Origin of the sequence: Candidatus Electronema sp. JM (assembly GCF_048287415.1) — a bacterium.
In the GTDB taxonomy this organism is placed as follows: domain Bacteria; phylum Desulfobacterota; class Desulfobulbia; order Desulfobulbales; family Desulfobulbaceae; genus Electronema.
Genome location: NZ_JBLWEN010000014.1, coordinates 1 through 54,085 on the forward strand (window position 1 = coordinate 1; position 54,085 = coordinate 54,085).

Consider the following 54,085-nt stretch of genomic DNA (forward strand, 5'->3'; position numbering starts at 1 on the left):
GGAGGCTGAAGGGATTCCGCCGTATTATCACCCGGTTTGATAAACTGGATGTCATGTTCATCGGGTTTGTCGTTTTCGCCCTGATCGTGATTGCAATCAAATAGTGTTAACAGGCCCTAGCATGAACACGTACCCTCTACTCATTTCAAAAAGTGCTGAATAGTAAGATGGTTCAGGTAATGTTGAGAAATGCTTCGATTATACTGACTATTATTTTCGACATCGTTTCCTCCGTAATTTTTTGATTCAGTTATGGTCGGCGGATTGGGTTATCTACTTACCAGTAGAATAAACCCGATGTATTTTTTTTGGTAGTCCTCAAGGCGTAGTGGCTAAATTTGGAGCTATATTTTCATTGTAATGATGAATAAAATTTCAAAACACCCAATATGATTCTTCATATTTTTAGAAAATGAAAGCGTTTTTCTTCCAAGACGTGAAACTCGCTGCCGCAAAGTAAGATTGAACCGTTCGATATGACTTGTCTTTCCGCTGGAAAGATTTCTTTATATGCTTCCGAAAGTGAATTTCAAAGGTCGAGTGCACCTTCCTTGTCCCTGCTTCCTGCATATTGCTCCGGCAATTTTTCTCGAATATCTGTCAGTCGTAAGCCATATCCAGACTTTTCTCTTTTTTTATCCGACAAAAGACCATATTTCATCACATTGCAGAATCAGACCGCTTTTTTAAAATAGCTTCTGTCCTCTTCGGAACATGTTCATATTTTTTGTTTATATAGTTCTGGATACAGACTTCAGATATCCCTGCGACTCTCAAAATTCCTGCTGATGAATTTTTTTTAAGAAGCAGTTTGTCAACGACAATTCCATGTCTCCTGTGGAATTCAACAAACTGACGGCGACAGTCCTTGCAGGAACATTTCGGTTTTCCATGCTCTTCTCAGAGCAGCAGCTATGGATGGATGGCATTTTTGCTCTCCTTGGTAACAGGTTATTTTTACAGAATTATAACAAATTCCGGCGGAAATTTCCAGCTTAGAAGCCAAGGTTGTCACTACGCCTTAAGGACTACCCTTTTTTATGGGTGATGGTGAATATTGTGAAAATAATATAATATCTGAAAGGCTCAGTCTTGCTTTGATGTCCGTCGCCAGTTTTCCGCAAGGAGCGGATGCGGACTGAAATCATTTTTATATTTTTTTAAATTATGGAGAAGAAAGCTGTTCAAGGCCAAGAATGCGGCTCTTTGAATATTGTAAAAAACGGTTCCATAACAAATGGAAAGAAGAAAAATTTTCATGCAAGGACCACTCGCGTCAATTTGTTAAAAATCCAGAAAGAAGAAAACAGAAATTGCAAGAGCAGTCTCAATCTCAAAAAGATGGCTCCAGGACTATGTTAAAAAAACGCGATGAAGTCGAAAGCAGGCTTTCCAGATGTCAGGAGAAGGGAAAATATTCATAGAGGCTGACGAAATGGGAACGTTTGCGGAAGCAAAGCAAGAAGAACAGGTCTTATAAACGGATGTCATGTCGGAAAACAAGTCATGCCGAAAGGCTCAATTTAACATTCAAGCAAAGATTGTCGACATCAGCCAGGAAGACATTGTCGTTCTCGATAAGCATAGATAACTTAACTGCATCTGTCTGGATATTTATTCATAATTATAATGAGCGTATTTTATTTCATTGATCATTCACGGATCACTATTACCTTTTTATGGGGGCAGTTAAATGCTTGGAACATAGACAAAAGTCATGCGTTTACCCTAGGTAACCAAAAGTTTTACACACCAACCCGCTGGTGCTTTGCAACATAAATCATAACAAATAAATATAAAGTATAGTTTGCAGCAAAAGAATAACTCATACCTACTATTCCGTATTGACTCACAAATAGAATTGACAAAGTTAAAAAACTTAGTTATAACAAAAACTTTGGTCATAGCTTTAGCAACAAGCATTAGATAAAATCTTTTAACATGAAAATTGTGATGGACATCGCTATGGCAATAGCGCATAATTATTTTATAACCTTGCCATCTGCTTTATCTGTAATTTCGATAAATAATAAATACTAAGTGTGTCGTTACTACGGTTAAATACATGGTTGATATATAACAAATCGCTTGCTAGTATCCAGCATCTTCCCAGCTTAGTGTCTCACCAATGTAATTACGAATTATCAAATGTGATACTGGTACAACAACTACACTAGTAAGTGCCATAGCAGCAAAGCCAGCCAGCTTTTTTGCTTCTGATTGATCGAATGTATGTTTAAAATTTTTGCACTTGATAACTGGATGATGTCTCAACATCCACAGCACAATGAAAAAATAACAGATTAATTTGTTAATAGAGCAATAAGTACGCCATCTAATCCTAAAGATAACCAGCAAAGTGGTAAAAACCAGACTATATACACTTTGGATGATATTAATCATTACCTAAATTTTTATTTCTTTTAGTCCATTGAGTATTGAAAGTAATAAATTATTGAAAACGAAGAATATAATTGTAAATCCAAAAAATACAAAATAACTGTAATCTTCTGATTTTAAAAAAATTTACTGATGCATAATTAGATAACAGAATAATTCCCAAGCCGACCACAACTGAGGAAAACAAACTAATCTTAGCCGCAGTGCTAAATAGAATCGGAATACGTTCGATGTCTTTGCCGTATTTTGCTACATATTTAGTTACTTCACTATTGATTGCGCCTTTCGCCATAGTCATGACAAGTTGATTAAAATTTTGAGACTTCCCTATTAAAGCTAAACCAGTAGTACCAATATATACCGCGACCGCTTTATTGATTACGAATGCCGTTAGCATCTTTATAGCTGTGGCAATAAAAATGAGAATAGAAATTTTGACTATCGTCATTTGAAGCTATTTACTGCGTCAAGTACAATTTGGACTTGTTCATCACTCATTACTGGACTCATAGGCAAACTACGTACTTATTCATGAACGGTTTCGGTAATCGGATAACTTTGGGTTGACCAACCTCGATAGGCTGGTTACTTATGTGGTGGAATAGGATAATGAATAAGTGTTTTAATACCTTGTTGAGCTAACAAAGCTTGTAATGCTTCACGTTTTTGACTACGAATAACAAACAGATGCCAAACACTCACTCTGAACAGGCAAAATAACTGCTCCACCACCGATCGAAGCTCCTTTTTTGATAGTTGTAACCAAGAAGGCATCTGGATATTTCTTCGAGCATGGAAATTTATCATTTGCAAAAGTAACATTTGGTCGGATGAACACATTATCTTCAATCCGCAATCCATCCCATAATTGAACGCTGTTTTTTATGGTTACATAATCACCGATTAAAACATTGAGCGCAAATATTACATTTTTTTCAAAAAAAGCATTAGGCAAGACTGCTGTAAATTGCTAAATCTTAGTTCCGCTTCCAATGTTGATAGATTGAAATCTGTAAAATGATGTATCATTGTTTCTTTTGGTATCCAGAAAAATCATACAACTTTATAGTAAAACTAACATGCTACCATTTCATGGTGGATTGGCCAAAACACCCTTGCATAAACCCCTTTTGCCCGTTACCCTGCCATATCCCTTCCTGAAAATTCCCCTTTGAGTTTCAAACGAACGACATGGTATAATACTTCAACCTTTAACGCAAGAGGAAAAATGAACGGCAGAGAAAAAACAGCGGCCAAGGCCGCCGACCTGTTCCAAGAAGGCTTCCATTGCAGCCAAGCGGTGTTATGCGCCTGCGCGGGCTTGTTTCGCGAGGAGCCGCCGCCACAGGAGCTGACAGCGGCGATGGCCCCTTTCGCCTCCGGGATGCTCGGCAGCGGGCAGGCTTGCGGTGCGCTCACCGGGGCACTGGCGGCGGTCGGCTTTGCCTTGGGCAAGACCTCGCCGAATGGTGAGAATCATCAGGCAATGGGGCGGATCGGCAAGGAGCTGATCAAGGAATTCGGCAAGATAACCAGCGAATACGGCGGGATGAGCTGCTCGGACATCGCCCGGCTGGACTGGCAGGATGCCGAGGCGGTGAAACGCTTCCGCACCGACCCGGACAGCCGCCGCAAGCACTGCGTGCAGGTCGTGAAGGAAACCTGCGCCTGTTTGCATGACTTGACCAAGAAGCATCTTATGTAAAAAGCACCACAAGCCGCCGGAACGTTCCGGCGCGACCGGCTGCCCGCGCAAGGCGGCGCAGCGGCTGTTCAACAACTAAAACACGGAGGAAAAGAGGATGAAGATGTTCAACTGCGCAGGAAAGCGGCATGTGTTTGGACTGGCAGCGTCCGCCTTGGTCTTGCTGGCCTTGAGCGGCTGCGGAAAAATTGACTGCGGCGGGGCTGACGGCTGCTTTGGCTCAACAACCCCGGATACCCAGGAACCCTGCACCCCGGTCTATACCTTCTCCCCTCCAGGAACGTATGACGGAGATGAGTGCATCAGAACATGCTACCGGGTGCGGAGCAAATGCGTTGAAGATCAGAAGCTGAAGCAGGAAACCTGCGAGCATTACAACCGGATGGCCCGGCTGGAATTTGGCCGCTGCGTCGCATCAGGCGCGACCAACTGCTACAACAGCGTGCAGAACAATGAGTGCAGCTCGCCGGACGTGGAGCAATGCGAAAACGAGTTCCGTTATTGCTATAAAGGCTGCGGCGGCTACATCACCAACTCCTGCGAGGAGCAGAATACCGCCCAGTGAGCCAACCTGCGCTTTTGCGTTGTTTCTTTTTCTGGTTTCAGGTATAACGCAAACGAACAAAAGAAGGCCTCCGGCAACGGGGGCCTTGCTGTTTTTCCCCTGCCCTGCTCAGGTATTTTTTCCTTTTTTGCCAGAATGCCGCCATCCTCTCCATTCACTCTGCTGCACCAGTCTTCCCAATGCCCGGCCCGCTGCGGCCACCTCGCAACCCTGCATGGAACCTTCGAGACCCCGGTCTTCATGCCGGTAGGCACGCTGGCTTCGGTCAAATCCGTCACCCCGGAAAATTTGAAGGAGCTGGGGGCGCAGATCATTCTTGGCAACACCTATCACCTCTTCATTCGGCCCGGCCATGAGCTGATCCGCAACGTTTTCGGCGGACTGCACAAATTCATGCACTGGGACAGGCCTATTCTTACCGATTCCGGCGGCTTTCAGATTTTCAGCCTGAAAGAGCTGGCCAAGATCACCGAAGCGGGCGCGGAGTTCCGCTCGCATGTGGACGGCAGCAAGCTCTTTCTCAGCCCGGAAAAGGCCGTGGAGGTGCAGGAAGCTCTCGGCTCGGACATCATGATGGTTTTAGACACCTGCATTCCCTATCCGGCGACTTTTGACGAAGCGGCCAAGGCCACCGCCCTCACCTCGCGCTGGGCCAAACGCTGCCGCACCGCGCAGTCCGCCACTGGCCAGCTGCTTTTCGGCATCGTGCAAGGCGGCATGTATTCTGAGCTGCGGCGGCAGTCGGCGGAAGAGCTGATCGAGATCGGCTTCGATGGCTACGCCCTTGGCGGGCTGTCGGTTGGCGAACCCAAGGAGCAGATGCACGCGATGCTGGACGCTACCGTCCACCTCCTGCTGCACAGTCATCCCAAGTACCTGATGGGCGTGGGCACGCCGGAGGATTTAGTCGAGGGCGTGTTCCGGGGCGTGGACATGTTCGACTGCGTGATGCCGACCCGCAACGCCCGCAATGGAATGCTCTTTACTTCAAGCGGCAGAGTTGTTATAAAAAACAGTTGCTATCGGGAGGATCAGGGGCCGGTGGACGAGCGGTGCGGCTGCTACACCTGCCGCAACTACTCCCGCGCCTATCTGCGCCACCTATTCCAGTGCCGCGAGATTTTGGCGTATCAGCTCAACAGCATTCACAATCTGCATTATTACTGCTCGCTGATGGCGGAAATGCGCCAAGCAATTGCGGAAGATCGGTTTGTGGAGTGGCGGAAAGAGTTTTATGCGCAGCGCATGTCCTGCGAGGAATAACAAATGGCAACGCTTCATATTGAAGGAATTGACGCTCTGTTTTATGAGCAAATTCAGAGAGCAGCGGAATCCGAGAGCCGTTCAGTCAGCCAGCAGATTGTGCATGTTCTCAAAGAATATTTTGCAAAAGAGAAGCAGCTTAAGAAGGCTTCCTCGCCTGCGGAAGTCTTGCTGGAGCTGGCTGGTTCTTGGCAGGATGAAAGAGATGCTGATGAAATCATCAATGAAATTAAGAGCAGCAGGCGGAATTCGCAAAGATGTTCTGAAGGATTCTGATGTACCTGCTTGATACAAATATCATCATCTACAGTCTCAAGGGGAATCATGTTGTTCAGTAAAATCTTCAGATACGCCGCAATGACAGTCTTTGCATCAGCGTTATTTCCTTGATGGAACTGTATTACGGCGCGTACAAGTCGCAACGAGTTGAGAGCAACTTGGCCAAAGTGAAGACGATTGAGAAAACCTTGAAGGTGATTCAGGCTGGCGAGTAAATTGTTGAATCCTTTGGAATGCTGAAAGCGCAGTTGGAGGCAACAGGGCAGCCCGTTGATGATTTTGATCTCGTGATTGCATCTACAGCTTTGGCACACAATTTGATTTTGGTTACAAACAACATCCGGCATTTTCAGAAAATTGAAGGTTTGAAGCTCGAAAACTGGAGCCAACTATGCTAGTTTGCGACATCGGCGGAACAAACAGCAGGTTTGCCTGTTTTCAGCAGAAAGGCAACAATCTTCTCCTTGAAAGCGCAGCGGCCGTCAGAACAAATTATTTCTTCCCCTTCGAGGAACTACTGAACGCGCTGAAAGAACAAGGCAGCCACTTTGACGTGCATCAGCACAGCAAATTTGTTCTCGCCATTCCCGGCCCGGTGACTCCAGCAGATGTGCTCTCTTTCCCAAATATAAAATGGACAATCAGCAAATCCAGTCTGAAGAATCTCTATCCTGACACAGAAATTTCCTTCATCAACGATTTCACTGCGCAAGCTTATGGCTGCCTGACAGAAGCAACAGCAAACGCCTTGCCGACAATCAGCGCAGATCAGGCGCAGGATGATATTGCGATTGTTGGCGCAGGAACAGGACTTGGCCACGGCACATTGAAAAAAATCAGCGAATCTGCTTATGCGCATATTCCTTCTGAATCCGGGCAGATTCCATTTCCTTTCACTGCCGATGAATTCGAGCAGCAATACCGCGCTTTCATCGTTCAGAAAACCGGCATAGCGCAGCCAGTCGGCGATGATGTTGTCTCCGGCAGAGGACTTGCCATGCTGCATCAATTTCTCACTGGAAAAAAACTGGAACCCAGCGAGGTCGCCGCCGAAATCAACGCGGCTTCAGAAACAACCCTTTGGTTTGCCAAGTTCTACGCCAGAGATTGCAGAAATTATGTTCTCACCACATTAGCCGCTGGCGGAAAATTGTTTATCTCCGGTGGTGTCGCCATGAAGAATCCGTTCTTGGTTGATAACAATTCATTCAGAAGCGAATTTCTGCAAGGTTCTGAGACAGCAAAGAACGTGCTGGCGCATATTTCGGTTTCTTTAATCCAGGATGAACGCATCGGCCTGTTTGGTGCCGCCTATTACGCAGCGCATATTGCAGCTGCCGACTGAGTTGCATCATTTTCACCTTTTTCTTTTCGGAGAATTTCATGTTTGGAGTCGCTTTTGCCCAAGGAGGCGCAGCCGCAGCACCGGCAGCAGGAGGTTTCGCGTCCTTTGGTCAGTTCATCCCGCTCATCCTTATTTTTGTTGTCTTCTATTTTCTGCTCATCCGTCCGCAGCAAAAAAAAGCGCAGGAACAGCAGGATTTTCTCAGCAATCTGCAAAAGGGCGACAAGGTGATGACGGGCGGCGGGGTGCATGGCACCATCACCGGCCTGACTGATACCGCTGTCACCTTGGAAATTGCCGACAATGTGCGGATCAAAGTGCAGCGCGGCTACATCCTGCCCATGCCTCCGGCGGAAGAAAAGCAGGCGGCTCCGGCCAAGAAGGGCTGAATGTAGGGGCGAAAAATTTTTCGCCCCTACATCATGTTGCATGGAGGAGACATTATTTTCATAAGGGCAACCTCGCACTGGCTGCCCCAAAATACAGTTTTTGGCATCCTCATGAACTTGCACACTCTCACCCTGCGGCAGGCGCAGCAGAAGCTGGCGGCGCGGGAAATCACCGCTGCGGCCCTCACGGAATCGGTGCTGGCCCGGATTGACCAAGTGGAAGGCACGGTCAGGGCATATCTGAGCCTGCATAAAGATCAGGCTATCGCGGCGGCGGAAGCGGCGGACAAGAAGCTGGCGCAGGGCCAAGGCGGGATGCTTTGCGGCCTGCCGCTGTCCATCAAGGATGTGCTCTGCACCGCGACCATGCCCACCACCTGCGGCTCGAAAATGCTGGAGGGCTTCATCCCGCCCTACAACGCCACCGTGGTGGAAAAGCTGCTGGCAGCGGACGCAGTGCTTCTCGGCAAGGTCAGCATGGACGAGTTTGCGATGGGTTCCACCAACGAGAACTGCGCCTACAAGGACAAAATTCCGCAGAATCCGTGGAAGCTCGGCTATGTGGCGGGCGGTTCCAGCGGCGGTTCGGCGGCCTCGGTGGCGGCCTGCGAATGCTTGGCCTCGCTCGGCTCGGACACCGGCGGCTCAATCCGCCAGCCCGCCTCGCTCTGCGGCGTGGTCGGCATGAAGCCGACTTATGGCCGGGTTTCGCGCTATGGTTTGGTGGCCTTCGCCTCCTCGCTGGATCAGGTTGGCCCGCTGACAAGAGACGTGGCCGACTGCGCCTTGCTGATGCAGGCCATCGCCGGGCATGATGAGCGCGACTCCACCTCGGCCCGCTGCGCTGTGCCCGACTACAGCGCGGCCTTGCAGGACGGCATGAAGGGCGTTCGGGTCGGCGTTCCCCGCGAATATTTTGGCGAAGGGCTGGACGCGGAAGTTGAGCGGAGCGTCCGCGCTGGGATTGAGATGCTGCGCGAGGCCGGAGCGGAGATCATCGAGGTTTCCCTGCCGCACACCGAATACTGTGTGGCCGTGTATTATCTGATTGCCCCGGCGGAGGCCAGCTCCAACTTGGCCCGCTACGACGGCGTGCGCTACGGCAAGCGGGCGCAGGACGCGGACAGCCTGATTGACATGTACCGGCAGACGCGCTCGCAGGGCTTTGGCGATGAGGTCAAGCGGCGCATTTTGATCGGCACCTACGCGCTTTCTGCCGGATATTACGATGCCTATTACAAAAAGGCCTCGCAGGTGCGGACGCTGATCCGCGAGGATTTCGCCAAGGCATTCGCCCAGTGTGATGTGCTGGTTTCACCGGTCACGCCGACTCCGGCCTGGCCGCTTGCTCAGAAATCGGACAACCCGCTCGCCCTGTATCTGTCGGACATTCTGACGATATCCGCTAATCTGGCCGGAATCCCCGGCCTGTCCGTGCCCTGCGGTTTTTCCTCAGAAGGGCTGCCGATTGGAATGCAGATGCAGGCCAGCCATTTCAATGAGGAAGTGCTGTTCCGGGCGGCATGGAATCTGGAGCAGCGGGCGGGGGTGAAGGGGAGAATGGCGGAGTTGTAGAGTGATTCCAAATCCAGCAGCTCAGAATTCTGAGCTGCTGGATTTCTCCTGTTGACAAGGGCAGCTATGCGTTTTAAACTGGCTGATCAGCCATTTTGCAATCTTTTCGTCTGTCCTGCAATATTACAGAATAATCGTTACAAGATTTGTGTTTCGAACACTTATTTGTTTGATTGGGTATTTTCTATGAAAAAAGAATTGGCTATTATTGTAGGGATATTTTTTATAAATATTACAATGGTGACATATTGGCAATTCAAATACCATACAAATGGAGTGTTGCCTCCAATATTGAAATGGACTGGAGCTACCTTAGGATGGTATATTGGATTTACAGCTGGACAATTACTGATAACTTTTATTGTCCCATTATTATTAGTTTTTATTTTGTGGTGCTTAAAGTGGTTGGTTGTACGAAAATGGGAAAATCTTGTGGCACCATTGTTAATGGTCGGAATATTCTCTTTAATTTTATTATATGTCATGCATATTGGAATTAAGCACGAGCAAACGACGAATCAAGTATATAATACAACAGAAGAGGACGAAGATCTATTGTTTAGAAATTACGAATATAAATTTAGATTTAAGTATCCTCACGGTTGGCATGTAAAAAATGGAGACGGACAAAATGTTAAAGCTAAAGTTGTAAGTAAGAGCGGTGCAAATTGCAATGTGACAGTGTATAAAAAACCAATTATGGAGAATTTATCTAATGATATAGTCATGGCTTCTATTTCAGTTGACGACCTCGTTAAAAGTATGTCTGGAAATTTTCCAGATATAAAATTTTTCGATAGCGGAAAGACTAAGGTTGATAATCGCGATGCAATTTACGGCGTATATTCAACTGGTTATAGTGCAGGCAACGTAAATGTTGAGGCGCGGGGCTTGGTTGTCCAAACGTTTGAATCTGGTGCGATGTATTACATCAATTGCGTGGCTGAACCTATGCTGTTTTCTGAAAATATTGATAAATTCAATCGAATTGTCCAAACATTTGTATTTGAAAATTGATAAAAACCTAACTTTGCCTGCCAAAGGGAGCCTACACATGGAAACCGCGAAATTGTTCACCAATGGCCGCAGCCAAGTGGTCCGCCTGCCCAAGGCCTTTCGCTTGGAAGGCAAAGAGGTGTTCATCAAAAAACCGGGGCAGGCATCCTGATTCTGCCAAAAAATCAGTCTGTCTGGGATGCGTGGGAGGAAATGCTGCTCAAGGGCGGAGAGCCACTGCTTGCTGAACGCGGATAGCCAAATAATCAAGCAGAAACTTGACCGGAACACGGCGCGAATCGTGTGGCATTCCCGATACTGTCGCACCCAGGAAAGGATATATATTACAGGATAAATAAGGTCAGCGTAACTCCTTGTCCGGCGTGAAACTCCTCTGTATCAGAATTAGGATTTTTTTGTCATCGGCATATTGCTTTTTGTCATTGCGTTCTTGTGGAATTTCGGGCGCGACTGGTATTGGCACGCATATCCTGATGCGGCATTTCGGGCAATCACTCAACGTGATCTGCCGACTGGTGTCCGCGTGACGGCTTATGGGCATCAGATGAACGACAATCTATTCCACACCACGCACTACCGGCTTTTTGCCGGTTCGGCTTCGGCATTGCGGCAGGTCATCAACGGCACCGGATTCGTCGCCGGAGGATGCTCAATAATAATATTATAGGGGTGTTGACCGCTAAACCAACAGCCCACTGAAATTTCCGGCCAGCACGACGGGCTGCTTGTCCCTGCGTCCGCTTTTCTGGCCCAGCAGAGCCTGCACTGCCGCAGCCTCCTTTTTGATTGGCCCGCTGCTGAGATCAAGAAGAAAGAAATCAATGCCGAGCGCGGCCAGCTCCTGCCGCCGGTGCAGAAGCGAATAAGGTTGCACGGCCCGCGCCACGGTCAGGCCATCCCGTCGCTCTACACTGAACCGCTCTTCTTTTGGGCTGACTGCGAGCTGCTGCCAGCGGAAATGCGGGCCAGCCAAGCGCGAGGTGAACAAGGGCGGATGGCCGTAAGCATAAACTCCAATCTGCATCTGCGGGCTGCGCTGCCGGAAATGGCGAACTGCGGCGGCCAAATTTGCGGCCTCGGTTTCAGCGGAAAACAGCACGCTTTTTACGCCGAGGGACAAGGCGGTATGCAGCGCGGCGGAGTTGAGGAGATTGCAGGTGTACTGCCCGTGCAGCTCCAGACCGGCCTGTGGCGGGGCAAACAGCCCGATCTGGCTGCAATGGCCCAAGCAAAAGTGCCGCCAGCCTGCGGCCCGCAGCCGCGTGACCTGCTCCTTAGCCCAAGCCAGCTCCGCCTCATGCAGAACTGGCGGTAACTGCCAGACTAAGCGCGTTTGCTGCGGCTTCACACGGGAGCCAGCCTGCGCCAATTGCCGCAGATTGTCGCGGTCAAGCGGAAGCAGGATACGCTGCGGCGCAACCGGCAGCCGTTCGCGCAGATCGGCGATGCTGCGCAGCATGACCCAGCAGGGCAGTTCAGAGGGATGTTCTTGCAGACGCGGCTCATGCCTGCCATGCTCCGTTGGGAGTGATTCCGCGTTCCACGCCAATTGCCGCAAGATGCCCGCCACTTTATTGCGGTTGGGCAGAATGCGCGTGTCTGCCAGTTCTTTGCTCCGCTGCCGTCCGCTTCGTTCGGCAGCCAAACGCGCCTCAACATCAACTCGGAAGAGACTGCCCCGCACCGCTGCGCCGACCTGCTCGGCAAGAAAGGAAATTTGCGCCCGCTGGCCCGCTTGCGCTTTTTTCTGCTTGCGGCCATCAACCAGCAGCGAGCGCAAGGTGAAACTGTGCCGCTCGCCGTTGGCTTCATTGTGCAGGCGCAGGCGGTCGCCCTCGCTGACCGCAGCGGCCAAGATGAGCCGCACGGTGAGCCGCGTTTTTCCGTGTTCAGCCCGCTCCTGCTCCGCGCCATTGATTTGGCCTAAAAACAGGCCGCTGCTGCCGGACTGTTCCGGGCTGACCGCATCTTCCGGCGCAGCAGAAAGAAAATAGCCCTGCGCCCGCTTGCGGCCCATCGCTTCATCCAAGAGGCTGTGCGCCTTGCGCAACGCCTCTTGCCGCAAGGTCTCCGGCGCATCCAGCGTGTCTAACGCCAGCCGGTAGGCAGCAACCACGCTGCGCACGTACTGCGCGCTTTTCAGCCGCCCTTCGATTTTCAGGCAGCGTACTCCAGCGTGACGCAGAGCGGGCAGCAGATCAATCCCGCAGAGATCATTCATCGAAAAAAAATAGCCGGATGCCGATGCCGCATTGCTCCGGCCTGTCTGCTGCCAAGCATAACGGCGGCGGCAGGGCTGCACGCACTGGCCGCGCAGACTGGATTTGCCGCCATGCAGACTGGAAAACAGACAGAGGCCAGAATAACTGAAACACATCGCCCCATGCACAAAAACTTCCAGTTCGACAGCAGTCTGGCGGTGAACGGCAGCAATTTCCTCAAGCGTCATTTCCCGCGCCAGCACCACCCGCGAGCAGCCGAGTTTGGCCAGCTCTGCCGCCGCCAAGGAGTTATGTACAGACAGCAAGGTGGAGGCGTGAAGCGGCAGGCTGGAAAAATGCGTCCGTGCCAGCCGCAGCAGCCCGATATCTTGGATAATCAGGGCATCCGGGCGAAGCTGCTCGAAGCAGGAAAGCAGTTCGAGAACGGCGGACAGCTCGTTTTCCTTGACCAAACTGTTCATGGCAAGATAAACCCGTCTGCCCGCCTGATGCGCCTGCGCGATCAGCGAGCCGATCTCGGCCAAGGTGAAGTCGCGGCTCAAGGCGCGGGCATTGAAGCCCGGTGCGCCGACGTAAATCGCGTCGGCTCCGGCTTCAAGGGCGGCCTCAAAGGCGGGAAAACCTCCTGCTGGGGCAAGGAGTTCCATAGGTTGCAATGAAGGCATGGCGGCTGCGGGCAAAAAATGATGTTTGAAAAAATCGTGCTGGTGCACAAAAAGAGCTTGTGCAAAACGCAAATTTCGGCTAAATACTATGCGCACTGCACCTGTAGCTCATCTGGATAGAGCATCGGACTACGAATCCGGTGGTGGCAGGTTCGAATCCTGCCAGGTGCGCCAAGAAAATTCAAGGAGTTGACGTGAATCACGTTGACTCCTTTTTTATTTCCTGAGTACGCTGGCCCAGCGGCGAAATGAAAACAGAACAGCAAAACAGCCTGACGTGTCTCCACTCCTTTCTGTTCAACGGCCTGTCGCACGGCATGTTCAGCCGTTTCGGCGGGGTGAGCGGACCGCCCTTCGCCAGCCTGAATCTCAGTTATGGCGTGGGCGACAGCCCGGAACACGTCGCCGCCAACCGGCAAATCGTCAAGCAGCATTTGGGAATCAAGCATCTCGTTTCAGCGGTGCAGGTGCATGGCGACCGGGTGCTGACGGCAGAGGATGTCGGGCAGGATATTGAATACGAAGGCGCGGATGCCCTCGTCACCAGCCAGCGCGGCGTGGGGCTGCTGATTCAGCAGGCTGACTGTCAAGCGGTGCTGTTCCACGATCCAGTGCGGGAGGTCATCGGCGCAGCGCACAGCGGCTGGAAGGGCAGTGTGCTGAATATGATCGCCGCGACGGTGTGCCTGATGCAGAAACGGTATGGCTGCGATCCGGCGGACTTGCGGACGGTGATCAGCCCTTCGCTCGGCCCCTGCTGCGCGGAGTTCGTCAATTGGCGGCAGGAGCTGCCTGCATCCATGCACCGGCATCAGGTCAGGGAAAATCACTTTGATTTCTGGGCAGTCAGCCGGGAGCAGCTCATGGAGGCGGGAGTTCCGGCGGCGCAAATTGAGACTGTCGGCATCTGCACAATCTGCAATCAGGATTTTTTTTCCTACCGCCGGGCGGTGCGGGAGCAAGGCAGGCCGGGCCGCACCGGACGTTGCGGCTCGGTCATTGCCCTGCCTTCAAAACAGCCGTAAATTCACCCCGTCCTTGCGCAGGCCGAAAACGCCTTCCGGGCTGCCGTTGAAGGCCGGGCTGCCGCCGCCGCCACTTCTGCCGCCGCTGCTTTCCACACTGACGAAGACGGCTTCCCTGTCCGCCGCCACCGGGGCTGCCGGCTGCGGCGGACGACTGCTGGGTGGCAGAATTTTAACAAAGAGCGAGAGGTCAGCTTCTGCGCCGCCTTCGGCCTCGTTGAGGCAGACGGCGAAGCGGGAGCAGTCGTGGAAATAGCTCTTTTTTTTCATCCAGCCCGGCCACTTGCCGGTGCGGGCGCAGTCTTGGAAAACCGAACTGTTGATGAAGAGCACAGTGATGGTGTCCAAAACAGCGCGGGGCAGACTGAGCCGGAGTGAAAAGGCCGCGTCCAGGCCGTCGCGCACGGTGCTGGACAGCCTGCGGGCCAATTTGGCATCTGGCTGCGGCAGGCCGAACTGCCGCTTGGCCCAAGGATGGAGGAGCAGGGCGAAAAGCAGCGCGTCGTCAAAGAGCACCTTGCCTAACTTGCCGCCCTCGCTGCAAATCCGGTCGGCAGCAGAGAGCAGGGCAGCCAGCTCCGCTTTCACTTCCGCTCCATCCGGGCCGTTGAGCAGGCCGCTGTACGACGGGAACAGCACGGCGAAGATGCCGGTTTCCAAAGCCAGCTCCAGCCAAGCGCGGCTTTTGCCGCTTTGCAGGTCTTTCAGCAGCTCGTCGCGCAGGCGCGAGGGCGGGCACAGCTCCAGCTTGTCGCGGTGGCGGACGATGGCTTCCCAAGTCTCCGCCTCAATGGTGAAACCAGCGCGGGCGGCGTGGCGCACAGCACGCAGCATCCGCACCGGGTCGCGGATGATCCGGCGGTCAGGATCGCCGACCAGCCGGACGATGCCGTCGGTCAAATCCTGCACTCCGCCGACATAATCAATCACCGTCTTGTTTTCGATCTCGTAAAAGAGCGAATTGATGGTCAGATCGCGGCGGAAGGCATCTTCCTCCAGCGTGCCGAAGGTGTTGTTGGACGGCAGCACCTGATCCGGCGCACCGTCCTCGTCGTATTCGCTCTGCGAGCGGAGGGTGGAAACCTCGATGACCTTGTTGTCGCGGAAGAATATCTGTACCAGCCGGAAGCGGCGGCCTATGGTGCGGGAGTTGCGGAATATTTTGCGCAGCTGGCCGGGATGGGCATCAGTGGAGATGTCAAAATCCTTCGGCTTCTTGCCAATGTAGAGATCGCGCACCCCGCCGCCGACCAAGTAGCCCGCATGGCCTGCGTCACGCAGACGGCGGAGGATGGCCAGCGCGTCCGGGTCTATGTCCTCTTCGCGGACAGGATGCTCTTCAGGAGGAATGACAAGTGCCTCTTTTGGCTGCCGGATTTCCGCCGCGTCACCGCTCATTTATTTGCTCTCCCCGCCTTCTTTGTAAACCGATTCCGCGTCGCGGACAAACTGCCGGAAAATCTCCCGCACCGGCAGGATTTCCTTCATTTTGTAGGTGTTGGCCCCGGAGAAGACCAAGCCGTTTTCGACATCGCCAGTGCAGGAGGCCATCAGCCGGTCATTGATGCAGTATTTGTAGCTGCATTTTTTCAGGCATTTGAATTTGCACTTCTCCGGCGCGAGGTCTTCGCCGCGCTCCAGCCGGTCAATGAAGGCGGTGCGGATGGCCCGGCCTGTCATGCCCACCGGCGACTGCACGTTGACGATGTCCTCTTTTTGCGCCTTGAGGTAGGTTTCTTTGAATTCGCGGGAGACCGAGCATTCCTCGCTGAGGACAAAGCGTGAGGCGATCTGCACCCCGTCCGCGCCGTATTTATCCATCATTTCGGCCATCTCAAAGCCGTTGGTGATGCCGCCGGCGGCGATCAGCGGCACTTTCGTCACCGCCTTGCGGATGTCCGGGAAGATTTCCCGCAATGGCTTGTCAGTGCCGAGATGGCCGCCCGCCTCAGCGGATTCGACGATGATCGCCGCCGCGCCGAATTTCTCCGCCAGCTTGGCGAAGTCGGGCGAGGAGACAATGGAGACGATGGGCACGTTGTGCTCACGGCCAATGCGGAAAATGTCGCGGGAAAAACCGGCCCCGGTGATGATCAAATCAACCCCGGCCTCGATGGAACCCATGACTAATTCATGAAAATCGCGCATCGCGTACATAATGTTGACCGCGATGACTCCTGTGGTCGCCGCCTTGGCGCGGCGGATGTCCTCCTGCAATTCCGGCACCGGAATGCCAGAACCGCCGATGGTGCCGATCCCGCCGCATTCCGCCACCGGCACAGCCAAGGCCGAGGTGGACACGCGGATGGACATGCCCCCCTGAATCAGCGGGATTCTGGCGGTGAGGGAACCTATTTTCAGTTCGGGCAGCTTCATTCTTTTGTCAGTGAATAGCTCTTCGTAGATGGCCGCGTATGCGCCGGGACTGTGCAGACCTGTGCCAATAATGCTACGGCGGGATTCCTTTGTCAAGCATCCTCCTGCGGCCAGACGCTGGCGCGGATTGTCTATATTACCATAATCCGGCGGCGCAGGCTTGACTTTTCCCCGGCGGACAGCTACTATTTTCATTTTTCACCGCATTGCCCGGCCCAGCCGGATTCCGCCCCGCTTTCCAAGGAGTTCCGCGTGAAGTTTCAAACCGTCAACGGCTTCAAAGATATTCTGCCCGACGAGGCCCTCCGCTGGCAGCAGCTTGAGCAGACTGCCCGCAGCATCTTCCGCCGCTTCGGCCTGCGGGAAATCCGCCTGCCTCTGCTGGAGCCGACCGGCCTTTTCGCCCGCTCCATCGGCGAAGGCACGGACATTGTTGACAAGGAAATGTACACCTTTGCCGACAAGGGCCTGACCCTGCGCCCGGAGGCCACCGCCTCCATCGCCCGCGCCTATGTTGAGCACGGCCTGCATGTGCAGCAGCCGGTGCAGCGGCTTTTCACCATCGGGCCGATGTTCCGCCATGAACGCCCGCAGAAAGGCCGCCTGCGCCAGTTTCATCAGATTGACGCGGAAATTATCGGCGCGGCGGAACCGGCGGCGGACGCGGAGCTGATGGCGATGGCCCAGCTGCTCCTTGACGAGCTGGGGCTGAAGGCCAGCTTGGAAATCAACTCCATCGGCTGCCCGCAATGCCGCCCCGGCTTTCGCGCCCAATTGGTGCAATATGTGCAGGAGCGCAGCGGCAGCCTTTGTGAAGACTGCCAGCGCAGATGCGGCAGCAATCCGCTGCGGGTCTTGGACTGCAAAAACAGGAGCTGCAAAGAGACCGTACAGAATGCGCCGTCCATCCTCGACAGCCTCTGCGACGACTGCGCCGCGCATTTTGCGGCGGTGCGGCGCGGCCTGGACGACTTAGGCGTGCGCTACAGCCTCAACCGCTTCATGGTGCGCGGTTTGGATTATTATGTCCGCACCACTTTTGAATTCACCACCACCGAGCTGGGCGCACAGTCGGCGGTGGGCGGCGGAGGCCGCTACGACTGCCTGATTGAGGAGCTGGGCGGGCCAAAAAATACCCCCGGCCTCGGCTTTGGCTTGGGCATGGAGCGCCTTGTTTTGCTGCTGGAGCAGCGCGGGGAAGAATTCAAAACCGCTGTTCCCCGCGCCGATCTCTACGCCGCCGCATTGGGCGGGCAGGCCGCTGAATTCGCTTTGCCGCTGGTTCACGCTGTGCGCCGCCTTGGTTTCGCTGCGGCAATCGAGCACGGCAGCCGCAGTCTCAAAGCGCAGATGAAGCAGGCTGACCGGGTGAAAGCCCGCTTCACTCTAATCATCGGCGAACAGGAGCTGGAACGGCGTGAGGCCATGCTGCGCAACATGGACAGCCAGGAGCAGAGCGCGTTCTCCTTGCAGGGCACAGCGGCGGAGCTGGCGGAGAGATTGGGGAAGGTGATTGCTGGAGTGACAGGAAACACCGCGAACGAAAACATACCATAACGAGGCGCTATGAATGCAGTTCCGGTATTGCAGGCGGCGAGGAATTTAGATGCCTTGATTGATCAAATCATTGCGGATGCGGAGCCAGCTATTCTGCTGAATGATAAAGGCAGCAAGGCGGTGCTGATGTCGCTGGATGAATTCAATTCTTGGCAAGAAACTCTGTATCTGCTTTCCAACCCAGCCAATGCCGAGCATTTGCGCCAGTCGCTTCAGGAGGTCAGAGAAGGCAAAGTGATTGAACGGGAGTTGATTGATCCATGAAGCTGCTGTTCACTGAATCTGCATGGGCAGATTATATTTGGTTTCAGGAAAATGACAAGCGGCTCTTGAAAAGAATCAACGATCTTATCAGAGAAACGAAAAGAACGCCGTTTGCGGGAATTGGCAAACCTGAACCGCTGAAAGCGAATTTGCGTGGTTGCTGGTCACGGCGAATCAATTCGGAGCACCGATTTGTGTATGAAGTCGCCGAAGATGTGCTGACTATTATTTCATGCAGATTTCACTACGAGAAATGATACAGGTCTCCAGAGTAGATGAAGAAAGCGATGCCCTTTATTTTCGGCTTGATGACAAGCGGATTGTGGAATCAGAAGAAGTCAGGCCGGGCGTTATTCTTGATTTTGATGAAAACGGCAGCGTGATCGGCGTGGAGTTTCTCGGTATTTCAGCACGGGCAAGCAAAGAGGAGCTTTCCGCAATGCACTTTCAGGCGGCGGCATAATCACAATTTGAAACCGAGGAACAAATGAACAAACAGCTGAAAATCATTGTCGAAAAGCATTCGGATGGATATGTTGCGTATCCGCTCGGCTTGAAAGGCGTAGTTGTGAGTGAAGGCGACAGCTACGAAGAAGTATTGAGCAACGTCAAATCTGCGATAGAATTTCATATTGAGACATTCGGCTATGAAGTTTTTCAAGAAGACGAGGCTGTCTTGGAAGCATTTATAGCTGAAACAAGGGTGGCGGCAAATGCTTAAATTCCCTGCTGACGCGCCCAAGTCACGGGTGATCAGCACATTGAAACGGCTTGGTTTTGAAATCGTGCGGGAACGCGAGCATATTGCAATGATCAGAGAAAATGCGGACGGAACCAAGACTCCTTTGACCATGCCGAATCATCCAACTTTAAAAAGTTCGACGCTGAGGACAATCTGTACGCAGGCTAATATCAGTCGGGGCGATTTTCTGAGAATATACGAGCAAGTGTAGTTTCAGGAATTGAACGACCTGAATTATTTTCTCATGGCGAAGGTGGAGCACGGCACGGTTGTTTGGCCACACGAGCAGGATATTTGCTCAGACACTTTGTATTTGGAAGGCAAAGAAATCGAAAAAAATCATTGATGTCTTAAAGGTTATCGAGATCGATACAGGGTGCTATTATGCCAAGATGCAAAGATTGTACACATTATTGGAGCAAGTCTTTTCCAGAAATGCCGTGGAATTATGAATGCAAATTTGGACATAGTACACCAGATTATGGAGATACAGAATCGTGTTCTGATTTCAAAGAACAATACACAATATTCGATTCAGCAGATTGGTCGAATCCATGGGACAGAAATAGCGACGAAAACTACGAAAATAACGAATCAGAAAATATTAAAAGCAAAGAAGAAGAAAGCTATTCTTACTCATCAAATACTTGTTATGATAGCTATTCAAGCTACTCAGGAAACGAAAGTATATGCGCTAAATTTTTTAATTTTACATTTTTGTTATTTTTTGGAATTATTTCTTTTTATATTTCGTTTAATGTTTATTCATGTCAAAAAAAAGAAGAGGCAGCAAGACATGCAAGAATAGCAAAGGAAGAACGTCTTGAAAATTTAAAAAATAAGTCAAGAATACCAACAAAACAACTATCAAAATTCACACTTATTTCCTATTACGGACAAAACACAGATGTTATAATTGATGATGTTAGTGTTAAATCTAATTTTTATAAAAAGTCTAAATCTGATAATGATATTGAAGTTTATCCTTTCGGTCTAATGGCAAATCATTATGTTTTATACGACGAAAGAGAAAAGATGTATGCTGTAGTTGTAGAGTTCTGTCATCCGGCAGCTATAACATATCCAAAAATAGGTTATTCAAAAAACAAGAAATATGCGGATGGTATAAATCGAGAAATATTTAACGCTCGAAAAAAATGGAAACAGCTACATGAAGAGACGTTAAAAAATGTTTGTTTTAGATGGGAATAGAATTGATATGAATTTTATTCAAAATAATCCGCCTCAATGACTGCTTGTTTTCCCTTTGTTCTGAATTATTTCCCCTAAAAAGAGACGTAGATGGACTCACTCGGCGCGCTGCGGCGCACACATGACTGCAACAGTCTCGGCCTGGACAACCTGAATCAGGAAGTCGTCCTCATGGGCTGGGTTCTTCGCCGCCGCGACCACGGCGGTGTTATCTTCATCGACCTCCGCGACCGCTGGGGCATCACCCAAATTGTCTTCAACCCGGAAATCAACCCCGAACCGCACGCCAAGGCGCACCAGCTGCGCTCTGAATGGGTTCTGGCGGTGCGCGGCAAGGTTGAGGCGCGGCCCGGCGACATGGCCAACCCCAAGCTGAAGACCGGGGCCATCGAAATTCTGGTCAACGAGTTGCGCATCCTCAACGCCAGCCGCACTCCGCCCTTCCCGCTGGACGAAGACAGCGATGTTTCGGACAATATCCGCCTGCAATACCGCTATCTTGATTTGCGGCGGCCCGAAATCGGAGCCAATTTGGTCATGCGGCACAAGGTGATGCAGGGCGTGCGAAATTTTCTCTGCGACAACGGCTTCTTGGAAATCGAAACGCCGATGCTGACGCGCTCCACGCCGGAAGGGGCGCGGGATTATTTGGTGCCGAGCCGGGTTAACGCGGGCAAATTTTTTGCTTTGCCGCAGTCGCCGCAGCTTTTCAAGCAATTGCTGATGGTTGCGGGCATGGACCGCTACTTCCAGATCGTCAAATGCTTCCGCGACGAAGACCTGCGCGCCGACCGCCAGCCGGAATTCACCCAGATTGACCTTGAGCTGAGTTTCATCAGCGAGGAAGACATCATGGCCATTGCCGAGGGCATGGTCAAAAAAATCTTCAAGGAAACTCGGAGCATCGAGCTGACCCCGCCATTCCCGCGCATGACCTATCAAGAAGCCATGTCGCGCTACGGCAACGACAAGCCGGACACCCGTTTCGGCATGGAATTGGTTGATTTGACCGAAACTTTGCGCGGCTGCGGCTTCAAGGTCTTCAACGCCATCATCGAAGAAGGCGGCGTGGTCAAGGCGATCAACGCCAAGGGTTGCGGCAATTTTTCGCGCAAGGATTTGGACGACTTGACCGCGTTCGTCGCCGCTTTCGGGGCCAAAGGAATGGCCTGGATCAAGGTCAAAGAAGACGAGTGGCAGTCGCCGATCACCAAGTTTTTCAATGAGAACGAGATTGCGGCGATGCGCGATGCCCTTGGCGCGGAGCCGGGCGATTTGATCCTTTTCGGCGCGGACAAGCTGGCCCCGGTCAATCAGCAGCTTTCTGAGCTGCGCCTTGAGCTGGGCCGCCGCCTCGGTCTGCTGGACAGCAATGTCTTCAACTTCCTCTGGGTGACAGATTTCCCGCTGGTCGAGTTCGATGCCGAGCGCAAACGCTACGCCGCCGTGCATCACCCGTTCACTGCGCCGCTGGAGCAAGACCTTGATTTGCTTGAGACCGAACCGCTGAAAGTCCGCAGCCGGGCCTACGATCTCGTCCTCAACGGCAGCGAAATCGGCGGCGGCTCCATCCGCATCCACAGCCCGCAAATGCAGGCGCGGCTGCTCAATTTGCTCGGCATCGGCGCGGAAGAGGCCGAGGAAAAATTCGGCTTCCTGCTCCGCGCCCTTGATTTCGGCGCGCCTCCGCACGGCGGCATGGCCTTCGGCCTCGACCGCCTGATGATGCTGCTCACCGGCTCCAGCTCCATCCGCGACGTGATCGCCTTCCCGAAAACCCAGAAGGCCACCTGCCCGCTCACCGACGCGCCGTCGTCAGTTGAGCGCAAGCAGCTGACAGAATTGCATCTTCGGCCTGATTGGAAGGAGGCGTAAGCTGCGCTTTCCGGCGCGTTTTGATAGGATGCGCTGTAGGGGCAGACCGTTGTGTCTGCCCTTGTTTATTGCCTTGGCAGGGAAGCCGGACGAAATTATATTCATCCTCCTGAAAATACGGCATAATCTGTAAATTTCAATATCGTAGGAATTACGCAGTTGAAATGAGAAATTCAACTATTACAGCAAATTGTTTTTTATGTTGCATAATTCTCCCATTGCATAAAATCAATAGGTTGGCAGTCGAATTGCGTAACTTCTAACTCATCTAAACTTTCGATAAAATCATTGACGGCTTCGATAATTTTATCCAAAAAATACACTTCGGCAACTAAGTTTTGCTTCGGAAAACCGAACAATTGCCTGCAAAAGCCCCTTCGTTCGGCCAGCACAGGCCGCCCGCAGTCCATCCCGCCGCCGTCTTCAATTTCTCCCCGCATTGACAGCCTGCAAAAAATTCTTATTTTCTCCTGCACAGCCACCCCACGGAGAAAGCCATGAAACTCGATAAATTCACTGTCAAATCGCAGGAAGCGGTGCAGGCCGCAGTCAGCTTGGCCGAGCAGTTCGGCAATCAGGAAATTCAGCCGGAGCACCTGCTCAAGGCGGTGCTGGAGCAGCCCGAAGGCGTTGCTGTTCCGGTTTTGCAAAAAATGGGCGCGAACCCTGCCGCAATCCTCAGCGAAACCCAGCAGCTCATTGACAAGCTGCCCAAGGTCAGCGGCAGCGGCGCGGGCCAAGTGTATCCGTCCCAAAATTTCAGCAAAGTGCTTGATCAGGCCTTCAAAGAAGCCTCGGCCATGCAGGACGAGTACGTCAGCCAGGAGCACCTTTTCCTCGCTGTGCTTAAAAGCGGCCACTTGGCTGCTGCAAAAATGCTGGAGCGGCTTGGCATTACGGCGGACAAATTTCTGCAAGCCCTGACCGCCATTCGCGGCAACCAGCGCGTGACCGACCAATACCCGGAAGACAAATATCAGGCCCTCGAAAAATACGCCCGCAACCTCACTGATGTTGCGCGGCGCGGCAAGCTCGATCCGGTCATTAGCCGCGACGAAGAAGTGCGCCGGATTATTCAAGTTCTCAGCCGCCGCACCAAGAACAACCCGGTGCTGATCGGCGAGCCGAGCGAGGAGGACACTATCGCCATCCTGCGCGGCATCAAGGAGAAGTACGAGGTGCATCACGGCGTGCGCATTCAGGATGCCGCGACGGTGGCGGCGGTTGTTCTTTCCGAAAGCTGCTTTTCCGGTTGCGTTTGAGAGCGCGGAAGGTATAATGAATCTTTATGAAAAAGATATACATAGAAACGAGCGTTGTGAGCTACTATGTCTCAGATCGTTCTGAAAACATAAGAATTGCAGGGCATCAGATTTCCACAATTGAGATGTGGAACCGGCTGTCGGCATTTGAAGTTTATATTTCTGAGGCGGTTATTGAAGAAAGTCTGAAAGGAGACCACAGACAGTCGGAATTGAGGCTGGAAGCAATAGAAGATTTTAACGTGCTTGAGGTTGATAATAAATCAGAAGAGTTGGCAGTAATCTTGTTGCAGAAAAAAGCTGTTCCTCATAATTCCCCAGAAGATGCGTTGCACATTGCTATTGCGGCAGTAAATGAGATTGATTTTATTTTGACGTGGAATTTTAAGCATATAAACAATCCATTCATGCGGGATAAAATCAGATTAACTGTTGAAAGTACAGGGTATAAATGCCCTGTAATCTGCTCGCCCGAAGAGCTGTTAGGAGAAGACGATGAATGACCCGATAGTGAATGAAATAAGGAAATTTAGAGATGAGCACGCTAAGATGTTTAATTTTGACATCAAAGCGATATGCGATGACTACAGGAAAAAACGCAAATTTTACGCAGAAAAGCTATCAAAGATTAGAAATAAAAAGATTAAGTCTAACGAGCAGATGTGAATGTGACCTCCGTTTGAGTTAAAGAATGTCTTAAACTGATCAAGTCAAAATAACTACCGAATATGAACAGTCAACTGCCTTATCAGCCAGCTCAATGGGAAAAAATTGTGGCCACGATTGTGGCCTTGTTTATTGTAGGGCTGATTTCTTTCCTTGTTATTCGAGACAAACCTTTTTCTGATAGCAATTTCCCAATCTTCATAAGAATTCTACTCAGTTTAGCTTGCGCAGTCTTGGGCGCAGTTATACCGGGATTTCTAAATATAGATTTACAAGCAAAAGGATTACTCATTCGTGCTGGAGGCGCGTTAGCACTTTTTGTCATTACATATTTTTTTACGCCGCAAACTATTTCTCCCTCTGTTGAAGAGAAATTTCCAAAAACACGCCAAGATCAGCAGATGACCAAACGGCTTCTGTTTCACTTAGGGTCTTATTTATCCGGCATAGACAGACAGTTCTATCTTTTTGATTCATACAGCAATGAAATTGATTCTTTTTTGTCTTCAGATAAAATGAATCAATTTCAATATGATGAACTTTATAGGGCAGGAATACACACTAAAGATGAAATAAAAAAAACAAAGAATTTTTTCGAACCAATAACAAATGATATTATTACTTGGAGCAGCAAGACACCGATAAGTGCTGCTGACCTCACAGCGGTTCCGGTTCTTTTTAATAGAAATATTGATGATTTATTAAACCATATAGATTTTCTCTTGAAAATTTCTCGAATTGATTCTTCGGTTGAACATCAAATAAAGAAAAAAACTCTTTCAAATTATAGAGAGCAAGTATATCAGAATGCTGTAGTATTTTGGTTTGGATTAAATGAAATACTTCTTCCTATCAATCAAACGAACAAGGCTTTTGAAGAAATTTTTGAGCCAATTTTAACAATGCTCAACTTTTTTTCAAAACCTGAGATGAGATGGCTTTCAAATAAAAAAGAATGTCAGCGCAATCAAAATCAAGCTATGGAGCGCCTCAAATATTTACAAAATGAACTTTCTTCCATGGTTGGCGATTTACAAACAGAATTGTCTGAAATGAAAAAACGACTCGAAACGATTACATCAAATCTTATTAATTGGCTTGATCAGATTGACAAATCTGGCAGTACAATCAAAGCTGCACAAACGACATTTTTTCCTCTTCTTGAATCCGTATGGACTGATACAGATAGCCAAATTGGATTAACACCAGCGAACAGAGCAAGTAAATCAAAAATAATAATAGATAACATGATGAAAGATTTAAACCCTGTTTTTCAGAAATTTGCAAAGAGTGAAGAACTGATTGGATTGGTGAATATCTTATCAAAGATAACTGCAACTTCAGCCTCTTCATTTTCAAATTTTTCAGACTTAAAAGAATATCTGTCTAATCTAAATGACAAATTGTTGCGATTGCAACAAGAGTTTACTGAACTCAATCTTGCTTCTTCAACAAAAGAGGGCAAACGTAAGATAGAGGAAATTCAACTTGAATTTGAATATATACATTTATGGTTGCAGTTTTGTGGAGCACAAATACAGTTGATGGTTGGAATGCTTCCAGAGGCAGTCTCTCCACTTGCATTTGCTCAGAAAAATTTCAACTATTTATCTGTAGTTTCAGACGCATCTGAATTAAATCGCCTGCTGACAAAAAGAAAAGAATTAGTTGAAAGAAAAAGAGCGTTGCTTTCCACGGTTAAAGATGAAGTAGCTACAATTCAAGAGGCTACGCAAAAACATAGAGAGCAGATAAAAGTAAAATTTGCTATTTCTCCTGCCGATGATGCAGAGTTAGTATGGGGGAAGGCAATTCGTTTTCTTTCTGCTGGATTTAAGGAAGAGTGCCTTGCAGCCTTGGATATTTACTTAAAGCGGACAAAAGATTCAGCGGCGAAACAATATACAGAAAAAGCAAAGAAATTCATCCAAGAGCGTTATCCAAATGATTACAATGGCGGTGTGATCGTTGTAGGTTTTGAGGGTAGAAAACATAGTTCATTATTAATTGGTGATATTATTACTGCGATTGACGAAATCGCTGTTCGAGATATAGCTGAGTTTGTAAAATTAAAAAAAGAAAAAAATTTCAAAGGAATGAATATGAGCGTGTGGCGATTGGACAAAGAAGACCATTTTGTGAAATACACGATTTCAACTAAGCCTGTCGATCCATTGGTTGGCGTTGCTACGTTGGGTGAAGTATTCAATTAAAAGAAAAAGTAAATATATTTTGCCACGTTCTGCAACAATTAAACTCTCCTCTCAGTAATCCAATAGACACATCTGGCAACACCCTCCCTCCTTACCGTAACCCACCCTTTTAATTCCCACATCCACCGTCTCAATAATTTCATCCAAAATTTAGATTTCCTACCCCTAATTTTTCGATAATTTTATCTAAACTTTCGATAAAATCATTGACGGCTTCGATAATTTTATCGAAAAAATACACTTCGGCAACTAAGTTTTACTTCGGCAAAACGAACAGTTACCTGCGAAATTTCCTCCGTTTGGCCAGCACAGGCCGCCAGCAGTTCTTCCAGCCGCCGTCTTCCATTCCTCCCCGCATTGACAGCCTGCAAAAAATTCTTATTTTCTCCTGCACAGCCACCCCACGGAGGAAGCCATGAAACTCGACAAATTCACTGTCAAATCGCAGGAAGCGGTGCAGGCCGCCGTTGCTCTGGCCGAGCAGTTCGGCAATCAGGAAATTCAGCCGGAGCACCTGCTCAAGGCGGTGCTGGAGCAGCCCGAAGGCGTTGCGGTTCCGGTCTTGCAGAAAATGGGCGCGAACCCCGCTATTGTCCTCAGCGAAACCCAGCAGCTCATTGACAAGCTGCCCAAGGTCAGCGGCAGCGGCGCGGGCCAAGTGTATCCGTCCCAAAATTTCAGCAAAGTGCTCGATCAGGCGTTCAAAGAGGCCTCGGCCATGCAGGACGAATACGTCAGCCAGGAGCACCTTTTCCTTGCCGTGCTCAAAAGCGGCCACCTTGCCGCTGCAAAAATGCTGGAGCGGCTTGGCATCACCGCTGCCGGTTTTCTTCAAGCATTAAGCAGCATTCGCGGCAACCAGCGCGTGACCGATCAATACCCCGAAGACAAATACCAAGCCCTCGAAAAATACGCCCGCAACCTCACCGATGTTGCGCGGCGCGGTAAGCTCGATCCGGTCATTGGCCGCGATGAAGAAGTGCGCCGGATTATTCAAGTTCTCAGCCGCCGCACCAAGAACAACCCGGTGCTGATCGGCGAGCCGGGCGTGGGCAAAACCGCCATCGTTGAAGGCTTGGCGCAGCGCATCGTCAACGGCGACATCCCGGCTTCGCTGCGGGGCAAGCAGGTGCTCGCGCTTGATCTCGGCCTGCTCATCGCGGGCGCGAAATACCGGGGCGAATTTGAAGACCGGCTCAAGGCGGTTTTGAAGGAAGTGGAGAAAAAAGCCGGTGAAATCATCCTCTTTATTGATGAAATTCACACCCTTGTCGGCGCAGGATCGGCGGAAGGCTCGATGGATGCCTCCAACATGCTCAAGCCCGCCTTGGCTCGCGGCGAGCTGCACTGCGTCGGCGCGACCACCCTTGACGAATACCGCAAATACATTGAGAAAGACGCGGCCCTCGAACGCCGCTTCCAGCCGGTTTTGGTGCAGGAGCCGAGCGAGGAAGACACCATTGCCATCCTGCGCGGCATCAAGGAGAAGTACGAGGTGCATCACGGCGTGCGCATTCAGGATGCGGCGACTGTGGCGGCGGTTGTGCTCTCCAGCCGCTACATCAGCGACCGCTTCTTGCCGGACAAAGCCATTGATCTGATTGATGAAGCCGCGTCGCGCCTGCGCATCGAGATTGACTCCATGCCCACCGAAATTGACGAGCTGGAGCGCAAGCGGATCAAGATGGAGATCGAGCAGGAGGCTCTCAAGAAGGAGAAGGACAAGGCTTCGCAGGAGCAGCTTGAGCGGCTCAAGAAAGATTTGGCCGAACTGAACGAACGCCTGAATGCCATGAAAGGGCAGTGGCAGCTCGAAAAAGATGTCATCCAGCGCATCCGGGCGATTAAAACCAAGATTGACGAGGCCCGCAGCGAGGAGCAGCGGGCGGAGCGGGCCGGTGATCTGAGCAAGGTGGCGGAAATCCGCTATGGCCGCATTGTTGCTCTGGAAAAGGAGATGGATGCCGAAAACCGCAGGCTGGCTGAGGTGCAGCAGGAGCACCACATGCTCAAGGAGGAGGTCAGCGCGGAGGACGTGGCGGCGGTAGTCGCTAAGTGGACGGGCGTACCTGTGGACAAGCTATTGGAAGGCGAGAAGGAAAAGCTGGTGCAGGCCGAGCAGCAGCTCGCCCGGCGCGTGATCGGCCAGAAAGAGGCCATTGCTTCGGTCGCCAACGCGGTGCGCCGCGCCCGTGCGGGTTTGCAAGACCCGGACAGGCCGCTCGGCTCCTTCATTTTTCTTGGCCCGACAGGTGTCGGCAAAACCGAGCTGGCCCGCAGTCTGGCGGATTTCCTCTTTGATTCCGAGCAGGCCATGATCCGCATTGACATGAGCGAGTACATGGAGAAGCATTCCGTGGCCCGCTTGATCGGTGCGCCTCCTGGCTATGTCGGCTACGATGAAGGTGGAATGCTGACCGAAGCTGTGCGGCGGCGGCCTTATTCTGTCGTGCTGTTGGACGAAATTGAAAAGGCGCACCCGGATGTTTTCAATGTCCTGCTGCAAGCCCTTGATGATGGCCGCATGACTGACGGCAAAGGGCGGACGGTCTCCTTCAAAAACACGATCATCATCATGACTTCCAATCTCGGCAGTCATGTCATCATGGAGCTTGGCCAAAGCAACCCAGATGAGATGCGGCAGCAGGTGGATGAACTGCTGCACCGGCAGTTCCGGCCTGAATTCCTCAACCGGGTTGATGAAATCATCACCTTCCACGGCCTGCGCCGCGAGGACTTGATGCAGATTGTGGACATCCAAATTGCCAGAATGGCGAAACGGCTGGCCGACCGCAAACTCTCTGTCGAATTGACAGAAGCAGCCAAGCTCTTCTTGGTGGAAAGCGGCTATGATCCGGCCTTTGGCGCACGGCCTCTCAAGCGGGCTATTCAAAGGCAGATTGAAGATCCGCTGGCGTTGGAGCTGCTGGAGGGGAAGTTCGGCGAGGGGGACAGGATTGTGGTGGATAAGGGGGAGGAAGGGCTGGTGTTTGGGAAGTAACTTTGGCTGGATTTACGAAGCGGCTTTCATAGAATAGAAAGCCGTTTCGTAAATTTTGTATCCTTCCATATAGTTGAAAGGGTGAAGGGAAAATTATTCTTCTTTCTCAATTTTTTAAAAATTAATTATTTTATCAAGTTGTTGTCTTGCTCTTGTAGTTTCAGACATAGATTTTATGTACTCTTCAAGCTCATACGAGTCATTCTTACATGCTGAATTAAAAAAACTATTTGGATTGAAATTATCTGAAAAATCTTAAAGGCAATTGAAAACGGAAGTATAAAACATACCCAACATATCAGTCTGATAATAAAAAATGGAATTCTTAACAAGATGCCAATAAAACATATTGAATCTTTCATGTGGCGGCAGTGGTCGCCGACGTGGAGTGTCGGTGGGCAAGCTGCTATAAGGCTAGCGCACGGCCTTTGAAGCGGGCCATTCAAAGACAGATTGAAGATCCGCTGGCTTTGGATCACCAAAAAAATATCAACGTCACCAGAACAAACAGCGGCAGCAGCAGGCCGCACGACCAGGCCATATAGCCGAAGAAGCTCGGCATCTTCACGCCGTTTTCTTCGGCGATGGCTTTGACCATGAAATTCGGGCCATTGCCGATGTAGGTGTTCGCGCCCATGAAAACCGCGCCGCAGGAGATGGCGATCAATATTTCCGCCGCCTGTGCGCCGCCTGTGGCGAGAAATTCCGCCAGATATTTCTGATTTTCAACGCTCACGCCCATGCTGCCTGCGGCGGTGGCGGCAAAGGTGAGATAGGTCGGGGCATTGTCGAGAAAGCTGGACAGTGCGCCTGCGGCCCAGAAAAACTGCCACGGATCGGTCAAGCCCAGCTCCTTGCCATGCACATTCAGCACGGTCAGCGGCGCGATCATGGTGATGAAGATGCCAAAGAAGAGCACCGCCACCTCAATGATTGGAGCAAAAGTGAAACTGTTGGCCGCCCGGATTTCTTTTTTGGTGGTGAAATATGCGGCCAGCGTGAGCGCGGTCATCAGAATTTCCTGCATCCCGAACGGCCATTCACCGCCCCAGCCCTGGCCCTTGCCAAGAATCACCAGCACAATGCCGCCGAGAAAAAAGAAATTGTGCCAGCCTACGATGCCGAGCGGCTCATGCATCAGCACTGCTTCGAGTTGCGAGCCTTTGCGCTCCTTTTCCTCGCGAGAAAGCATGTATTGATCCACCACGTTGCCGATGATGATCAGCAGGCCATTGACTGTCAGCCATTCTTTCCAAAGCTGAAGCGTCCAGCTGAAGGGCACGCCTTTGAGGAAGCCGAGAAAAAGCGGCGGATCGCCGAGCGGGGTGAGAAGGCCGCCGCAGTTAGAGACCACGAAGATGAAAAAGACCACCAGATGCACTTTCTTTTCCCGCGCCCGGTTGGCCCGCAGCAGCGGCCTGATCAGCACCATTGAGGCCCCGGTGGTGCCGATCAAACTGGCCAAGACCGCGCCGATGACTAAAAAGGCGGAGTTGGACAGCGGCGTTCCGGCCAGCGAGCCTTTGATGTAGATGCCGCCGGAGATGACGAAAAGCGCGGTCAGCAGGACAATGAAGGGCAGATATTCATGCAGCAGGGCGTGGAGCAGGCTTGTTCCGCCTGCCTGACCAAAAGCAAGCAGCATATAGGCCGAAAAAATCAGGGCAAAAAAGCCGCTGACCAATGCCTTGCTGCTGTTGCGCTCCCACCAATGATTCGCGGCCAGGGGCAGCACGGCGATACAGAGCAGGAGCAGGGCGAAGGGGGCGATCCAGATCGGCGAAATGTCCGGGCTGTGGCCGCCGCTGGCCAGTGCCGCTGCCGGGGCGCAGAGCAGCAGGGCTGCGGCTGAGAGAATTTTGATCATGATCTGTGCGAAGAAATCGTTGCAATTGAGCCGCCTGCGCGGCTGGAAGCAACAATACGGGAGAAGACAGGGCAAAGTCAATCAGAAACGGCGGCAAAACAGGATTTCCCGCCGTAGCGGCGGGTGAATTTTATCTTGACAAGACGGCCTGTGGACGAGTATTTTCCATTTGCTGTCCGCCGGTTATAATGGGTCGGAATTCACATCAATTGCAACGGGATGCCGCCTGCCGCCGCAGCGGAGGGCAGGAAGGGCGTTTCATCATCCTCAGGTTGACGCGGTGAAAAGCAGCCAGGTCACTATCAAGAACGTTTCAAAACAGTTCGGCGATTTTGTTGCCTTGAACAACACCTCGCTGACCATCAGCAAGGGCGGCTTTTATTCATTGCTCGGCCCGTCCGGCTGCGGCAAGACGACATTGCTCCGCATTATCGGCGGATTTGAAATGCCGAGCGAAGGTTCTGTCTATTTTGACGACGTGGATGTGCTGCCGCTGCCGCCGAACAAACGGCACGTTAACACGATCTTCCAGAGCTACGCCCTTTTTCCTCATCTGACGGTCTTTGAGAACGTCGCTTTTCCGCTCCGTCTGCGCAAAATTGCCGAAGCGGAGATCAAAAAAGCGGTCGAGGAAAACCTGACCTTGGTCAAAATGGAGAGCGAGGGCAAAAAATATCCCCGTCAGCTTTCCGGCGGCCAGAAGCAGCGCATCGCCATCGCCCGCGCTTTGATCAACCAGCCGCGAGTCTTGCTGCTGGATGAGCCGCTCTCCGCCTTGGATGCCAAGCTGCGACAGCACATGCTGCTGGAATTGGACGCGATTCACGACAAAGTCGGCATCACCTTCATTTACGTCACTCATGATCAATCCGAGGCCTTGAGCGTTTCGGATCAGGTCTGCGTCCTCAACAGGGGCCAGATTCAGCAGATCGGCACCCCGGCGGAAATCTACGAAAGCCCGGCCAACGAGTTTGTCGCCCGTTTCATCGGCGAAACCAACTATATCCGGGGTAAAGTCATCGCCGTGACCGACGAGGAGAACGCAGTTTTCGAGTCGCCGGAATACGGCAAATTCAACATCTGGCGCGACAAAAAAGTGCAGCCCGGCAGCAGCGTGGCTCTGACCGTCCGTCCTGAGAAAATCCGCATCGCGCCGGGCGAGCCGAGCAATCTGCCGCCGGATGTCAACGTCCTGCGCGGCACGGTCGAGGACATGATCTACACCGGCTTCCAGACGAAATATTTTATCCGCGTCAATGGCACCAAAGAGCCGCTGCTCGTTTTCCGCCAGCATGTGCAGTATTTTATGGACGAAAAGCCGATCACCTGGAAAGATCAGGTCAGCGTCTGGTGGAACACCAAAGACAGCTTCATGGTGGAGGTGAACCAGTAAATGCGCAAAAATTACGGGCCGATCTACGTCGCGCCCATCGCCTTCTGGCTCATCGCCTTTCTGTCCGTGCCGCTGCTCATCACCCTGAGCTACAGCTTCATGGAAAAAGGCCTGTACGGCGGCGTGGAGCTGAAATTTTCCTTGGCTGCTTACAAATCGCTGCTCAACACCGCTGTGCTCAAGGTGCTGCTCAACACTATTGTGATTGCTGTGGCATCAACAGCGATCATGGTTGCGCTGGCTCTGCCCACAGCCTATTACATCGCCCGCAGCCCGATGAAAAATCTGCTCCTGATGCTGATCATCATTCCATTCTGGACGAATTTTTTGATCCGCATCTATGCCTGGATTGCCATACTCGGCAGCAATGGCCTGCTCAACAGCTTTTTGCTCAACACAGGCTTGCTGGACGCGCATATTCAGTTTCTCTACAACCGCTATGCGATTATTTTGGTCATCATCTACACGACCATTCCTTTTGCCATTTTTCCGCTCTATTCGACCATCGAGAAATTTGACTTCTCCCTGATCGAAGCGGCAATGGATTTGGGCGCGTCAAAATTCCGCGCGCTCTGGTTAGTGATGATTCCCAATATCCGCAGCGGCATCACCACCGCCATTCTCTTCACCTTCATCCCGACATTCGGCAATTTCGCCGTGCCGCAGCTGGTCGGCGGGACCGATTCGTGGATGCTGGGCAATCTGATTGTCCGTGAGCTGAACATAACCAGAAACTGGCCGTTAGCCTCCTCCATTTCCGTGGTGCTGACTTCCGTGACCATGATCGGTGTTTTTCTCTTCATGCGCTCGCAGAGCAAAAAGGAGCTGTAGATGAGCAAGCCGGGCAAATTCTCCTTGGGTGTCTTTCTTTTTGTCACCTTCTTTCTGCATCTCCCCTTAGTCATTCTCGTCATCTCCTCCTTCAACAGCTCCAAGTCCATGCGCTGGGAGGGCTTCTCGCTGAAGTGGTATCATGAGCTGTTCTACAACTCGCAGCCGCTTTGGCACAGCTTTTACAACAGCATCATCGTCGCCGTTTCATCCGCTGTGACCGCCACTGTCATCGGCTCGCTGGGCGCAATCGGTCTTTGCTGGTACAATTTCAAGATGAAAAAGGCCATTCAGACGCTGACCTTTTTCCCCATCATCCTGCCGGAAATCATCATCGGTGTGTCCATTCTCATCTTCTTCAACAAGATCGGCTTGCAGCTCAGTTTGCTCACGGTCTTTCTTGCTCACGTGACCTTCAACATCCCCTTTGTCCTGATGACAGTGATGGCTCGTTTGGAGGAATTTGATTATTCCATTGTTGAAGCGGCCTATGATCTCGGCGCGAACGAATTTGACATGCTCCTGCGCATACTTCTGCCCATCGCCATGCCAGGGATCATCGCCGGACTGCTGCTGGCCGTCACCCTCTCATTGGAGGATTTCGTCATCACCTTCTTTGTTGCCGGGCCAGGTTCTTCAACCCTGCCGCTGCATATTTTCTCAATGATCCGCTTCGGCGTGTCGCCGACCATAAATGCGCTGTCGGTGGTGATTATTGTCGGCACCGCGCTGCTGGCGTGGTCAACCAAGAATCTCTACTCTTCCTTGCTGAAGAGATAACTCATTTTCAATAACGGAGCGTCATCATGAAGAAACTGCCTTTAGTGCTGCTTTCGGCAGCAGTCTGTCTTGTTCTGCACGGCTGTTCAGAAGATAAAAAAGAAGAGCAGCAGACTCCTCAAAAAAAGGCTGCAGCGCAAAATCAGCCAGCCGCGCAGGCGAACGAGCCGCAGAAGCTCTACATCTACAATTGGACCTACTATATTCCTGATCAAGTGGTGAAAGACTTTGAAAGCCAGAATCAGGTCAAAGTCGTGTATGACATGTACGCCTCAAATGAGGAGATGTTCACCAAATTAAAGGCGGGCGGCAGTGGCTACGACCTTGTTTTTCCTTCTGGTGATTATGTCTCGATCATGGCCAAGGAAAACATGCTGGAGCCAATTGACAAGAGCAAGGTGCCAAACTTCGCTCACATTGATCCAGCCATTCTGGCAAAAATTCATTTTGACGAGGGGAACAAATATTCCGTTCCCTACATGATGGGCGCGGCGGGAGTGGCAGTGAATACGAAGCAGGTTCCGGCAGGTTTTGACAAAAGCTGGACGCTCTTCAATCGTGACGACCTTAAAGGCCGGATGACCATGCTCGACGACATGCGCGAGGTGCTTGGTGCCGCCCTCAAATCGCTGGGCTACTCCGTCAATACCAAAAACCTTGAAGAGCTGAAGAAGGCGAAGGACTTAGTCAAGCAATGGAAAAGCAAAATCGTCAAGTTTGACGCGGAGTCCTTTGCTAAAGGCTTTGCCGCCGGTGAATTCTGGGTCGTGCAGGGCTACGCTGAGAACATTTTCCTTGAGTTGGACGAGGAGGCGAAGAAGAACGTTGCGTTCTTCATTCCAAAAGAAGGCAGCGCGATGTACATGGACAGCATGGTGCTGCTGAAAAACGCCAAGAATAAGGATATGGCCTACAAATTCATGAACTATATTCATGAACCGAAGGTGTATGCCAAAATTGTTGATTTCCTTACGCTGCCTTCCATCAACGTGCCAGCCCGCAATCTTCGTGCCAAGAAACCAAATTACGAGATCAGCGATCTTGCGCGCTCGGAGTTCAAGGAGGATCTTGGTGAAACGCTGAAGGACTACAATCAGGTTTGGCAGGAAATCGTTGTCGGTGAATGATTGCCAGCGTGTCTGCTCTTCCGGCCTATGCTCCTCCAGTATAGGCCGATTTTTTATCTGCGCTTCGCTTCAGAGTTGCAATAGCTAATTTACGGAAACCGCGCATTTTACGGCAACACCAAGCTGCTGGCCAGAGCAAAACTTCTCGCTGACTTGGTGAAGTATCGAGCAGCTATTGATAAAATGAATTTTTCCAAATGGATCACGATAAGCGCGACGGCCCTGTTGCTCCTGTTTCCGCCTTTGGCTCTGGGAGCAGTTCAAGATTGGGCTGTCGGCGTTATTTTTCTTCTCGTTCTTGCCGCTGCCGCAGGCAGTCTGCTGCAGCCGCATCGCGCTTTCTTCCTGCAAGCAACCCCGCTGACCGCGCCACTTGCGGTGCTGTCCATCTTAACCGCCTGTTCTTTTTTTTGGTCTGTTCATCGCTATCTCAGCATGATAGCGGTTAGTCAGCTATTTGCCTGCCTGCTGTTTCATTATGTCGTGCTGCACCTGAGCCAAGAGCGTTCCTGCTTGATTTTTCTGCTGTATTGGATTATCAGCGTTTCCACGCTGCTCTGTCTCATCGGGTTGTCGCAGCGCAATGGAGTGGATCCGGTGCCTTGGCTGGATTATCTTGGCGGGCTGCCGCGAACGCCTTGGCTGACTGCGACCTTTGTCAATCACAGCCATCTGGCTGGCTGGAAATGTCCTTTCCGCTGCTGCTTTGCCTGATTTTGTTCGGCTGTCAGCGGGAATGGCTGCCGGTGCAGCTTCTGCTCTTGATATTGCAGGGAGTTTGTCTCATTCTGACCTGCTCTCGCGGGGGATGGGCAGGTGCGGCAGCGGCCATTTTATTCATCTTGATTTGGCTGCTGGCCAAACACCGCAGCAGACGCTGGCGGATTATTTTCTTTTCCAGTGTGCTCGCAGCAGTTATTTCCGTCCTGCTGCTTGCGTCTCCTCTGATCGTGCGCCGTCTTCATGAGGCTGAACTTGCCAGCCGAATGCTGGCGTGGCGCGGCACAGTTGACATGATTCTGGCGCATTGGCTCACTGGTTCAGGCCCTGGCACCTATCCTTTTGTCTTTGCTCAATTTCAGCCGCCCGGCCTTGGTGATGTCCGGTTCAACAGAGCGCACAATGATTATTTGCAATTCACCGCTGAATTAGGTGTTGGTCTGCCTCTTTTGATCATCTGGATGATGGCCGTGTTGTACCGGCACGGTCTGTGGAAATTGGATGTTTCGTCCAGCAGATTGATCAACGCGGCAACATTGGGCAGTCTTGCCGGAATCACCGCGATGGCAGTGCACAGTTTTGCGGATTTTAATTTTCATATTCCTGCTAACGCCCTGCTTTTTTCAGCTCTTGCCGCGATTGCAATCAGTGATTCGGCAGTGGGATAACACCCTTTGAAAAAATTTAAAAATACGATCTTGGCTTCGTTCGTGCTGATGTAAAAACCTCCTTCAGATGCCGGAGGAGGAGAGCATTGAGCATCCCCGTTTGATCAAGCCAAAAAACGCAGACAAACTGGATGGTTGAACGCTTCAACGGCAGAATTGAAGAGGTGCTGAGTCGGCATTTTCATATCTGCACCTTCAATATTCCTCAAAAAAACCTCGCTCTTAACAAGTGGAGCGAAAATTCATCCTGAACTGTTTAACGAATCAGGATATAAGCATCATCACCTTGACATTTATGCAAAATTCCGTGAAAATATCACAGTCAGCTTGGAATGCCGTTGACACTGTTCTGCTCGACATGGACGGCACTCTTTTAGACAAGCACTTCGATGATTATTTCTGGGAGGTTTATGTCCCGGAACACTACAGCTTAGTCCACAACATTACTGTGGAAGAGGCAGCGCAACAGCTACTGGAACGCTACCGCAAAATGGAAAACTCCCTTCAGTGGTCGGATGTTGAGCATTGGTCGCGTGAGCTGGGCTTGGATATCCCGGAGCTGAAGCTGCGGATTGACCACCTGATTGCTGTGCATCCGCATGTGCGCGAGTTTCTTCAATGCTGCCGCAATATGAACAAGCAGCTATATTTAGTGACCAATGCCCATCCCCGCACCTTGGCTATCAAGCTGGATAAAACCGATCTCGGCGGCTGGTTTGACCGGCTCGTCTGCGCGGATGAAGTTGGTTTTGCCAAGGAGCAGCCGCAGTTCTGGGTGCGGCTGCAAGAAATGCTGGGCTTTGATCCTGCCCGCTCGCTGCTCGCCGACGACACGGAAAAAGTGCTGCGGACAGCCGAGCGGCACGGCATTGGCTGGCTGGTGCATGTGGCTCGGCCCAGCAGCCGCAGGCCAGCCGCCCGCTCCGAACACTATCTCTCAATTGACTCCTTCAGGGAGCTGATTGATTTGGCTGCCGCACCTGCGGCGGAATAAAGGCACGGCAAGGAGACAAGGGAATGATGGAATTGGAAACGAAAGAAAAACGGCGGCAGTTCCGCATGAAGCTGAAAGGCTATATCGCCGACATTGCCGACGGCCATTTTGTGTATGGCGGCATGGTGGAGGATATTTCTTTGGAAGGATTGAGGCTCAATGATCTGCCGGACAAATTTGCTGTGCAGGGCAAACGGTACAGCGTGGTCATCTCCGGCGGGCCAGACTCGCCCTGCTACAAGCTGAATGTCTCACCGTGCTGGCGGCGGAAAAACGGCATCTTAGTGGATGTCGGCTTCAACATCGCTGAAGCGCCGGAAGGCTGGCGGCATTTTGTGCAAAAAATCCTGCGGAAAACAGCGGTGGCGAACAGCACTGAGGCGGGAAATTGCATCAAGGAGCGGTGCGCCTGCTCCTGTCAGACTTGAAATGAAAAGCGGAAGAGCGGGAGGCTGCCGTCTCTTCCGCTCTCACTGCTCAATCATTCCGGCGGCAGGTTTTGAGATAATCTTTGAACACAGCCGGATGCGCACTGATGATTTTGCCCTTCTGCGCACCCAGACCCCGTGTCAGATAGTCAATGGTCTGCTTGTGATTGAGACCTTTTTCCAGGGCCTCGTCAGTCAGCTCGACGATTTTCTGCCTGTCGGCAGGATCAGCAAAATAGCTGAACAGACGATGCTCGTCTGACGGCAGGGCTTCCTGTCCTGCTGCCTCCTGTGCGACCGGGGCCGCCGAGGTGGTCGTCAGTAAAGCCTTATCGGCCTTTTCCCGCACTACAGCCAACTCCTGCTGCATCAGCGCAATATCCCGCTCCAGTGGAGTGATGTCAATCACCTCCGGCTCGCGCTGCTCCAGCAGCCGCAGCCGCTCCGGCAGGTCACCGAGCAGCTCCTCCGGCGAAATGCGCAGAATCTGCTGGGCGGTCTGCTCAACGCAGGACTTCATGCCCCCGACCGCGCTTTCAATGCCTGCCAGCGTGCTCATTGCCCCGCGCACCTCGCCGCGCAAGGTTTCCACCTGAGCAGTGTCCGCCATTTTGGCAGTCAGGTCTTCCAAGGTATCAATCCGGCTGGAAAGCTGCCCGATTTTTCCCGCCAGCAGCTCGCGGGTGGCGTGAAGCTGACTCTGAATGGCCCCGATGTTCGCTTGCAGTTCCTGGCGCATTTCCTCTTTCACCGGTTCAAAATTGACAGGCTCCTCTATTTTTTTTTTGCCAGCCAGCTCAAGCACCGGCACGAGCCAGTCAGCTAAAGTTTGCCGCAGCTCGCCGTACATGCGGGCCGCGCTGTTCCGGTCGGCCAGAGCCACCGCGCCGAGAAAAATGCTGATCAGCACGGCCACACAGAAGACCGCCGCCAGTCCTAATCCGATCAGGAGCTGGACTGCGCGGAACACGGCCTGAATCAGCATCCCGGCTGCCTGAAAGACCGTCGCCTCTGGATGGGCGAGGCTGACTGCAATCAAGCCGATGAAAAAAGCAAAAACTGCCGCAGAATTCAGCAGCGGCTTCCGCATGATGTTGTTTTCCATATATTCTCCATTTTTTTTTACAAAAAGGCATTGCCGGGAGCAGGCGCGCCCGCTCCCGTTCCGTCCTGTCTTACAATGTCAGCCAGGATTCGGAGAAGACCGCCTGGCCGGAAAGCACCTTGTAGGTCTTGTAATGCTCCAAGGCCGAGCCGCTCAGGGCAGATGGATCAGGATCATTGCCGTCCATCATCCCGTGCACCAAATCAACTATATCCTGCCGCTCACCCTTGCAGATCGCCATCAGCTCCTTGTCATAAGCATTGACGATGGCTGTTTTGATGCCGTGCTTCATCAGCATGATCAGGTAGGTGCGGTCCAAATACTTGCGCAGATGCTCGGCCACGCCGTTGGAGACGTTGGACAGGCCGACGGTCGAGCCTGCGCCCGGCGCGATGTCCTGAAGCATCATGAGAAACTCAAGGCCGGAGGCAATCTGATCCGCGCCAAGGGTGATCGGGGTGGCAATGGGATCAAAGAACATTTTCTCGTTGGGGATGCCTGCCGCGCTCAGGGCCATCATCAGATCAACCGCCATCGCCGCCCGCTCGTTGGAGTCGCGCGGCATTCCGTCCGGCCCCCAGAGCAGGGCGATGACATTGCAGCCCGCCTCGGCGGCGACCGGAATGAGTTTCTCCATCCGCTCCGGCTGGGCGGAGATGGAGTTCATGATTGCGACGGTCTTGTTCTTCACCACGTTGAAGCCTGCGGCCATCGCGTCGGTGTTGGTGGTGTCAAGACAAAGCGGCGTGTCCACCGTGCTCTGCACCGTCTCCACCACCCAAGGCAGCAGATTGATTCCATCTTTGCGGGCAGGCCCGATATTGAGATCCAGATACGTTGCTCCGGCGGCGGCTTCCTCCCGCGCCATCTCCTGAATCGGCCCTGGAATGCGCTCTTTCATGGCGGTGCCGCTGCGTTTGCCCATGATGTTGATACTTTCAGCGATTGCCTGCACTGTGATAGCCATCTGCGTTGCTCCTTGGTGTATAAATAAAAATGAAGAGAAAAATAACTGATTTCAAAGATTGCGCCGCTGCTCCGCCCGGCGCGGCTGAACTGTTACAGTTACAAGAAACAGCGCATGTTTTCAAGAGATTTCAGGCAAGGACAGCTCATTTTCTGCGCAACCTCAGGACACGCCGCCCATTGCTCTGGCCAGCCGGACAAAATCCTCCAGTGTCAGCCGCTCGGCACGGTCAGAGGGAGACAGCCCTGCGGCGGCGATGCAGGCGGCCAGCTCGTCTTTGCCGCCCAGCCCGGCGGCGTTGAGACTGTTGAGCAGGGTTTTCCGCCGCTGGCCAAAGGCCGCGCTGACGATGCGGCGGAACAGCTCGCGGTCGTATGCGCCCAGTCGGCGCACCCGCTCCGGCTCTGGATGAAAGGTCAGGCGGAGCAGCAGCGAATCCACCTTAGGCCGGGGATGAAATTCATCCGGGCCGATCTCCATCACCGCCTCGGTCGCGGCGCAGGCGGCCAGCAGCACAGTCGGCGCACCGTAGGCTTTAGTCTGCGGCCCGGCCAGCAGCCGCTCGGCCAGCTCCTTTTGCAGCATGACCAGCACAACGTCAATCCGCTCCCTCTCCTCAATCAGCTTGAACAAAAACGGCGAGGAGATGGAATAGGGCAGGTTGGCGACGATCTTCAGCCTGCCGCCGCAGAGTTCGGCCAGCGCGGCGAAATCCGCCTTGAGCACGTCCTGATGAATGAGGCGGACATTGTCCGGCAGGCCGCCGCGCTCCTCGTGCAGGCGGATGATGCCGGAATCCGCCTCGAGACCAATGACATGCCCGGCGGCCTCGGCCAGCGGCTTCGTCAATGCGCCCAAGCCGACTCCCACCTCAACCACGGTGTCGTCCTTGCTCAGTCCGGCCAGATCAGCGATGCACTCCGCCGTGTGCCGGTGGACAAGAAAATTCTGGCCCAGCTTTTTTGAGGCGGCCAAACCTTCCTGCCGCAGCACGCTTTTGCTTTTTTGGTAAAACATGCTCAGGCCCTGTTGTTCAGGCGGTGCTTCATCGCCCGCTTCCGTTTCACGGTCCAGAAAAACCAGCGGGAGCCAAGGTAGCAGGCCACGCCGGAGACCACGCCGATGATCGTGCCGCCGGTCAGCAGCACGCCCAAGGTTTTCATGCCCAAGCCGCTGACCGCGCTCAAGCCGATGCGCAGCCCCTGATCAAACATGCGCAGGGCGGCTTGCAGCTGGGTCCATGAGCAGCCGCCGGGCAGCACCGCGCTGCCCACCTTCCAGGAAAGATAATACTGAAACATCACGGTCAGCGGGTTGTTGACCACCGTTGAGGAGATGAACGCCGCCACCGTGCTGATCCGCAGGAGCATGGTCAGCGAGACGAGGAAGAAACTCTGCGGTATCAGAGGCAGGTTGCCGATGAAAACCCCGAATCCCACGCCTCTGGCCAAATACTCAGGATCGCCTTTCAGCCGCCGCAGGCGCAGAAAATGATATTTGGACATGCGGAACCATGCTCGTGCTGCGTCAGTCATAGTGTTGTCTTGAAACGTGAGTCAAGCGTCCGCTTCTTCATCCGCCGCCGCTCGTGGACGGCGCGGAAGAATCTGCGGGCGAAAAAATAGCTGATTATTCCAGCGGGCGCACCGATAATGGCGCCGCCCGTCTCAATCACGGCGATAGCTTTGATGCCAAGCCCGCTGAGGGCGGCGAGACTGTGGATCATGCCGCTTAAAAAGCTCTCGTTGGCCAACGCCTCAGACATGGTTTGAAGGGTGCGTTCGAGCTGCTCCCAAGAAAGCCAGCCGGGCAGCACCATGTTGCCCAGCTTCCACGTGAGATAATATTGGGGGATGAAGGTCAGCGGGTTGCTGACCAGAACCCCGGCGATGAAGGCGGCCAAGGTGCTCACCCGCAGGAGGAGAGTCAGCGGCACCAGAATGATAGTTTGCACCGGGGCCAGCGGCAGCACGCCCATGAAAATCCCGAAAGCGAAACCGCGTGCGAGATACTCTGGGTCGCCGCGCAGCCGCTTCATCCGTAAAAATAGCGCGGCAGCCGGGCCAATTTGCGGGCCAGGCCGGGTGCCGCGCTCATGACTTCTTGTTGTTCAGCAGATGCCGCTGCTGCTTCCGCTCCCGCAGCTTGCGGAAGAAGACCAGCGCAGGATAATAGCTGGCCGCGGCCATGACCACGCCCATCACCGCGCCACCGACCTGAAGAGCCAGCAGCGTGTCGAAACCAACGCGGCCAATTTCGCCCAAGCCGCTGATCAATCCTTTCTCAGACACCGTCCGCATCATCATGTGCAATTCATCCATTGATGAGCCTTCGCCCGGCAGGATAAAGATGCCGATCCGCCAGGCTAGATAGTATTGAAGCGTGACCGTGAAGGGATTGTTGACAATGACTGAGGAAATAATGCCGGCGACTGTGCTGGCGTTCAGGGCGATGGTGATGGGGATGAGCAGGATGGTCTGCGGCACAAAGGGCAGGTTGCCCATGAACACGCCAAGAGCGAAGCCGCGCGCTAAATATTTTTGGTCGCCTTTCAGCCGCTTGATCCGCAGGAAGTAATAGCGCGGCAGGCGGGCGAACTTTTGCAAAAAAAGCGGCATCATTGGTTCAGTTCAGCGGCGAACGCGAGAACGCGTCCGCATCCGGGCCGACGCGCTGGCCCGCTTGCAAAAGATGCCAGCCAGCCAAGCCGATCATCGCGGCGTTGTCAGTGCAGAAAAGCGGCGAGGGCAGAAAGCATTGCAGGCTTTCCTCGGCGCAGCGGGCGGTCATCTGCCGCCGCAGCCGCTGATTGGCCGCCACGCCGCCGCCAAGGGCCACGCGCTGATGACCGCAGCGTTTGGCGGCAAGAATGGTTTTCTCGGTCAGCGTGTCGGCAACTGCCTGTTCAAAAGAAGCGCAGATATCCTCGACCGGCACGGGCTGATCAAGCTGGCGCAAGCGGCTGACCTGATTCATCACCGCTGTTTTCAGGCCGCTGAAGCTGAAATCCGCGCTGCCATCCAACAGGGCGCGGGGAAAGGCGAAGGCATCAGCTCGGCCCTGCGCGGCCAGATTGCTCACCGCAGGCCCACCCGGACAACCAAGTTCGAGCAGTTTCGCCACTTTGTCGAAGGCCTCGCCTGCCGCGTCGTCGCGGGTGCGGCCCAGCAGGCGGAATTCGGTCGGGCTGCTGACCGCAAAGAGCGAGCTGGTGCCGCCAGAGGCCACCAAGGCGGTGTACGGAAATTCCGGCTTATTGTCTTCCAAAAGAATCGCCAGCAGATGCCCGGCTAAATGATCCACGCCGACGCAGGGGATATTGCGCACTGAGGCCAGCGACTTGGCAAAGGTGAAGCCCACCAGCAGGCAGCCGACCAAGCCCGGCCCCTGCGTGGCAGCAATCAAGCCGATTTCATCCAGCGTCACTCCGGCCTGGCTCAGAGCTTCATGCACCACTGGCCAAATGGCTTCAATATGACAGCGCGAAGCCAGCTCCGGCACCACGCCGCCGTATTTTTCATGCACGCTGTGCTGGCTGCTGATCACGCTGGCCAGCACCCGGCTGCCGTCTTCCAGCACGGCGGCGGCGGTGTCGTCGCAGGAACTTTCAATGGCAAGGATGCGCATGGCGTTATTGGCGCGGGCGGGACTATGAAGGAAGACAGCTCAGTCGTAAATAATGCAGTTGTGCCGCTCCAGCAGCTTTTCCGTTTCCGGATCCAGTTCTGCCGCCAGCTCATGAATGCGATGCTCTTTGCCGCAGCTCTCGCAGCGGAGGCGGACTTGGCGGCACCGCCGGACAAGCTCCAATTTTTCATGGCCGCATAGTTTGCACTGCATGACGCGCCGTTCAACCGATGAGCTGGGAACGAGTGAAAACGGCCTTCAGCGGATATCCAGCCTTGGCCAGCACGTCAGCACCGCCTTCCTCGCGGTCAACCACAGTCGCCACCAACGCCACTTTGAAACCTTCTTTTTCCACCCGCTCAATCACCTTGAGCAAGGTGCCGCCGGTGGTGACCACATCCTCAATCAAGGCCACCGCGCAGCCCGGTTGCAGATTGCTTTTGCCTTCCAAATAATTGCCCGTGCCGTGGCCTTTGGCTTCTTTGCGGACAATGAAGGCCGGAATCGGGCTGCCGCTGAGATGGCTGACGATAGCTGCTGCCGTCACTAACGGATCTGCGCCAAGCGTCATGCCGCCCACGCCGCCGATGGGCTGCGGATGCTGCCGGATCAGCTCAAACAGCAGCCTGCCACAGAGATAGGCACCTTCCGCATCCAACGTGGTCTGCTTGCCGTCAATATAGAAATCGGATGTCCTGCCAGACGTGAGGGTGAAGGTGCCGGTGCGGCAGGATTTTGCCAGCAGCAGCTCTTTCAACCGCTGTCGCTCAGATGCCGCGCTGCTGGCAAGCTGCGCCTGCGCCACACGTAGCACACTGTGAAAAATTTCGGGCAACAAGGCGGCGGCCTGCGAAAGCGGCACCCATTTTCTTTCCCGATCTTGTTCCCAAGTTTCCACTTCGCCGTGCTCTGTAGCTATATAAAAAGTAAAACGCACCGGCCTGCCTTTGTCGGAAGTATCGTTCACTTCCGCCAGCAGCTCGCCAATATTGATGCGGTAGCCGGATTCCTCCAAGCACTCCCGTGCGGCGGCTTCTGCCAGAGATTCGCCTTTATCCACGCTGCCGACCGGAAAAACCCAGAAGCCTGGCACCTTGCGGGCGGTGACGAGCAGAACGAGCGGCTCGCCTCCCGGCACTGGCTTATAGACAACAGCCCCGGCTTTTTCTTTTACGGATTTTTTGCTCATTGCTGCTCCTTGCTGTGAAAAAATTGGGGCGGACTGTAAGCCGAATTCTGTTCCTGCGATGCTGCTACAGACCATGATCATTTGACTGGGCTGCCGGTCGCCCGGCAGCTCGTGCAACCTACCCGGAAACATCGGACGGGCCGCCCTCAAGCGTTTCCCTATTTGGTCTTGCACCCAGCGGGGTTTGCCGTGCCTTGCCTGTTGCCAGACAAGCGGTGAAGCTCTTACCTCGCCATTTCAACCTTGCCTGTGAACGGTCGCCCGTCCCATCGGCGGTGTGTTTTCTGTGGCACTGTCCCCCGGTTGCCCGGAGTTCCCGTTAGGAACCGCCGCGCCCTGCGGTGTTCGGACTTTCCTCCCCGGCAGCAAGGCCGGAGCGATCATGCGTCCGCCCCAAAACTTGTAACAAAATACCCGATGAAACAAAAAAAAGAAAGCACCCTTTTTGAGGGTGCTTTCTTCTCTCGCGCTGACAACAACGCGGATGCGCAGCTTAGAACTTGACGTTCAGGCGCAGATAATGAGCGAAGTACGCATCTTCAGCAACGCCACCGCCGTTGACACTCGGGGTCAGATAACCAATCTTGTAGGTCAGGCTGGAAGAATCGTTCAGCACGTAGTCAGCCACACCGGAAACCTCGATGGCGCTGTCCATCGTGCCTGCTTTGCTGTTGTCAAAATCAGCATACAGGAAGTTGCCGGTCAGGGTCATCCGCTCGCTGGTTTTGTAGTTGGCAACAAATGCGCCAAACCAAAGTCCTTCAGGAGCGAGATCGCCTACTTTCAGCACCTGCGTGGAGGTGTCGCCGCCGACCATGACAAAGCCGAAGTCGTTGTCAGCAACAAAACCGTCTTTGGTCATACCTGCCAGCACTGCCGGGGTGAACTGGCTGGACATCGCCTTCGACAGCATGACATAACCGCCCAAGCCGTCATCTTCGGTGCCCTGCACGTCAGCAGCTTTATAGGCCAGCTCGGCATGGAAGCCGAAGTCGCAGTTTGCGCCCTCGTTGTTCAGGAACACATCGCCGATTACGCCAGAACGATCTTTGTGAGCTTTGGAGCCAACGTTAGGAACCGCAAAAGAAAGTGCTTTGCCTTTAGCATCAATACCATTGACCATCGTGCTGCCTGTCAAAGCATCCCACTCGCGTTTGTCGTCATCATAACGGACATATCCAACCAAGTTCCACGCGTTTTGCAGTTTGCTTTTCAGAACAAGACCATACTCTGTATAGTCATTGTCATTCCACTTGTCTTTCTCTGTAGTGGCTTCAGCGCGCACACCAACAAACGGGGTGATGCTCAGGTCGCCCTGCTTGTAGGTGGCAGTGAGGCGGGTCGGACGAATGTTCCACGAGAAAAATTTGGAATAATCCGAGTTGATCCGGCCAGCCTTGATATTCCAATCACCAAGCGGAGCGGTCAAATAAGCATAGTCAACAGACAGCTCAGTCCGCTCTTGGCCATTCCAAGGCGCATCATCCTCAAAACCGTAGCCATCAAAATATACACGGGCTTTAGCACCAACACCATTCGCCGGAGCCTTGCCATCAATATTCAGACCAACACGGGACTCAAAAAAATCATCATACCCGTTGGAACTTGCCTTGTCCCGCAGGTAATCCTGTTTCCCGATGTAAGTCACACGGGCATCGCCAGTGACGCTCACTTCAGCCTGAGCCTGAACAGCAGCGGCTCCGGCAAGCATCAGCGCCGTGCCGGCAACAAGCACTTTCTTCATTTCTCTCTCCTTTCCGTTGAACTGTTTGTCTTGCGGTCAACTCCGACGCACATAATTTCACATCCTGATAAATACAAAATATGATACTTTTACGCAAGAGTCAAGGTTAAGTTTTTTAAGCTGTGCAATTTTTTTGCTCCGCCCGGCTGTTTTACTTCAGCACAGCGTGGCACAACAGAGGATATAAATAAAAAATATATTATTATTACAATATGTTATTGTTTGGCACGATTTTTTCCGGTGCAAAGTAAATGAAAAAATGCAAAAAAAGGTTGACACCGTTCTGTTTATTGGTAATTTTGCCGCAGTCAGGGCATAATCTGAACTTAGCTGACGGACGGCGGCTGCCGCCGCGCCAAGCGGATGGACAAAATAACTACGTGCAGCATGGCAGAGTCCGGCCATATCACGGCCTCTGAAATTTGAGCTGCGCCGCAGCGCAATTACGATCAAATAATCAAGGTTGTTTTTTATCACAAGGGGTTGTCAAACCCGCCACCCAAGGAGAACAAAATGTTTGAAGTAGTCGTTGACAAGGACAAATGCACAGGTTGTGAAGAATGCGTCGGCAGCTGCCCAGCCTCCGTGCTGGAGCTGGTTGACGGAAAATCCGAGCCGGTGAACATGGATGAGTGCTTGGGCTGCGAGACCTGTGTTGAGGTCTGCGAGTTCGATGCCATCAGCGTCACCGAGATGTAAAAAATTATGCTGCACGAAGCCGCGCGCTGACCAAGGGCGCGGCTTTTTTCATGCCGGAGCGTCCCTTCTCGCATCTATCAGTTTACAGCGTCCTGCCGAAAAACAACTGCGGCCGCTGCCAGTTGCCTTCCTGTCTGGCCTTTGCCGCTGCTGCCGCTTCTGGCCAGAAACCGCTTGCCGACTGCCCCCTGCTGGATTCACCGACGAAAGAACGGCTTGCCGCCGCCTTGCACGGCAGACCGGAACAGGAATTGTATAAATTCGTCAATGACCTGAGCGAGCTGGAAGAGCAGATCGCCGGGCTGGATTTCACTGTTATTGCCCCGCGCATCGGCGGAACGGTCAAAGATGGCAGGCTGCTGATCCCCTCCTTTGGCAAGGCGTTCGAGATTGACCGCCAAGGCCGGATGCGCTCCGAATGCCACGTCATGCCGTGGGTGCAGTATCCTTTGCTCGCCTATGCCGCCAGCAGCCAGCATCAACTGCCAACCGGCACGTGGGTCAGCTTCCGCGACCTGCCGGGCGGCTTGGACGTGCACAATTTGTTCTGCAAACGCTGCGAGCTGGTCTTGAAAAGGCTTGCCGACGCGCACCCCGGCCTGCTCCACGATCTGGCCGAGCTGTTTCAGGGCACAGAGGCCGCTGGTTTTGCAGCCGACACCGCCCTGATCCTGCATCCCCTCCCGCATTTCCCCATCCTCATCTGCTGGCAGGCCGCTGAAGACGGCTTGGAGTCCAGCTTGAGCATCCTCTTTGATGCCTGCTGCAAGGTGAACCTGCCGGTCAAGGCGGCGTTTTCGCTCTGCATTGGCTTGGCGCAGATGTTTGAGAAGATCGCGCTGCTCCATCGCTGATCAATACTCCTCTGCAAACTGCGGATGCACCCAGAGGAATTCTTGCCGCTTGTTCAGCACTTTCTTCAAACCGCCGAAGCCGATGTCTTTTGCTTTCAAGAGGCTGTGCAGCTCGCGGAGGACAGCACCATCGGCCCGGACAGCCGTTCCATGCGGCAACTCAGCGGCATCCTGCTCGCTTATCCAGCCGCCGAGATTCTTGCCGCCTTTCAGCAGGGCATCAAAGCAGTCTTTGCCAAAGCCGAGCTGCTCCTCAATTGCTTTGTAGCCGGGATCATCTAAAGCCAGCTTGATGCCGGAAGCCGCAGCAGGCAGGACAAGGCTCAAGGTGGCAGTCAAAGTTTGGAAGAAAGGGGCGGTCTCTTTCACCCATTGGCGGGAGAAATCCAGCTCATACACGCCCTGTGTGCTGTCCGCGCCGTTGAGCAAGGGCAGCGGCAGGCGCGAATGCTCGCACCAAAGCACCAGCCGGAACTTGTGGCTGATCCAGTCGGGTTTGTCAAAGAAACCGGGATCAACCGGATACAGGCTGAACAGGCGCGGGCCTTCCTTGGCCTCGTCAACAAAGAGCTGAAACAGGTCGCTGAAGGATTTGTCAATCTGGCTGAGGATGCGGCTGGTTGTTGCGTCCATCCTGTCGAGCTTGAGATTGACCACAGCGAATTCCGCCTGCAACTGCTCAAGGCGGATTGGCTTTTCAGATGGCGCGTTGCGGAGCAGCTCGTCAATATTCTGCCATTCGTTGCAGAGCGGACAGGGCTGATCCGGGCGGCCTCGCCTTTTGTTCTCAATCAGCTTGCGAATCTCAAACAGCCCTTGGCAGGGCGGCAGCAGGCAGGGCACCATCACGTTGCAGCGCAGCCCTTCCCAGAAGAATTTCACCAAATTTTTCACCTCGTCGGTGAGCATGGCGAGGAAGAATTCTGGATATGGGGCACGGACAGTGAGGTGAATGTCATTGCCCTTGTGCTCCAGCAGGGCACGGCCATTGTAGTCGTTATCGAGGAGCAGGCCGCGCTGCCAGTGGACGCTCTCGCAGTGGCAATTGCGGCCCAGCGAGTATTTGTGCAGACGGACAATGAGCTGATAAAACAGCCCTTCCGCATTGGCAGACTGGCCCTTGTCGTCCACAATACGGCAGATTTGCCGCTGCTCAATGTCGCCTGCGCCGGGCTGCTGCGGCCATTCCTGCGCCAACCGTTCTGCCGGGCGGGTGTCGCGGACAAGCTGGGCGATCAAACTGAGCGGGTCGTCCTCGTTCTCTGCGCCCGGTTCCGCTGCCCGATAGGAAAGATCGAAGCGTTCCATCAGGCGGAGGAAAACCGGATGCAGTTCCGCCGGATAGCGGTATTCTTCCTCGCGGGCCGGATCGTTCCAGAGCTGGCTGAGGCGCGACAGGCGGACCAAGCCCTGCCTGTCACGTGTCTCTTCGTCGTCAAGGACAAAACTAATTGCCGTGGCCAGCCAGTCCGGTTTCAGCACCACGAGGTCGCGCAGAGCCTTGTCGTGCTCGTAATGGATGAGATGGCCGAGGCGGTGCGAAATGGTGATGAAGAGCTTGGCGGTCTCCTCGTCCATTTTGCGGTCGTGGCAGACAGCCAGCACCTGTTCCAGCGGCAAGAAGGGCTTGCCGATGTCGCGCAAATCTTGGCGGACTTCCTGAAAGCTCTTGGGCACGGAGCGGCCCACTTCCGGCAGCGAGGCGGCGACCTCAGCAATGCGCCGCTTCAGCTCTTCGATGCCGCGCCGCCCGTCCGCCGCGTCTGGCTTGCTTTCGACAAAGAAGAAGTCCAGCACGGTTTCCTTGCCAAACATGTCCCACAGCTCCTGCCGGGCAATGTCCGGCTGCCGCTGCTTTGGCCCGCCGTGCGTGGCGATGACAAGGATTTTCGCATCCGGTTCACGGCGTTTGATGAGCTGAATCCATTCGTTGACAAAGCCTTGCTGCGGCCCTTCACGCGGCTTCCAAACCACCAGATAGACAGCAGGCGCACTGAAGAAAAGCTGGTGCGTTGGGCGATACACGCGCTGGCCGCCGAAATCCCAGCCGTTGAGAGTGAGTTCCTTGCCACTTTCCGAGTCAGTTAGAAGAACCGGCTTGATTTCGATGCCGTGCGTGGTCGGGCGGCTTTCTTCCCACGGGTCGCCGCGCAACGCGCCAAGCAGGCAGCTTTTGCCCACTTCGCCTTCACCGATCAGAATCAGCTTTGCTTCGTTGAGGATTATCGGTGCGGCTTCGATGTTACGCAAATAATTATAAAAGGACGCTGCACCTTGTTTGTAAGCATATCGAAGTTCAGGAGTGACAATCTTGGTGGAAAAATCGTCATACCAAACACCATCTTTTTTTAGTTCTTCTTCTAATTTGAGTATTTCTCCAAATAAAGATTCAATATAACCTTCTGTATGCTTCTTATTTTCATGTTCACCCTGCATTCCCCATTCATTATGATCAAGCCTCCAGTAATAACAACTTGGACATACTGTAAAATAAGATTCATAGTCATGGCCATAAATAGTCGTCTTTGATACATCATCAAGCAACCGTTTGTTGCATTTTGGACATAACTCATGTTCCATTTTGCCACCTTCCTTTTTTCTTTGCGCCTGTTTCCGCCGCCAATCCACAGTTTTTGTTTCCCGCCTGACATTAGACAACAGCATCAACCCTCCCCGCTGCTCCCGGAAAAACATCGAGCGAGCTTTCTGAAAAACATCGTTCGATGCCATACTGCGGCCTCGCCCGACGGAGCAGCACGCCCTCGCTCGACGCTTTGTATCGAGATCGAGCGACGGCATCATACGCCCTCGCTTGATGCCGTGATACGAGATCGAGCGACGCTTTCTGACGAGATCGCCCGATGTTTTTTTCTGAGCACGGGAGATCCTCATCGGCAAGCACTGCCGCCTGAATCAGGCCGAAAAACAGAACGTCACGCGCAGCATAAACAGTTGCCCAAGCTGCCGCAAGCTGTTTGACAGCCGCGCCGCTGATGTTTTATAGTGTTCAGCACCTATCGTAGGGGCAGGCCCCTGTGCCTGCCCTTGCTGGTCTCATTACAGAAAAGACAATTCGGGCAATCACGGGGGATTGCCCCTACAGGACAACAGGCGCAACATGGCGAAAACAGTGCTGGTCACTGGCGGCTGCGGCTTCATCGGCGTGAACTTCGTCCGCCTGCTGCTGGCGGAAAAGACGGACTGGCGGGTGATCAATCTCGACAAGCTGACCTACGCGGGCAATTTGCAGAGCTTGGCCGATCTCAGCAGCCACCCGAACTACAGCTTTGTCAAAGGCGACATCTGCGACAGCGCGCTGCTGAACAGGCTCTTCCGCGAGCACAAGATTGACACCGTGGCTCATTTCGCCGCCGAGTCGCACGTTGACCGCTCGATCACCGGCCCGGCGGAGTTCATCCAGACCAATGTCGTCGGCACCTTCACCTTGCTGGAGGCGGCGAAGAAGCACTGGGCAGGCAGGAGCGAGGGCTGCCGCTTTCTCCACGTCAGCACTGACGAGGTCTTCGGCTCGCTTGGCGCGACCGGCTTCTTCACCGAGGAGACGGCCTACGATCCGCGCTCGCCTTACTCCGCCTCCAAAGCCTCGTCAGATCATCTGGCGCGGGCCTATTTCCACACCTACGGCCTGCCGGTGCTGATCACCAACTGCTCGAACAATTACGGGCCGTACCAGTTCCCGGAGAAGCTGATTCCGCTCATGCTCAACAACGGCCTGCACGGCAAGCCGCTGCCGGTTTATGGCGACGGCGGCAACGTGCGCGACTGGCTCTATGTGCAGGATCACTGCGAGGCCATAGTCCGGGTGATTGAGCAGGGCAGGCTGGGCGAGTCATACAACATCGGCGGGCACAACGAGAAGACCAATCTGCATGTGGTGCAGCTGCTTTGCGATCTGTTAGACAAAAAGGCTGGGCCGCTGCCGTCCGGCCAGCCGCGCCGCTCGCTGATCACCTTTGTGAAAGACCGGCTCGGCCACGACCGCCGCTATGCCATTGATGCCAGCAAGATTGCCAATGAGCTGGGCTGGCGGCCCAAGATGACCTTTGAGCAGGGGATTGAGAAGACCGTGGACTGGTATCTGCGCAACCGCGACTGGACTGCCGCTGTGACCGACGGCTCCTATCAGGCTTATTATGCAAAGATGTACGGAGACCGCGCATGAACGTCAAGCCGACCAGCATTCCTGATGTCCTGCTGCTTGAGCCGAAGGTTTTCGGCGACGAGCGCGGCTTCTTCTTCGAGAGCTTCAGCCAGCGGCAATGGCAGCAGGCCACCGGCCTGAACACCGTCTTTGTCCAGCACAACCACTCGCGTTCGGCGCAGCATGTCCTGCGCGGCCTGCATTACCAGATACAGCAGCCGCAGGGCAAACTGGTGCGGGTGGTGCAGGGCGAGGTCTTTGATGTGGCGGTGGACATCCGCCGCAGCTCGCCGACCTTCGGGCAGTGGGCCGGGGAAATCCTCTCAGCGGAGAACAAGCGGCAGCTCTGGGTGCCGGAGGGCTTTGCCCACGGCTTCCTTGTCCTGTCGGAGAGCGCGGAATTCCTGTACCTGACCACGGACTACTACGCCCCGGCGCATGAGCGGGCCATCATCTGGAACGACCCGGACTTGCGCATCGCCTGGCCGCTGGCAGGCGAGCCGAACCTTTCCGCCAAAGACCGGCAGGCGAAGAGCTTCCGCGAGGCGGAGCTGTTCGCCTGATATCCCCCTCAACCAGAGGCAGAACGACATGTGCCGGATAAACCCCAGAGTGGATTTCGCCTTTAAAAAGCTCTTCGGCAGCGAGGAGAACAAGGACCTGCTCATCTCCCTGATCAACGCGGTGGTCTCGGAGGAGGATCAGGTCGCGGACGTGACCCTGCGCAACCCCTACAGCCTCGCCGACTATCAGGCGGGCAAGATGTCCATTCTCGACATCAAGGCGGTTGACCGCAAGGGCCGCTGGTTCAACGTCGAGATGCAGATCAGCGAGGACTTGTACTTCGACAAGCGGGCCATCTACTGCTGGGCCAAGCTCGTCACTGAGCAGCTCGCCGAAGGGCAGATGTGCCGGCAGCTCCAGAAGACCGTGAGCATCTGCATCCTCGACTTCAACTTCGTGCCCGGCGACGCGGAGTTCCACAGCCTGTACAAGATCATCAACACCGCCAGCGGCAAGGACGACGGCCTGCATGACCTCTTCGAGCTGCACTATATCGAGCTGCGCAAGTTCAGGAAGGGCTTCGCGGAGCTGGTCAAGCCGCTCGACCGCTGGGCCGCCTTCCTTTCCAGGGCGCACGAGCTGCGGCGGAACGAAATGCCGGAGACAATGGCCGCCGACCGCAGCATTCTCAAGGCGGTGGAGGTGGCAGACCGGATGTTCAATGAGGAGGAGCGGCTGGTCTATGAGACCCGGATGCGCGCCCTGCTGGATGTGGAGAGCAAGATAGCCTCCGCTGAGGAGAAGGGCT

At 53.2% G+C, this 54,085-nt stretch carries 56 protein-coding genes, 1 tRNA gene, 1 other RNA gene and 3 pseudogenes; 40 read left to right on the top strand and 21 right to left on the bottom strand.

Annotation, left to right across the window (positions count from 1 at the left end; all coding sequences use genetic code 11):
* Nucleotides 1–344: 344 nt before the first annotated feature.
* From ACNKH6_RS03255 to ACNKH6_RS03265, 3 genes and pseudogenes are all read right to left on the bottom strand, one after another.
* Nucleotides 345–485, bottom strand: a pseudogene (locus ACNKH6_RS03255) (IS1 family transposase); the annotation flags it as partial.
* A 1,967-nt stretch (nt 486–2,452) separates the two neighbouring features.
* A complete protein-coding gene (locus tag ACNKH6_RS03260) occupies nt 2,453–2,848 on the bottom strand; it encodes a hypothetical protein (protein ID WP_417914116.1) in 396 nt (131 codons plus the stop codon).
* Nucleotides 2,849–3,109: 261 nt separating this feature from the next.
* Nucleotides 3,110–3,429 (bottom strand): annotated as a pseudogene (locus tag ACNKH6_RS03265) (N-acetyltransferase); the annotation flags it as partial.
* Nucleotides 3,430–3,628: 199 nt separating this feature from the next.
* Between ACNKH6_RS03265 and ACNKH6_RS03270 the strand changes: the two are divergent.
* From ACNKH6_RS03270 to ACNKH6_RS03320, 11 genes are all read left to right on the top strand, one after another.
* Complete coding sequence (locus ACNKH6_RS03270) at nt 3,629–4,105, top strand: C-GCAxxG-C-C family protein (RefSeq protein WP_417914117.1); 477 nt, start codon at nt 3,629–3,631, stop codon at nt 4,103–4,105.
* Between the two features lie 97 nt (nt 4,106–4,202).
* Nucleotides 4,203–4,670, top strand: coding sequence for a hypothetical protein (locus tag ACNKH6_RS03275; protein WP_417914118.1), 468 nt, complete (start codon nt 4,203–4,205; stop codon nt 4,668–4,670).
* A gap of 135 nt (nt 4,671–4,805) precedes the next feature.
* Nucleotides 4,806–5,933 carry a tRNA guanosine(34) transglycosylase Tgt gene (tgt, locus tag ACNKH6_RS03280; protein WP_417914119.1) on the top strand — a complete coding sequence of 376 codons (1,128 nt, stop codon included), beginning with the start codon at nt 4,806–4,808 and terminating at the stop codon, nt 5,931–5,933.
* Nucleotides 5,934–5,936: 3 nt separating this feature from the next.
* Nucleotides 5,937–6,209: a hypothetical protein gene (locus tag ACNKH6_RS03285; protein ID WP_417914120.1), complete on the top strand. Its 273-nt coding sequence runs from the start codon at nt 5,937–5,939 to the stop codon at nt 6,207–6,209.
* Between the two features lie 236 nt (nt 6,210–6,445).
* On the top strand, nt 6,446–6,610 hold the full coding sequence (locus tag ACNKH6_RS03290) for a hypothetical protein (RefSeq protein WP_417914121.1): 165 nt from the start codon (nt 6,446–6,448) through the stop codon (nt 6,608–6,610).
* Nucleotides 6,604–7,557: a glucokinase gene (locus ACNKH6_RS03295; RefSeq protein WP_417914122.1), complete on the top strand. Its 954-nt coding sequence runs from the start codon at nt 6,604–6,606 to the stop codon at nt 7,555–7,557. The genes ACNKH6_RS03290 and ACNKH6_RS03295 overlap by 7 nt, the downstream gene beginning before the upstream one ends.
* 38 nt (nt 7,558–7,595) lie before the next feature.
* Nucleotides 7,596–7,946 (top strand): preprotein translocase subunit YajC, encoded by a 351-nt coding sequence (gene yajC, locus ACNKH6_RS03300; protein ID WP_417914123.1) that lies wholly within the window; start codon nt 7,596–7,598, stop codon nt 7,944–7,946.
* A 111-nt stretch (nt 7,947–8,057) separates the two neighbouring features.
* Nucleotides 8,058–9,521, top strand: a complete 1,464-nt coding sequence (gatA, locus tag ACNKH6_RS03305; protein ID WP_417914124.1) for an Asp-tRNA(Asn)/Glu-tRNA(Gln) amidotransferase subunit GatA — start codon at nt 8,058–8,060, stop codon at nt 9,519–9,521.
* Between the two features lie 66 nt (nt 9,522–9,587).
* Nucleotides 9,588–10,538, top strand: coding sequence for a PsbP-related protein (locus ACNKH6_RS03310; RefSeq protein WP_417914125.1), 951 nt, complete (start codon nt 9,588–9,590; stop codon nt 10,536–10,538).
* A gap of 37 nt (nt 10,539–10,575) precedes the next feature.
* Entirely contained in the window at nt 10,576–10,689 is a 114-nt protein-coding gene (locus ACNKH6_RS03315) for an antitoxin (protein ID WP_417914126.1), read from the top strand.
* A gap of 393 nt (nt 10,690–11,082) precedes the next feature.
* Entirely contained in the window at nt 11,083–11,205 is a 123-nt protein-coding gene (locus ACNKH6_RS03320; protein ID WP_417914127.1) for a hypothetical protein, read from the top strand.
* A gap of 12 nt (nt 11,206–11,217) precedes the next feature.
* Here ACNKH6_RS03320 and ACNKH6_RS03325 read toward each other — a convergent pair whose 3' ends face one another.
* Nucleotides 11,218–13,425 carry a peptidase U32 family protein gene (locus tag ACNKH6_RS03325; protein WP_417914128.1) on the bottom strand — a complete coding sequence of 736 codons (2,208 nt, stop codon included), beginning with the start codon at nt 13,423–13,425 and terminating at the stop codon, nt 11,218–11,220.
* A gap of 97 nt (nt 13,426–13,522) precedes the next feature.
* Here ACNKH6_RS03325 and ACNKH6_RS03330 point away from each other — a divergent pair.
* Together ACNKH6_RS03330 and pgeF are read left to right on the top strand one after the other, a co-directional pair.
* A tRNA-Arg gene (locus ACNKH6_RS03330) sits at nt 13,523–13,599 on the top strand.
* A gap of 74 nt (nt 13,600–13,673) precedes the next feature.
* On the top strand, nt 13,674–14,450 hold the full coding sequence (pgeF, locus tag ACNKH6_RS03335) for a peptidoglycan editing factor PgeF (protein WP_417914129.1): 777 nt from the start codon (nt 13,674–13,676) through the stop codon (nt 14,448–14,450).
* On the opposite strand, the gene ACNKH6_RS03340 is transcribed toward pgeF, so the two are convergent.
* Nucleotides 14,436–15,848, bottom strand: coding sequence for a poly(A) polymerase (locus ACNKH6_RS03340; RefSeq protein WP_417914130.1), 1,413 nt, complete (start codon nt 15,846–15,848; stop codon nt 14,436–14,438). The genes pgeF and ACNKH6_RS03340 overlap by 15 nt on opposite strands.
* Complete coding sequence (locus ACNKH6_RS03345; protein WP_417914168.1) at nt 15,849–16,826, bottom strand: NAD(P)H-dependent flavin oxidoreductase; 978 nt, start codon at nt 16,824–16,826, stop codon at nt 15,849–15,851. It lies immediately after the preceding gene.
* Between the two features lie 252 nt (nt 16,827–17,078).
* On the opposite strand from ACNKH6_RS03345, the gene hisS reads away from it, so the two are divergent.
* The 8 genes from hisS to aspS all read left to right on the top strand — a co-directional run bounded on the left by hisS (nt 17,079) and on the right by aspS (nt 22,476).
* A complete protein-coding gene (hisS, locus tag ACNKH6_RS03350; RefSeq protein ID WP_417914131.1) occupies nt 17,079–18,383 on the top strand; it encodes a histidine--tRNA ligase in 1,305 nt (434 codons plus the stop codon).
* A 9-nt stretch (nt 18,384–18,392) separates the two neighbouring features.
* Nucleotides 18,393–18,647 (top strand): type II toxin-antitoxin system Phd/YefM family antitoxin, encoded by a 255-nt coding sequence (locus tag ACNKH6_RS03355; RefSeq protein ID WP_417914132.1) that lies wholly within the window; start codon nt 18,393–18,395, stop codon nt 18,645–18,647.
* Nucleotides 18,644–18,904 carry a Txe/YoeB family addiction module toxin gene (locus ACNKH6_RS03360; protein WP_417914133.1) on the top strand — a complete coding sequence of 87 codons (261 nt, stop codon included), beginning with the start codon at nt 18,644–18,646 and terminating at the stop codon, nt 18,902–18,904. The genes ACNKH6_RS03355 and ACNKH6_RS03360 overlap by 4 nt, the downstream gene beginning before the upstream one ends.
* The gene (locus ACNKH6_RS03365; RefSeq protein ID WP_417914134.1) at nt 18,901–19,110 is read left to right on the top strand and encodes a DUF2283 domain-containing protein; all 210 of its coding nucleotides are present in this window, start codon (nt 18,901–18,903) and stop codon (nt 19,108–19,110) included. Before ACNKH6_RS03360 ends, ACNKH6_RS03365 begins: the two co-directional genes overlap by 4 nt.
* Nucleotides 19,111–19,134: 24 nt before the next feature.
* Nucleotides 19,135–19,368, top strand: a complete 234-nt coding sequence (locus ACNKH6_RS03370; protein WP_417914135.1) for a type II toxin-antitoxin system HicB family antitoxin — start codon at nt 19,135–19,137, stop codon at nt 19,366–19,368.
* Nucleotides 19,361–19,600, top strand: coding sequence for a type II toxin-antitoxin system HicA family toxin (locus ACNKH6_RS03375; protein ID WP_417914136.1), 240 nt, complete (start codon nt 19,361–19,363; stop codon nt 19,598–19,600). Before ACNKH6_RS03370 ends, ACNKH6_RS03375 begins: the two co-directional genes overlap by 8 nt.
* A gap of 173 nt (nt 19,601–19,773) precedes the next feature.
* A complete protein-coding gene (locus ACNKH6_RS03380) occupies nt 19,774–20,601 on the top strand; it encodes a hypothetical protein (RefSeq protein ID WP_417914137.1) in 828 nt (275 codons plus the stop codon).
* A gap of 90 nt (nt 20,602–20,691) precedes the next feature.
* Nucleotides 20,692–22,476 carry an aspartate--tRNA ligase gene (gene aspS / locus ACNKH6_RS03385; protein WP_417914138.1) on the top strand — a complete coding sequence of 595 codons (1,785 nt, stop codon included), beginning with the start codon at nt 20,692–20,694 and terminating at the stop codon, nt 22,474–22,476.
* Between the two features lie 197 nt (nt 22,477–22,673).
* On the opposite strand, the gene ACNKH6_RS03390 is transcribed toward aspS, so the two are convergent.
* On the bottom strand, nt 22,674–22,916 hold the full coding sequence (locus ACNKH6_RS03390) for a hypothetical protein (protein WP_417914139.1): 243 nt from the start codon (nt 22,914–22,916) through the stop codon (nt 22,674–22,676).
* A gap of 57 nt (nt 22,917–22,973) precedes the next feature.
* Between ACNKH6_RS03390 and ACNKH6_RS03395 the strand changes: the two genes are divergently transcribed.
* The 5 genes from ACNKH6_RS03395 to ACNKH6_RS03415 all read left to right on the top strand — a co-directional run bounded on the left by ACNKH6_RS03395 (nt 22,974) and on the right by ACNKH6_RS03415 (nt 30,163).
* The gene (locus ACNKH6_RS03395; RefSeq protein WP_417914140.1) at nt 22,974–23,738 is read left to right on the top strand and encodes a Clp protease N-terminal domain-containing protein; all 765 of its coding nucleotides are present in this window, start codon (nt 22,974–22,976) and stop codon (nt 23,736–23,738) included.
* A gap of 26 nt (nt 23,739–23,764) precedes the next feature.
* Nucleotides 23,765–24,241, top strand: coding sequence for a type II toxin-antitoxin system VapC family toxin (locus ACNKH6_RS03400; protein ID WP_417914141.1), 477 nt, complete (start codon nt 23,765–23,767; stop codon nt 24,239–24,241).
* Between the two features lie 225 nt (nt 24,242–24,466).
* Entirely contained in the window at nt 24,467–26,617 is a 2,151-nt protein-coding gene (locus ACNKH6_RS03405) for a hypothetical protein (RefSeq protein ID WP_417914142.1), read from the top strand.
* A 415-nt stretch (nt 26,618–27,032) separates the two neighbouring features.
* Nucleotides 27,033–29,618, top strand: coding sequence for an ATP-dependent chaperone ClpB (gene clpB / locus ACNKH6_RS03410; RefSeq protein ID WP_417914143.1), 2,586 nt, complete (start codon nt 27,033–27,035; stop codon nt 29,616–29,618).
* A 383-nt stretch (nt 29,619–30,001) separates the two neighbouring features.
* Nucleotides 30,002–30,163 carry a hypothetical protein gene (locus ACNKH6_RS03415; RefSeq protein ID WP_417914169.1) on the top strand — a complete coding sequence of 54 codons (162 nt, stop codon included), beginning with the start codon at nt 30,002–30,004 and terminating at the stop codon, nt 30,161–30,163.
* Here the strand turns inward: ACNKH6_RS03415 and ACNKH6_RS03420 are convergent.
* On the bottom strand, nt 30,094–31,485 hold the full coding sequence (locus ACNKH6_RS03420) for a sodium:proton antiporter (protein WP_417914144.1): 1,392 nt from the start codon (nt 31,483–31,485) through the stop codon (nt 30,094–30,096). The two genes, ACNKH6_RS03415 and ACNKH6_RS03420, sit on opposite strands and share 70 nt — an antisense overlap.
* 280 nt (nt 31,486–31,765) lie before the next feature.
* Between ACNKH6_RS03420 and ACNKH6_RS03425 the strand changes: the two genes are divergently transcribed.
* The 8 genes from ACNKH6_RS03425 (at nt 31,766) to ACNKH6_RS03460 (ending at nt 38,426) form a co-directional block, all read left to right on the top strand.
* Nucleotides 31,766–32,878 carry an ABC transporter ATP-binding protein gene (locus tag ACNKH6_RS03425; RefSeq protein ID WP_417914145.1) on the top strand — a complete coding sequence of 371 codons (1,113 nt, stop codon included), beginning with the start codon at nt 31,766–31,768 and terminating at the stop codon, nt 32,876–32,878.
* Nucleotides 32,879–33,709 (top strand): ABC transporter permease, encoded by an 831-nt coding sequence (locus ACNKH6_RS03430; RefSeq protein WP_417914146.1) that lies wholly within the window; start codon nt 32,879–32,881, stop codon nt 33,707–33,709.
* Nucleotides 33,710–34,489 carry an ABC transporter permease gene (locus ACNKH6_RS03435; protein ID WP_417914147.1) on the top strand — a complete coding sequence of 260 codons (780 nt, stop codon included), beginning with the start codon at nt 33,710–33,712 and terminating at the stop codon, nt 34,487–34,489. It abuts the gene before it with no gap.
* A gap of 26 nt (nt 34,490–34,515) precedes the next feature.
* Entirely contained in the window at nt 34,516–35,616 is a 1,101-nt protein-coding gene (locus ACNKH6_RS03440) for an extracellular solute-binding protein (RefSeq protein WP_417914148.1), read from the top strand.
* A gap of 183 nt (nt 35,617–35,799) precedes the next feature.
* Entirely contained in the window at nt 35,800–36,330 is a 531-nt protein-coding gene (locus tag ACNKH6_RS03445) for a hypothetical protein (RefSeq protein ID WP_417914149.1), read from the top strand.
* On the top strand, nt 36,303–37,004 hold the full coding sequence (locus tag ACNKH6_RS03450; protein WP_417914150.1) for an O-antigen ligase family protein: 702 nt from the start codon (nt 36,303–36,305) through the stop codon (nt 37,002–37,004). The genes ACNKH6_RS03445 and ACNKH6_RS03450 overlap by 28 nt, the downstream gene beginning before the upstream one ends.
* A 307-nt stretch (nt 37,005–37,311) precedes the next feature.
* Entirely contained in the window at nt 37,312–37,998 is a 687-nt protein-coding gene (locus tag ACNKH6_RS03455) for an HAD-IA family hydrolase (protein ID WP_417914151.1), read from the top strand.
* Between the two features lie 23 nt (nt 37,999–38,021).
* Nucleotides 38,022–38,426: a PilZ domain-containing protein gene (locus ACNKH6_RS03460; RefSeq protein WP_417914152.1), complete on the top strand. Its 405-nt coding sequence runs from the start codon at nt 38,022–38,024 to the stop codon at nt 38,424–38,426.
* Nucleotides 38,427–38,475: 49 nt separating this feature from the next.
* Here the strand turns inward: ACNKH6_RS03460 and ACNKH6_RS03465 are convergent, their stop codons facing one another.
* From ACNKH6_RS03465 to ACNKH6_RS03520, 12 genes and pseudogenes are all read right to left on the bottom strand, one after another.
* Entirely contained in the window at nt 38,476–39,531 is a 1,056-nt protein-coding gene (locus ACNKH6_RS03465; protein ID WP_417914153.1) for a hypothetical protein, read from the bottom strand.
* A gap of 70 nt (nt 39,532–39,601) precedes the next feature.
* Nucleotides 39,602–40,498 (bottom strand): dihydropteroate synthase, encoded by an 897-nt coding sequence (locus tag ACNKH6_RS03470; RefSeq protein ID WP_417914154.1) that lies wholly within the window; start codon nt 40,496–40,498, stop codon nt 39,602–39,604.
* A 162-nt stretch (nt 40,499–40,660) separates the two neighbouring features.
* The gene (gene rsmA, locus ACNKH6_RS03475) at nt 40,661–41,515 is read right to left on the bottom strand and encodes a 16S rRNA (adenine(1518)-N(6)/adenine(1519)-N(6))-dimethyltransferase RsmA (RefSeq protein ID WP_417914155.1); all 855 of its coding nucleotides are present in this window, start codon (nt 41,513–41,515) and stop codon (nt 40,661–40,663) included.
* A gap of 2 nt (nt 41,516–41,517) precedes the next feature.
* A complete protein-coding gene (locus ACNKH6_RS03480; protein ID WP_417914156.1) occupies nt 41,518–42,033 on the bottom strand; it encodes a DUF2062 domain-containing protein in 516 nt (171 codons plus the stop codon).
* On the bottom strand, nt 42,030–42,566 hold the full coding sequence (locus ACNKH6_RS03485; protein ID WP_417914170.1) for a DUF2062 domain-containing protein: 537 nt from the start codon (nt 42,564–42,566) through the stop codon (nt 42,030–42,032). Before ACNKH6_RS03485 ends, ACNKH6_RS03480 begins: the two co-directional genes overlap by 4 nt.
* Nucleotides 42,567–42,591: 25 nt before the next feature.
* Nucleotides 42,592–43,119: a DUF2062 domain-containing protein gene (locus tag ACNKH6_RS03490; RefSeq protein WP_417914157.1), complete on the bottom strand. Its 528-nt coding sequence runs from the start codon at nt 43,117–43,119 to the stop codon at nt 42,592–42,594.
* Nucleotides 43,120–43,123: 4 nt separating this feature from the next.
* Nucleotides 43,124–44,125, bottom strand: coding sequence for a tRNA (adenosine(37)-N6)-threonylcarbamoyltransferase complex transferase subunit TsaD (tsaD, locus tag ACNKH6_RS03495; protein ID WP_417914158.1), 1,002 nt, complete (start codon nt 44,123–44,125; stop codon nt 43,124–43,126).
* A gap of 39 nt (nt 44,126–44,164) precedes the next feature.
* Complete coding sequence (locus tag ACNKH6_RS03500; RefSeq protein ID WP_417914159.1) at nt 44,165–44,338, bottom strand: dual CXXC motif small (seleno)protein; 174 nt, start codon at nt 44,336–44,338, stop codon at nt 44,165–44,167.
* 10 nt (nt 44,339–44,348) lie between these two features.
* Complete coding sequence (gene pyrE, locus ACNKH6_RS03505) at nt 44,349–44,930, bottom strand: orotate phosphoribosyltransferase (RefSeq protein ID WP_417914171.1); 582 nt, start codon at nt 44,928–44,930, stop codon at nt 44,349–44,351.
* Between the two features lie 45 nt (nt 44,931–44,975).
* A pseudogene (locus ACNKH6_RS03510) lies at nt 44,976–45,314 on the bottom strand (NUDIX hydrolase); the annotation flags it as partial.
* 20 nt (nt 45,315–45,334) lie between these two features.
* An RNA gene (rnpB, locus tag ACNKH6_RS03515) (RNase P RNA component class A) lies at nt 45,335–45,710 on the bottom strand.
* Nucleotides 45,711–45,807: 97 nt separating this feature from the next.
* Nucleotides 45,808–47,058 carry a hypothetical protein gene (locus ACNKH6_RS03520; RefSeq protein ID WP_417914160.1) on the bottom strand — a complete coding sequence of 417 codons (1,251 nt, stop codon included), beginning with the start codon at nt 47,056–47,058 and terminating at the stop codon, nt 45,808–45,810.
* Nucleotides 47,059–47,571: 513 nt separating this feature from the next.
* Between ACNKH6_RS03520 and ACNKH6_RS03525 the strand changes: the two genes are divergently transcribed.
* On the top strand, nt 47,572–47,757 hold the full coding sequence (locus tag ACNKH6_RS03525) for an indolepyruvate ferredoxin oxidoreductase subunit alpha (protein WP_417914161.1): 186 nt from the start codon (nt 47,572–47,574) through the stop codon (nt 47,755–47,757).
* A 50-nt stretch (nt 47,758–47,807) separates the two neighbouring features.
* The gene (locus tag ACNKH6_RS03530; RefSeq protein WP_417914162.1) at nt 47,808–48,611 is read left to right on the top strand and encodes a DUF3786 domain-containing protein; all 804 of its coding nucleotides are present in this window, start codon (nt 47,808–47,810) and stop codon (nt 48,609–48,611) included.
* Here ACNKH6_RS03530 and ACNKH6_RS03535 read toward each other — a convergent pair whose 3' ends face one another.
* Complete coding sequence (locus tag ACNKH6_RS03535) at nt 48,612–50,861, bottom strand: COR domain-containing protein (RefSeq protein ID WP_417914163.1); 2,250 nt, start codon at nt 50,859–50,861, stop codon at nt 48,612–48,614. It lies immediately after the preceding gene.
* Between the two features lie 321 nt (nt 50,862–51,182).
* Here ACNKH6_RS03535 and ACNKH6_RS03540 point away from each other — a divergent pair, with 321 nt between their 5' ends.
* The 4 genes from ACNKH6_RS03540 to ACNKH6_RS03555 all read left to right on the top strand — a co-directional run.
* On the top strand, nt 51,183–51,590 hold the full coding sequence (locus ACNKH6_RS03540; RefSeq protein ID WP_417914164.1) for a hypothetical protein: 408 nt from the start codon (nt 51,183–51,185) through the stop codon (nt 51,588–51,590).
* A 139-nt stretch (nt 51,591–51,729) separates the two neighbouring features.
* The gene (gene rfbB, locus ACNKH6_RS03545) at nt 51,730–52,794 is read left to right on the top strand and encodes a dTDP-glucose 4,6-dehydratase (protein ID WP_417914165.1); all 1,065 of its coding nucleotides are present in this window, start codon (nt 51,730–51,732) and stop codon (nt 52,792–52,794) included.
* Nucleotides 52,791–53,336: a dTDP-4-dehydrorhamnose 3,5-epimerase gene (gene rfbC, locus ACNKH6_RS03550; RefSeq protein ID WP_417914166.1), complete on the top strand. Its 546-nt coding sequence runs from the start codon at nt 52,791–52,793 to the stop codon at nt 53,334–53,336. Before rfbB ends, rfbC begins: the two co-directional genes overlap by 4 nt.
* 28 nt (nt 53,337–53,364) lie before the next feature.
* Nucleotides 53,365–54,085, top strand: a 721-nt coding sequence (locus tag ACNKH6_RS03555) for an Rpn family recombination-promoting nuclease/putative transposase (RefSeq protein ID WP_417914167.1), incomplete at its 3' end; no start/stop codon positions are given.

What these genes read in the sequence shown, in the direction of transcription:
- ACNKH6_RS03260 (WP_417914116.1), bottom strand. Translation starts at nt 2,848, where the DNA reads ATGACGATAGTCAAAATTTCTATTCTCATTTTTATTGCCACAGCTATA.
- ACNKH6_RS03270 (WP_417914117.1), top strand. Translation starts at nt 3,629, where the DNA reads ATGAACGGCAGAGAAAAAACAGCGGCCAAGGCCGCCGACCTGTTCCAA.
- ACNKH6_RS03275 (WP_417914118.1), top strand. Translation starts at nt 4,203, where the DNA reads ATGAAGATGTTCAACTGCGCAGGAAAGCGGCATGTGTTTGGACTGGCA.
- tgt (WP_417914119.1), top strand. Translation starts at nt 4,806, where the DNA reads ATGCCGCCATCCTCTCCATTCACTCTGCTGCACCAGTCTTCCCAATGC.
- ACNKH6_RS03285 (WP_417914120.1), top strand. Translation starts at nt 5,937, where the DNA reads ATGGCAACGCTTCATATTGAAGGAATTGACGCTCTGTTTTATGAGCAA.
- ACNKH6_RS03290 (WP_417914121.1), top strand. Translation starts at nt 6,446, where the DNA reads ATGCTGAAAGCGCAGTTGGAGGCAACAGGGCAGCCCGTTGATGATTTT.
- ACNKH6_RS03295 (WP_417914122.1), top strand. Translation starts at nt 6,604, where the DNA reads ATGCTAGTTTGCGACATCGGCGGAACAAACAGCAGGTTTGCCTGTTTT.
- yajC (WP_417914123.1), top strand. Translation starts at nt 7,596, where the DNA reads ATGTTTGGAGTCGCTTTTGCCCAAGGAGGCGCAGCCGCAGCACCGGCA.
- gatA (WP_417914124.1), top strand. Translation starts at nt 8,058, where the DNA reads ATGAACTTGCACACTCTCACCCTGCGGCAGGCGCAGCAGAAGCTGGCG.
- ACNKH6_RS03310 (WP_417914125.1), top strand. Translation starts at nt 9,588, where the DNA reads ATGCGTTTTAAACTGGCTGATCAGCCATTTTGCAATCTTTTCGTCTGT.
- ACNKH6_RS03315 (WP_417914126.1), top strand. Translation starts at nt 10,576, where the DNA reads ATGGAAACCGCGAAATTGTTCACCAATGGCCGCAGCCAAGTGGTCCGC.
- ACNKH6_RS03320 (WP_417914127.1), top strand. Translation starts at nt 11,083, where the DNA reads ATGAACGACAATCTATTCCACACCACGCACTACCGGCTTTTTGCCGGT.
- ACNKH6_RS03325 (WP_417914128.1), bottom strand. Translation starts at nt 13,425, where the DNA reads ATGCCTTCATTGCAACCTATGGAACTCCTTGCCCCAGCAGGAGGTTTT.
- pgeF (WP_417914129.1), top strand. Translation starts at nt 13,674, where the DNA reads ATGAAAACAGAACAGCAAAACAGCCTGACGTGTCTCCACTCCTTTCTG.
- ACNKH6_RS03340 (WP_417914130.1), bottom strand. Translation starts at nt 15,848, where the DNA reads ATGAGCGGTGACGCGGCGGAAATCCGGCAGCCAAAAGAGGCACTTGTC.
- ACNKH6_RS03345 (WP_417914168.1), bottom strand. Translation starts at nt 16,826, where the DNA reads ATGAAGCTGCCCGAACTGAAAATAGGTTCCCTCACCGCCAGAATCCCG.
- ACNKH6_RS03355 (WP_417914132.1), top strand. Translation starts at nt 18,393, where the DNA reads ATGAATGCAGTTCCGGTATTGCAGGCGGCGAGGAATTTAGATGCCTTG.
- ACNKH6_RS03360 (WP_417914133.1), top strand. Translation starts at nt 18,644, where the DNA reads ATGAAGCTGCTGTTCACTGAATCTGCATGGGCAGATTATATTTGGTTT.
- ACNKH6_RS03365 (WP_417914134.1), top strand. Translation starts at nt 18,901, where the DNA reads ATGATACAGGTCTCCAGAGTAGATGAAGAAAGCGATGCCCTTTATTTT.
- ACNKH6_RS03370 (WP_417914135.1), top strand. Translation starts at nt 19,135, where the DNA reads ATGAACAAACAGCTGAAAATCATTGTCGAAAAGCATTCGGATGGATAT.
- ACNKH6_RS03375 (WP_417914136.1), top strand. Translation starts at nt 19,361, where the DNA reads ATGCTTAAATTCCCTGCTGACGCGCCCAAGTCACGGGTGATCAGCACA.
- ACNKH6_RS03380 (WP_417914137.1), top strand. Translation starts at nt 19,774, where the DNA reads ATGCCAAGATGCAAAGATTGTACACATTATTGGAGCAAGTCTTTTCCA.
- aspS (WP_417914138.1), top strand. Translation starts at nt 20,692, where the DNA reads ATGGACTCACTCGGCGCGCTGCGGCGCACACATGACTGCAACAGTCTC.
- ACNKH6_RS03390 (WP_417914139.1), bottom strand. Translation starts at nt 22,916, where the DNA reads ATGCGGGGAGAAATTGAAGACGGCGGCGGGATGGACTGCGGGCGGCCT.
- ACNKH6_RS03395 (WP_417914140.1), top strand. Translation starts at nt 22,974, where the DNA reads ATGAAACTCGATAAATTCACTGTCAAATCGCAGGAAGCGGTGCAGGCC.
- ACNKH6_RS03400 (WP_417914141.1), top strand. Translation starts at nt 23,765, where the DNA reads ATGAAAAAGATATACATAGAAACGAGCGTTGTGAGCTACTATGTCTCA.
- ACNKH6_RS03405 (WP_417914142.1), top strand. Translation starts at nt 24,467, where the DNA reads ATGAACAGTCAACTGCCTTATCAGCCAGCTCAATGGGAAAAAATTGTG.
- clpB (WP_417914143.1), top strand. Translation starts at nt 27,033, where the DNA reads ATGAAACTCGACAAATTCACTGTCAAATCGCAGGAAGCGGTGCAGGCC.
- ACNKH6_RS03420 (WP_417914144.1), bottom strand. Translation starts at nt 31,485, where the DNA reads ATGATCAAAATTCTCTCAGCCGCAGCCCTGCTGCTCTGCGCCCCGGCA.
- ACNKH6_RS03430 (WP_417914146.1), top strand. Translation starts at nt 32,879, where the DNA reads ATGCGCAAAAATTACGGGCCGATCTACGTCGCGCCCATCGCCTTCTGG.
- ACNKH6_RS03435 (WP_417914147.1), top strand. Translation starts at nt 33,710, where the DNA reads ATGAGCAAGCCGGGCAAATTCTCCTTGGGTGTCTTTCTTTTTGTCACC.
- ACNKH6_RS03440 (WP_417914148.1), top strand. Translation starts at nt 34,516, where the DNA reads ATGAAGAAACTGCCTTTAGTGCTGCTTTCGGCAGCAGTCTGTCTTGTT.
- ACNKH6_RS03445 (WP_417914149.1), top strand. Translation starts at nt 35,800, where the DNA reads ATGAATTTTTCCAAATGGATCACGATAAGCGCGACGGCCCTGTTGCTC.
- ACNKH6_RS03450 (WP_417914150.1), top strand. Translation starts at nt 36,303, where the DNA reads ATGTCCTTTCCGCTGCTGCTTTGCCTGATTTTGTTCGGCTGTCAGCGG.
- ACNKH6_RS03460 (WP_417914152.1), top strand. Translation starts at nt 38,022, where the DNA reads ATGATGGAATTGGAAACGAAAGAAAAACGGCGGCAGTTCCGCATGAAG.
- ACNKH6_RS03465 (WP_417914153.1), bottom strand. Translation starts at nt 39,531, where the DNA reads ATGGAAAACAACATCATGCGGAAGCCGCTGCTGAATTCTGCGGCAGTT.
- ACNKH6_RS03470 (WP_417914154.1), bottom strand. Translation starts at nt 40,498, where the DNA reads ATGGCTATCACAGTGCAGGCAATCGCTGAAAGTATCAACATCATGGGC.
- rsmA (WP_417914155.1), bottom strand. Translation starts at nt 41,515, where the DNA reads ATGTTTTACCAAAAAAGCAAAAGCGTGCTGCGGCAGGAAGGTTTGGCC.
- ACNKH6_RS03480 (WP_417914156.1), bottom strand. Translation starts at nt 42,033, where the DNA reads ATGACTGACGCAGCACGAGCATGGTTCCGCATGTCCAAATATCATTTT.
- ACNKH6_RS03490 (WP_417914157.1), bottom strand. Translation starts at nt 43,119, where the DNA reads ATGATGCCGCTTTTTTTGCAAAAGTTCGCCCGCCTGCCGCGCTATTAC.
- tsaD (WP_417914158.1), bottom strand. Translation starts at nt 44,125, where the DNA reads ATGCGCATCCTTGCCATTGAAAGTTCCTGCGACGACACCGCCGCCGCC.
- ACNKH6_RS03500 (WP_417914159.1), bottom strand. Translation starts at nt 44,338, where the DNA reads ATGCAGTGCAAACTATGCGGCCATGAAAAATTGGAGCTTGTCCGGCGG.
- ACNKH6_RS03520 (WP_417914160.1), bottom strand. Translation starts at nt 47,058, where the DNA reads ATGAAGAAAGTGCTTGTTGCCGGCACGGCGCTGATGCTTGCCGGAGCC.
- ACNKH6_RS03525 (WP_417914161.1), top strand. Translation starts at nt 47,572, where the DNA reads ATGTTTGAAGTAGTCGTTGACAAGGACAAATGCACAGGTTGTGAAGAA.
- ACNKH6_RS03530 (WP_417914162.1), top strand. Translation starts at nt 47,808, where the DNA reads ATGCCGGAGCGTCCCTTCTCGCATCTATCAGTTTACAGCGTCCTGCCG.
- ACNKH6_RS03540 (WP_417914164.1), top strand. Translation starts at nt 51,183, where the DNA reads ATGTTCCATTTTGCCACCTTCCTTTTTTCTTTGCGCCTGTTTCCGCCG.
- rfbB (WP_417914165.1), top strand. Translation starts at nt 51,730, where the DNA reads ATGGCGAAAACAGTGCTGGTCACTGGCGGCTGCGGCTTCATCGGCGTG.
- rfbC (WP_417914166.1), top strand. Translation starts at nt 52,791, where the DNA reads ATGAACGTCAAGCCGACCAGCATTCCTGATGTCCTGCTGCTTGAGCCG.